Source organism: Serratia sp. MF1(2023) (assembly GCF_030954545.1).
GTDB classification, from domain to species: Bacteria; Pseudomonadota; Gammaproteobacteria; order Enterobacterales; family Enterobacteriaceae; genus Serratia; species Serratia sarumanii.
Window position 1 is genome coordinate 1 of the sequence record NZ_JAVHUX010000009.1, and the last position, 55,391, is coordinate 55,391.

Below are 55,391 nucleotides of genomic sequence, written 5' to 3' on the forward strand. Positions count from 1 at the left end.
ACGAGCACGCTCGGGTGTGGTGAAATTGATAATGCCAAGAGCCTGGGAAAGTTCCATTTTAAGGGTCCATGATGATGCCATGGACCCTTTTTACAGCAACTACCGGATCGGTCAATTGATCCTTAAACGATCGGCATTACGCACAACGCGGCCTTTTTCATTTACAGATCGTCGAGGAAAGTTTTGTCCAGTTGCTTGAAAGCGCGCTTGAGCAGATCGGCCAACGTCTGATAGGTCGGCGTGCCTTCGAGCGGCGCCACCGCCTGCCCGGCTTCCGTCAGCTTGTTGCGCACCTCATGGAACCATTGCAGCAGCGTCGGCGGCAGCGGCGTGACCGAACGGCGCCCCAGCCACCACAGCCCCTGCATCGGCAGGCTGCAGGCGAACAGCGCGGTGGCGATCGCCGGGCCGAGCTGGCCGCCGAGCGCGATCTGCCAGGTCAGCGTGAAAATCGCCAACGGCGGCATGAAACGGATAGCGAAACGGGTGGCACGCGCAACGCGGTTCTCCGGAAAGACCGGTGCCAGACGTTTGTCCGACGGCCAGGTTTTCATATAATGCTGCCCGCGCTGGAAGACCTGAAACCAGCTTACGGAACCGGACGGTTTGCTCGTCATTGCGTACCTCAACGTCACGTAAAGAAACTAAAAGCGTGCTGCCAGAGACCATACTAAAAAATTTGAAGCTTTAAATTTATTTTGTGTTTACACCGGGCTATCGGTATCCTAAGCCGGCCTTGTGGCCGGTAGAAGATGACGCAAACTTTGTCAACTTTTAGCCCTATAAAAATCAAGATTATTTAAACCGCAGAGAAATCATCGGTTTTTCCATCATCCTGTGATTTGTGCACGTCACATGATGTTAATCATAAATGTCATCGGCACTATGCGCTACGCTTGTTGTCTGATTGACGATTAATTCACCACGTGTTTTCGATTTTCTTTTAACAACACGACTATTTAAGTAGGTACTTCCATGTCGAGTAAGCTAGTACTGGTTCTTAACTGCGGCAGTTCTTCTCTGAAATTCGCCATCATCGATGCCGTTAACGGCGACGAATTCCTCTCCGGTTTGGCCGAGTGTTTCCACCTGCCTGAAGCTCGCATCAAGTGGAAAATGGACGGCGCCAAACACGAAGCTGCCCTGGGGGCCGGCGCTGCACACAGCGAAGCGCTGAACTTCATCGTTAATACTATTCTGGCACAAAAACCAGAGCTTTCCGCGCAGCTGACCGCCATCGGCCACCGCATCGTGCACGGCGGCGAGAAGTTCACCGCTTCCGCCGTGATCAACGACGAAGTTCTGCAGGGTATCAAAGATTCCGTGCCGTTTGCACCACTGCACAACCCGGCTCACCTGATCGGCATCGCGGAAGCGCTGAAATCCTTCCCTCACCTGGCCGACAAGAACGTTGCCGTGTTCGACACCGCGTTCCACCAGACCATGCCGGAAGAATCTTACCTGTACGCCCTGCCGTACAGCCTGTACCGCGACCACGGCGTTCGCCGCTACGGCGCGCACGGCACCAGCCACTTCTACGTGACTCAGGAAGCCGCGAAGATGCTGAACAAGCCGGTGGAAGAAGTGAACGTGATCACTTGCCACCTGGGCAACGGCGGTTCCGTTACCGCAGTGCGCAACGGCCAGTGCGTTGACACCTCCATGGGTCTGACCCCGCTGGAAGGCCTGGTGATGGGCACCCGCAGCGGTGACATCGATCCGGCTATCATCTTCCACCTGCACGATTCTCTGGGCATGAGCGTTGACCAGATCAACAAGATGCTGACCAAAGAATCCGGCCTGCTGGGCCTGACCGAAGTCACCAGCGACTGCCGTTACGTTGAAGACAACTACGACAGCAAAGCCGACGCCAAACGCGCCATGGACGTGTTCTGCCACCGTCTGGCCAAATACGTCGGCGCATACAGCGCGCTGATGGAAGGCCGTCTGGACGCGCTGATCTTCACCGGCGGCATCGGCGAGAACGCCGGCATGGTGCGTGAGCTGACCCTGAACAAACTGGGCCTGCTGGGCTTCGAAATCGACCACGACCGCAACATGGCCGCTCGCTTCGGCAAATCCGGCGCCATCACCAAAGACGGCAGCCGCCTGGCGCTGGTGATCCCGACCAACGAAGAGTTGGTCATCGCGCAGGACGCATCCCGCCTGACCGCGTAATGCTCTCAAAACACCGTCAGCCCAGGCTGACGGTGTTGTTTTAGCCTCATGTTAATCGTGAAGAGGACTATTCTGTGTCACGTACTATTATGTTGATCCCCACCGGCACCAGCGTCGGCCTGACCAGCGTCAGCCTGGGTGTCATCCGCTCCATGGAGCAAAAAGGCGTTCGTCTGAGCGTGTTCAAGCCTATCGCTCAACCGCGCACCGGCGACAACGCGCTCGACCAGACCACCACCATCATCCGCAGCAACTCCACCATCCCGGCGGCCGAACCGCTGCGCATGGACTACGTTGAGGGCCTGCTGAGCTCCAACCAGCAAGACGTGCTGATGGAAGAGATCGTGGCGCGTTACCACGAGAACACCAAAGACGCGGAAGTGGTGCTGATCGAAGGCCTGGTGCCGACCCGCAAGCATCAGTTCGCCAACGCGCTGAACTACGAGATCGCCAAAACCCTGAACGCCGAGATCGTCTTCGTGCTGGCGCTGGGTAACGACTCCCCGGCGCAGCTGAAAGAGCGCATCGAACTGGCGCGCACCAGCTTCGGCGGCAGCAAGAACAAAAACATCACCGGCGTGATCATCAACAAGCTGAACGCACCGGTCGACGATCAGGGCCGCACCCGTCCTGACCTGTCCGAAATCTTCGACGACTCCACCAAAGCCAGCATCGCCCACGTCGATCCTGCGCAGCTGTTCGCCAACAGCCCGCTGCCGGTTCTGGGCTGCGTGCCGTGGAGCTTCGATCTGATCGCCACCCGCGCCATCGACATGGCTCGCCACCTGAAGGCCCGCGTGGTCAACGAAGGCGACATCATGACCCGCCGCGTGAAGTCCGTGACCTTCTGTGCGCGCAGCATCCCGCACATGCTGGAACACTTCCGCCCAGGCTCCCTGCTGGTGACCTCCGCAGACCGTCCTGACGTGCTGGTCTCCGCCTGCCTGGCGGCGATGAACGGCGTGGAAATCGGCGCCATCCTGCTGACCGGCGGCTACGCCATCGACGAGCCGATCAAGAAGCTGTGCGAACGCGCCTTCCAGACCGGCCTGCCGGTGTTCATGGTCGATACCAACACCTGGCAGACCTCGCTGAGCCTGCAGAGCTTCAACCTCGAAGTGCCGGCGGACGACCACCAGCGCATCGAGAAAGTACAGAACTACGTGGCCAGCCACATCAACACCGAATGGATCGACTCGCTGACCGCCACCTCCGAGCGTTCACGCCGTCTGTCTCCACCGGCGTTCCGTTACGAGCTGACCGAGCTGGCGCGTAAAGCCGGCAAGCGCATCGTACTGCCGGAAGGCGACGAGCCGCGCACCGTGAAAGCGGCGGCCATCTGTGCCGAACGCGGCATCGCGGAATGCGTGCTGCTCGGCAACCCGGAAGAGATCCAGCGCGTCGCGGCAGCGCAAGGCGTTGAGCTGGGCAAAGGCATTGAAATCGTCGATCCGGTCGCCGTGCGTGAAAACTACGTGCCGCGTCTGGTTGAGCTGCGCAAGAGCAAGGGCATGACCGAAGTGGTCGCGCGCGAGCAGCTGGAAGACAACGTGGTGCTCGGCACCCTGATGCTGGAACAAGGCGAAGTCGACGGTCTGGTCTCCGGCGCGGTTCACACCACCGCCAACACCATCCGCCCGCCGTTGCAGCTGATCAAAACCGCGCCGGGCAGCTCGCTGGTGTCCTCCGTGTTCTTCATGCTGCTGCCTGACCAGGTACTGGTCTACGGCGACTGCGCGATCAACCCGGATCCGACCGCCGAGCAGCTTTCTGAAATCGCCATCCAGTCTGCGGATTCCGCCGCCGCCTTCGGCATCGAGCCGCGCGTGGCGATGATCTCCTACTCCACCGGCAACTCCGGCGCGGGCAGCGACGTCGAGAAAGTGCGCGAAGCGACCCGTCTGGCACAGGAAAAACGCCCGGACCTGATCATCGACGGCCCGCTGCAGTACGACGCCGCCATCATGGCCGACGTTGCCAAGTCCAAGGCGCCGAACTCACCGGTAGCCGGCCAGGCGACCGTGTTCATCTTCCCGGATCTGAACACCGGCAACACCACCTACAAAGCGGTACAGCGTTCCGCTGACCTGGTCTCCATCGGGCCGATGCTGCAAGGCATGCGCAAGCCGGTGAACGACCTGTCGCGCGGCGCACTGGTTGACGATATCGTCTACACCGTCGCGCTGACGGCGATCCAGTCTTCCCAGGCTGACGCTGCCGCCAAGGCCTGATACCCTTCGGGGTAGGTGATAAAAAAAACGCCGGTCATTGACCGGCGTTTTTCTTTTTATCCTCTCTAACGCGCCAGCAGCTGCCCGGCGGCCTCCAGAATATGCTCGGCGGTCAGGCCATACTCCTGTTGCAAGAACGCTTGTGTGCCCACCTGGCCGTAACGCTCCTTCACCCCCACTCGCCGCATCGGCGTCGGGCACTCTTCCGCCAGCACCTCCGCCACCGCCGATCCCAGCCCGTTATGAATGCTGTGGTTTTCACAGGTGACGATGCGCCCGGTCTTGGCCGCGTAGGTTTTGATCAGTTCACGGTCGATAGGCTTGAGGGTAAACATATCGATCACCGCCGCGCTGACGCCCTGCTGCGCCAGCCTCTGCGCCGCCTTCAGCGCCTCCGCCACCATGATGCCGTTGGCGATCAGCGTAATGTCGTCGCCGTCGCGCAGCAGGTTGCCTTTGCCGATGGTAAAGCGCGAGCCCTCCTGATAGATGCGCGTCGCCTGCTTGCGAATGGTGCGCACCCAGTAGAAGCCACGCAGATCCATCAGCTGGCGCAGAATGTCGGCGAACATGGTGGCGTCGGTCACTTCCAGCACCACCGAATGCGCCAGCCCGCGCACGATGCCCATGTCCTCGAACGACATGTGGGTGCCGCCGTTGTGGCAGGCGCTCACCCCGGCGTCGGAGGCGATCACCTTGACGTTGTTGCGCTGATAATCCAGCGACATGAACAGCTGATCGAAACAGCGGCGGCTGGCGAAGGCGGTAAAGGTATGCACGAACGGCACCCGGCCGGTGAGCGACAGCCCGGCGGCGACGCCGATCACATTGGCCTCCATGATGCCGCAGTTGATCACGTGCTGCGGGTGATCCTTGTGTACGCCGTCCATCGCCATCGAGCTCATCAGATCCGCCTCCAGCGCGATGATCGGCGCGCCCGCCTCAATCTGCCGCCGCACCGCGCCGGCGTAGACTTTGCGCATTTCGACGGCGTCGTTTTCCAACTGCGTCACTACGTTAAACATGGGCGGCCTCCAGTTCGGCGATGGCTTTTTCGATTTCCTGCTGCACGTCCGGCGTCAAGCGCAGGTGGTGAGAGTTCGACAGGTTTTCCAGATAGGCCACGCCCTGCCCTTTGATGCTGTCGAGCACGATCGCCAGCGGCCGCTGTTCGCCGCCGCGCGCCGGCGCTACCGCCGCCAGCAGCGCCGCGATGTCGTCGCCCTTGATGGTCTGCACCTCAAAGCCGAAGGCGCGGAACTTGGCGGCCAGATCGAACGGTTGGATCACCTCGTCCAGCGCGCCGTCCAGCTGTTGCTTGTTGTAATCGATGAACAGCGTCAGGTTGTTCAGATTGTGGTGGGCGATAAACTGGAACGCCTCCCAGCACTGCCCTTCGTTCAGTTCCCCGTCACCGAGGATGCTGAACACCCGATTGCGGCGCCCCGCCAGCCGATGGGACAACGCCATGCCGGCGGCGATCGACACGCCCTGCCCCAGCGAGCCGGTGGTGGCGTCCACGCCGCGCGTGCGCAGCCGGTCCGGATGGCTCGGCAGACGCGTGCCGTTCTGGTTGAGGGTCTTCAGCTCCGCCAGCGGGAAGTAGCCCTTGATCGCCAGCGTGCTGTACAGCGCCGGGCCGGCGTGTCCTTTCGACAGCACAAAGTCATCGCGCTCCGGCCAGTCCGGATCCGCCGGATCGATGCGCATCACGCTGCCATACAGCACCGCCAGCGTCTCCACCACCGACATGCAGCCGCCGTAGTGGCCGAAGCCCAGCCCGGTCAGCGCTTTCAGCGTTTCCAGGCGGATCGCCCGCGCCAAGGCATGCAGCTCTTCAATTTCCGTTTCGCTCGTTGTGTAGTTCATCAGTCTGCCCTCGTTATTTCTCGACGCGGTCAGCGGCCGGCGCGCCTTTGCGTTTGCCCAGGAAGTTATGCGCCACCAGCAGCGCGAACACGGCGACGATCGCCAGCATGATCATCTCTTTCGACATAAAGCGCGCCATATTGCCCAGCAGGATGCCGATCGCGCCGAAGTCGGCGTCGGAGAAGGTGGTGTTGGCAAAGCCCAACGCCCCCAGCACCGGCAGCAGCAATACCGGCAGGAAGGTGATCAGCAGCCCGTTGGCGAAGGCGCCCAGCATCGCGCCGCGCCGCCCGCCGGTGGCGTTGCCGAACACCCCGGCGGTAGCGCCGGTGAAGAAGTGCGGCACCACGCCGGGCAGGATCAGCACCATCTTCAGCTGCCCCAGCAGGAACAGCCCGGCCAATCCGCCAAGGAAGCTGAACAAAAAGCCGATCAGCACCGCGTTGGGGGCATAGGGATAGACCACCGGGCAATCCAGCGCCGGCCGCGCGTTAGGCACCAGCTTTTCCGAGAAGCCGGTGAACGCCGGCACGATTTCCGCCAGAATCAAGCGCACGCCCTGCAGGATGATGAACACCCCGGCGGCGAAGGTGATGGCCTGAATGATCGAATACACCAGGTAGTTCTGGCCGCCGCTGAGCTCGCTTTCCACATAGGCCCGCCCGGCGCAGATCGCCAGGATCAGGTAGATGACGATCATGGTCATCGAGATCGAAATGGAGCTGTCGCGCAGGAAGCTGAGGTTTTTCGGCAGGTTCATCTCTTCGGTCGAGCGCGAGTTTTTACCCACCTTCGAGCCGATCCAGCCGGACAGCACGTAGCCCAGGGTGCCGAAGTGGCCGAAGGCAATATCGTCGTTGCCGGTGATGCGGCGCATATAGCGCTGGGCGATCGCCGGGAAGAACGCCATCACCAACCCCAGGGTCAGTGCGCCGGTAAACACCAGCTGCACGCCCTCGAAGCCCGCCACCGTCAGGATGATGCCGATCATGCAGGCCATGTAGAAAGTGTGGTGGCCGGTCAGGAAGATGTATTTCAGCCGGGTGAAGCGTGCCACCACGATATTCGCCACCATGCCGAACGCCATGATCAGCGCGGTGGAAGCACCGTATTTCTCCAGCGCGATGGAGACAATGGCTTCGTTATTCGGAATGATGCCCTGAATATTGAACGCATGTTCGAACATGCCGCCCAGCGGATTGAGCGACCCGACCAATACCGTGGCGCCGCCGCCTAAAACGATAAAGCCGAGAATGGTTTTTACCGTGCCTTTCACCACGTCGGAAAACGATTTCTTTTGCGCCAGCAAACCGATCAGCGCAATAAGCCCGACCAGCACCGAAGGCACCTTTAATATATCCACCACAAACTTAAGCGTTTCCTGGATAAACATATCCACCTCGCCAATCGTTTTATTCAGATGATTGAGTGGGCTTCGAAGTAAGCGCGCAGCTTGGCTTCCAGCTCATTAATGTCGATGATGTTGCTGATCACCACCAGCTGCTCGGCCGGTACGCTGGCGCTGTCGGCGATGTCTTTCGCCATCACGAACACGTCGGCGGCGCCGGGGGTGGCGGACGACAGATCGGAGTGTTCGACCTCGGCCTCCACGCCCATCTTTTTCAGCACCTTTTTAATGTTCATTTCCACCATAAAACTGCTGCCGAGACCGGAACCGCAGATCGCCATGATTTTCATAATATCCACCTGTTGAATTTAGCGTGTAGGGTAGCGCCGCCGGTCATATTCCCGGCGTTGTTAGCATTGATGGTATTCCTGGTGATTAAGCGTTAATAGCGGGCGATAATATCCTCGATTTGCCGTTTATCTTTGGCGTGAAATAACGCCGCCATGGCCTGATTGTCTGAAAATAATTCCGCCAGTTGCGAAATCAATTCGATGTGGCTATCGCCGTCGGGCGCCGAAAGCATCACCACCACCTGAACCGGATCGTTATCTGCGGAATGAAAGTTCACCCCCTGATGGATCTTCAACAGCGATAATCCCAACGCGTTGGCGCCCTCTTCGGGCCGGGCGTGCGGCATGGCAATGCCCGGTGCCAGGACGAAGTAAGGGCCGAGCTTCTCCTGCTGATCAAAGATCGCCGTCAGGTAATTCGGCGTGATCACGCCGTCTTGCAGCAGCGGCTGCGCGCTCAGCGTGACCGCCTGGCGCCAGCCCTCCACCCGTTCGCACAGCTGTATATGATCGGCGGTCAGCCACTCTTTCAGCACGTTACCCTCCTAAAGGTTGATGGTTTCGGCCGGTGATTAATTCACCGACGACGGTAAAACTTTAATCAACCCCTCCCGGCCACACAGTGATGGATATCACAAAGATAGCGCTACCAAAGCGCTATCATGCAGATCTGTGATAGCGCTATCAAAAAGCCGCGCCGCGGCATGGCGTTAACCACAATTTTTTCTCGCTCTTTCGGGTAACGGGGTAGAATGTGCCGCATACGGGGATCGTCGAAGCCGCGCCGTCGGCTTCCCGCCCTCACCATTTTTATGCGCCGCGCGCGCATTTCAGTCGGGATTAGGCATGTCGATCGGTAAAAAACGACGCAGCACGGGCAGGGTGACGTTGGCTGACGTAGCGCAGCTGGCGGGCGTCGGCACCATGACGGTGTCGCGCGCGCTGCGCACGCCGGAGCAGGTTTCAGACAAACTGCGCGAGAAGATTGAAGCCGCGGTAAGCGAACTGGGGTATCTGCCCAACCTGGCCGCCAGCTCGCTGGCGTCGGCCTCGTCCTACACCATCGCCATGGTGGTGCCCAGCCTGTCCGAATCCGGCTGCGCCGAGATGTTCGCCGGCCTGCAGAAAGTGCTGCAGCCGGCCGGTTATCACATCATGCTGGCGGAATCGCAGCACCATCTGGAGCGCGAAGAGAAGCTGCTGGAGACCCTGCTTTCCTACAACCTGGCGGCGGCGGTGCTGCTCAGCGTCGAGCATTCGCAAAACGCCCGCAACGCGCTGATCGCCGCCAACATTCCGGTGGTGGAGATCGGCGCCGTACGCGCCGATCCGATCGACATGAGCATCGGCATCGACTACGTGGCGGCGATGTATCAGCTGACGCAAACGGTGATCGCCAGCGGCTATCAGAACATCGGGCTGCTGTGCGCCAACCAGGAACAGTGGATCTTCCAGCAGCACCTGCAGGGCTGGCACAAGGCGCTGCTGCGCAACCATATGTCGCCGCATCGGGTGATCAACGCCGCGCAGCCCGCCAGCTTCAGCACCGGCGCGCAGCAGCTGCCGGAATTCTTGCTGGCCTGGCCGGAGCTGGACGCGCTGGTGTGCGCCTCGGACGAACTGGCCGGCGGCGCGCTGTATGAATGCCAGCGGCGGCGCATCAAGGTGCCGGACAATCTGGCGGTGGTGGGGTTCGGCAACAGCGAGTTCAGCCGGGTGTGCCAGCCGCCGCTGACCACCATGACCATTCCGCATCGCGACATCGGCATTCAGGCCGGCCAGGCGCTGCTGGCGCGGCTGAATGAGCAGCCCTGGCAGCCGGCAGGTTCCCTGCCCGCCACGCTGTGCCGCCGCGACAGCTGCTGAATCCGCACCATAAAAAAAGCCGGTCGATGACCGGCTTTCTTACGCGTTGGCGTCTCAGTGGTTGTCGAGCGGCTTGCCGTAATCCTGTTCGTTGTTGCGCGTCAGCCACAGCGACAGCGCCTTCAGCGAATCCGGAGTAAACTCGTCGCAGCGCGCGGTGATCTCTTCCGGCGTCAGCCAGCACACCTCGGCCACTTCTTCTTCCTGCAGCGCGAACGGGCCGTGCGATACGCAGCTGAACAGCGCGCCCCACACCCGGCACTGCTCTTCTTCGAAGTAGAACAGACCGTGTTCGGCGAAAGGCACGCCGGCGATGCCCAGCTCTTCTTCCGCCTCGCGGCGCGCCGAGTCCAGCACGTTTTCACCGCTTTGCACCACGCCGCCCGCCGTCGCGTCCAGCCAGCCCGGGTAGAAGTCTTTGATCTCGGTGCGACGCTGCACCAGAATTTTTCCCATCCCATCATGCACCACAATATAGGTAGCACGATGACGCAGCCGCTCCGCCCGCATCTGTTGACGACTGGATTGCGCAATCACCTCGTTTTGCTCGTCGACGATATCAACCCATTCGGTATCTGCAGCCTGACCCTGTTCCGCCATCCTCTAAAACCTTCTATTTTGGCGCGATGCATCCCGCGCGCTGGTTAATCAATGAGTGCTTTTCAAAGATTTTTATTGTGTGTGTATAAATTAGTGCGTTTAGCGTGTTAACGCCACCTCCGCGACGACCTTGCCGTCGTCGAGCGTCAGCACGCGCAAAGTGCCCCGATCCAACATGCCGTAGCTGGCCGGAAAGCCCCCTTTGGGGATGCTGACCGAGCCCGGATTGAAGCAATAGATCTCACCCTGCCGCTCCGCCTGCGGCAGATGCGTATGGCCGTAGGCCAGGACGTCACCGCGGGATAACGGCGGCAGTGCCGAGGGATGATAAAGGTGACCGTGGGTCAAAAACAATCGTCTTTTTTGCAGTAAAACCTGTTGCCAGGGCGCCTCGATGGGAAACGTCAGCAGCATCTGATCGACCTCGCTGTCGCAATTGCCGCGAACGGCGATGATCTTGTCGCTATAGCGATTCAATCGTTCGGCAACCTGAGCGGGCTGATACCCGGCCGGCAGCGCGTTGCGCGGGCCGTGATTCAGCAAATCACCCAGAAGAATCAGCCAGTCGGCGCCGTTTTGTGCGAACAATTCCAGCACGCGTTCGGTAGCCGGCAGCGAGCCGTGGATATCCGAGGCGAACATCAGCTTCATAACCTTGTCCTATAGAGGGAAATAAGCGCCATTTTACCGCGCCGGCGCCGTGCGGCAAACCGCCGCCCGCCCCGATGGAGAATTGTGATCCAACCGCGCAGATAGCATCGGACGAATCCCACATAGCCTGCTATCCTTAGCTGCTATTGTTGGATCTCTGATATGCCTTTGTGCGCGGCGAAGACCGCAGCAACGTGTAATGAATTACAGATCACCTTACCGCAGGAGGCAACATGATTGACCTGTATTACGCGCCTACTCCCAATGGTCACAAGATCACCTTGTTTTTGGAAGAGGTCGGCTTACCCTACCGTATCCATCGCGTAAACATCAGCGCCGGCGAGCAGTTCAAACCGGACTTTCTGAGCATTTCTCCCAACAACAAAATCCCGGCGATCGTCGATCAGCAACCGGTGGATGGCGGCGAGCCGATCAGCCTGTTCGAATCCGGTGAAATCCTGCTATATCTGGCGGAGAAGACCGGCAAACTGCTGAGCAAGGGCCTGCGCGAACGCGCCGCCACCCTGCAGTGGCTGTTCTGGCAGGTGGCCGGGTTCGGGCCGATGCTCGGGCAGAATCATCACTTCAACCACTACGCGCCGCAGCCGGTGCCCTACGCCATCGAGCGTTATCATCTGGAGACCAAGCGGCTGTACGGCGTGCTGGAAGCCGAACTGCAAAAACACCCGTACCTGGGCGGCGACAACTACAGCATCGCCGATATCGCCACCTACCCGTGGGTGGTGTCGCATCCGCGCCAGCGCATCGATCTGGCGGATTACCCGGCGGTGCGCAACTGGTTCGAACGCATCAGCAACCGCCCGGCGACCGAGCGCGCCTATAAGCTGGCCGAACAAGGCTAAGTGCCTCCCCGACTCCCCGCCACCGGGGAGTCACATCGTCCCTGCGTTATCATTTCCCTACTTTCCGTGTATTCTGAACGCCAATAATCAGACCTATGGAGAATCTCTGATGTCTTTCAGTCAACCCGACGCCGTTATTCGCATTAAAAATCTGCGGCTGCGCACGTTCATCGGTATCAAGGAAGAGGAAATCAACAACCGACAGGACATCCTGATCAACGTGGTGATCCACTACCCGGCGGACAAGGCGCGCAACAGCGAAGACATCGCCGATGCGCTCAACTACCGCACCATCACCAAAGCGATCATCCGCCATGTGGAAGATAACCGTTTCGCGTTGCTGGAAAAATTAACGCAGGATGTGCTCGATATCGTAAAAGAACACGCCTGGGTGACCTATGCTGAAGTGGAGATAGATAAACTTCTGGCTCTGCGCTACGCCGATTCTGTCTCCATGACCATGAGCTATCGCAGGGACTAACTCAGGGAGGTCGACCATGCGGATCCTGATCACCGGCGCAACGGGATTGATAGGCAGCAGCCTGACGGCCAGGCTGCTGGCGCTTTCTCACCATATTACGGTACTGACGCGAGACGAACGGCGGGCCCGGGCCCGGCTCGGCGACCAGCCGAGCTATTGGCGCACGCTGGACGACCGGCAGTCGCTGGATGACTTCGATGCGGTGATCAATCTGGCGGGCGAACCTATCGCCGACAAGCGCTGGAGCGCACAGCAGAAGCAGCGGCTGTGTCATAGCCGCTGGGATCTGACCGAACGCTTGGCGCAGTTGATAAAGGCCGGCAGCACGCCGCCCGGCGTGCTGATTTCCGGTTCCGCCGTTGGCTACTACGGCGATCAGGGGCAGGCGGTGGTCACCGAAGAGGAGCCGCCGCACGACGAATTCACCCACCAGCTGTGCCAACGCTGGGAAGCGCTGGCGCTGCAGGTGCAGAGCGACGCCACCCGCGTCTGCCTGCTGCGCACCGGCGTGGTGCTGGCGCCGCAGGGCGGCGCGCTGGCCAAAATGCTGCCGCCGTTCCGCTTCGGGCTGGGCGGCCCGATCGGCGACGGCCGCCAATACCTGCCGTGGATCCATCTCGACGACATGGTCAACGGCATTATTTATCTGCTGGATCACGCCACGCTCACCGGCCCGTTCAACATGGTCGCCCCCTACCCGGTGCATAACGAGCAGTTCGCCGCCCAATTGGCCAACGTGCTCGATCGCCCGGCGTTTCTGCGGGTGCCGGCGTTCGTCATGCGTTTGTTGATGGGGGAAGCGGCGGTGCTGGTGCTCGGCGGCCAGCGGGCGGTGCCGAAGCGGCTGGAGGAGGCCGGCTTCCACTTCCGCTATCTGGAGCTGGAGCAGGCGCTGGATGACGTGATTAATCAGCGGGCCGAAGCCCGCTGATCTGAAGTTACTTCAACGCGCCGGACAGGAACTGTTGCAGGCGCGGGCTTTTGGGGTTGCCGAACAGCTCGGCCGGCGGCCCCTGTTCTTCAATCAACCCTTTATGCAGGAAGATCACGTGGTTGGAAACGTGGCGCGCAAACTCCATTTCGTGCGTCACCACCACCATGGTTTTCCCCTCCTCCGCCAGCTTCTGCATGATGCGCAGCACCTCGCCCACCAGCTCGGGATCCAGCGCCGACGTCGGTTCGTCAAACAGCAGCACTTCCGGCTCCATCGCCAACGCGCGGGCGATAGAAACGCGCTGCTGCTGGCCGCCCGACAGGTGCACCGGGTATTTGCCGCGCGCCCGCTCATCGATGCCCACCTTATCCAGATAACGCACCGCGCGCTCGTGCGCGTCGGCCTTGCTCAGCCCCAGCACCTGCACCGGCGCCTCCATCACGTTCTCCAACACCGTCATGTGGCTCCACAGGTTGAAATGCTGGAACACCATGGTCAGGCGAGTGCGCAGCAGCTGCAGCTGCTTCTTGTCGAACACCTTCAGCTGGCCGTCTTTGTCGCGCACCATGCGGATGTCTTCGTTGTTCAGGCTGATCGAGCCCTCGCTCGGCTTCTCGAGGAAGTTGATACAGCGCAGAAAGGTGCTTTTGCCGGAGCCGGAGGAGCCGATGATGCTGATCACATCCCCGGCGTTGGCCGCCAGCGAGACGCCCTTCAGCACTTCGTGGTCGCCATAGCGTTTGTGCAGTTCCGTGACGGCTAATTTATTCTCAGACATGGTTTTTCTTCCCGTCATTTATCAGTGACTAACGTGTGCCATCCAGCGTTTTTCAGCCTTGCGGAACAGGCTGATTAACACGTAGGAGATGATCAGGTACAGCACCGCCGCGATGCCGAAAGCGTAAAACGGCTGATAGGTCGCGGCGTTGATGTCGCGCGCAATCTTCAGCAGATCCGGCACGGTGGCGGTAAACGCCAGCGCGGTGGAGTGCAGCATCAGGATCACTTCGTTGCTGTAGGCCGGCAGCGCGGTGCGCAGCGCCGAAGGCAAAATGATGCAGCGATACATCTTGAAGCGCGAGAAACCGTAGGCGTTGGCGGCCTCGATTTCACCGTGCGGCACCGAGCGGATCGCCCCGGCGAAGATCTCGGTGGTATAGGCGCAGGTGTTGAGCGTCAGCGCCAGGATGGTGCAGTTGAGCCCGCTGCGGAAAAACGCATTGAGAAACTCGCTGCCGCGCACGATCTCAAGGCTGTACATGCCGGAGTAGAACACCAGCAGCTGCACGTACAGCGGCGTGCCGCGAAACACGTAGGTATAGAGCCACACCGGGAAACGCACCCAGCGGATGGAAGAGACACGCGCCACCGCCATCGGGATCGCCAGCAGCCCGCCCATCACCACCGAAGCGATCAGCAGCCACAGCGTTACCGCCACGCCGGTGAAACGGTAGCCGTCGCTCCACAGCAGCGACTGCCAATACTGTTGCAAAATCTCGATCATAGCTCGGCCCTCTTGACGCCCAGTGAGTAACGCCGTTCAAGCCACAGCAGCACGCCGTTGGAAACGGTCGTGAAGATCAGGTACACCACGCCGGCCACGATGGCGAAGAAGAACGGCTGATAGGTGCCTTTCCCCGCCAGCTGCGTGGCTTTCACCACGTCGTTCAGGCCGAGGATCGACACCAGCGCCGTCGCCTTCAGGATCACCTGCCAGTTGTTGCCGATGCCCGGCAAGGCGAAACGCATCATCGCCGGGAACAGAATGCGCCGGAAGATCTGCGCGCCGCTGAAGCCGTAGGCCGTCGCCGCTTCGATCTGCCCTTTCGGCACCGCCAGATAGGCGCCGCGGAAGGTCTCGGTAAAATAAGCACCGTAGATAAAACCGAGGGTAATGATGCCGGCGCCGAGCGGATCGATATCGATCTGCGAGAAGCCCAGCAGCGTAGTGATATTGTTCAGCGCGATTTGCAGACCGTAAAAGATCAGCAGCATCAGCACCAGATCGGGCACGCCGCGGATCAGCGTGGTGTAAGCGCCGAACAGGCCGGAAATAAGGGGGTTGTGGGAGAGTTTGCCGCCGGCGCCGATCAACCCGATCACCACCGCCAACAATACGGAACTGAGGGCCAACTCCAGCGTCACCAGAGCCCCCTCGAAAATCAGTTGGGAATAGCCTTGCAGCATCTACTTCACCCTGTGGTCTAGGATCCGAACCATCGGGGCCGGCACACCGGCCCCGCAGTCACAGCATGGAACGGTTAGCGGATTACCCGCCGTAGACGTCAAAGTCGAAGTACTTTTTCGCGTATTTATCGTAGGTGCCATCTTTGCGCATTTCGGCGAAGGCTTTGTCCAGCGCCGCTTTCAGCTCGGTATCGGCTTTGCGCAGCCCCATGCCGGTGCCGACGCCGAAGAATTTGTCATCCTTCACCGATTCGCCGGCGAACGCGTAGTCTTTGCCCGGCGGCTGTTTCAGGAAGCCGTCGCTGCCCGCCACTTCATCCTGGAAGGCGGCGTCGATGCGCCCGGACGCCAGATCGGCGTAGACCAGATCCTGGTTCTGGTAAGGCACCACCGTGACGCCCTTCGGTTGCCACATGGCGTTGGCGTAGGCTTCCTGGGTAGTGCCCTGCAGCACGCCCACGCTCTTGCCTTTCAGGGCGTCCACGGTAGGCAACAGCTTGGAGCCCTTCGGCGCGATCAGACGCGCGTTGGCGGCATACAGCTTGTCGGTAAAGGCGATTTCCTGCTGGCGTTTTTCAGTGATGGACAGCGAAGAGATGATGGCGTCGATTTTCTTCGCCTTGAGTGATGGGATCAGCGCGTCAAAGTCGCTCTCCACGAAGGTACATTGGGTATTTATGCGTTTGCACAGCTCTTTGGCCAAATCGATATCGAAGCCGACCAGCTCGCCTTTGGCGTTTTTGGATTCAAACGGCGCATAAGTCGGATCGGTGCCGATCTTCAATGTCGATGGGATAGCGGCGAATGCGCTGTTTGCGGCCGCCAAAGCCAAGACTAAAGGAAGAACCTTAACCAGCTTTTTCATAAATTACCCTCAAATTGATTTTTTTGATGCCACTACGGGCATTACTTTTCCCCACCAAATCAATTTGCAGTAATCGTGCCACATTAGGTGCTACGGGCGGAGGGAACGGCTCCGGCCTTCACAATACTGTTTCCTGGGACGATAACCGCAAAATTAAATCGGCCGCTCGGGGCCGCGCCACTGGCAGCCGCGACAAGGCGGCGCCATGAAACAGTGAACGTGATGAAGTAGGATCATTATGGTGCATGCGCCGCCCTAATTCAGTGCGGTGTTGCACAAATGTGCCAATTTGGGGATTAAAATGTTAACTGACGCCCTGCCAACGGGTGAACAGATCGGCCGGCAGTTCGATATCAAACTGATCGATCACCCGATTGACGGTCTGATCGATGATGTCTTCCACGCTTTTCGGCTGGTGATAAAACGCCGGCACCGGCGGCATGATCACCGCCCCCATCTCCGCCGCCTGGGTCATCAACCGCAGGTGACCCAAATGCAGCGGCGTTTCCCGCACGCACAGCACCAAACGGCGGCGCTCTTTGAGCACCACGTCGGCGGCGCGAGTCAGCAGCCCGTCGCTGTAACTGTTGACGATGCCGGACAGGGTTTTGACTGAGCAAGGCAAAATCGCCATGCCCAGGGTTTTGAAGGAGCCGGAGGAGATGCCGGCGGCGATGTCGCGCGCATCGTGCACCACGTCGGCCAGCGCCTGCACTTCCCGCAGGCTGTACGGCGTTTCCAGCGCCAGCGTCTGTCTTGCCGCGTTGCTCATCACCAGATGGGTTTCCACCTCTGCGACGTCGCGCAAAACCTGCAACAGGCGCACGCCGTAGATAGCGCCGCTGGCGCCGGAAATGCCGATGATGAGTCGTTTCATGGAAAATGGCCTCTGCCGTAAAAAGTAAGATCAGGCAGACTTTGCCGCAATGGCGAGGGATAAGCAAGTCAGAGGAGCAAGGCGCACCGCCGCAGACGCGGCGATGCACCCTGATGGATCAACACAGGCGGTTAGCCTTCGTTATGCAGTTCCAGATTTTCCGCTTCGGTTTGCACCCGCAGCGCCTTGGCGTCGTCGCTGCGCAGCGACTCCAGGTATTCCAGATAGCTTTGGTCGACGTCTTTGGTCACGTAGATGCCGTTGAACACCGAGCATTCGAACTGGGTGATGTCCGGGTTCTCTTCGCGCACCGCTTCGATCAGATCGTCGAGGTCCTGGAAGATCAGCCCATCGGCGCCGATGATTTGGCGAATTTCATCCACTTCGCGCCCGTGGGCGATCAGTTCGTTGGCGCTCGGCATGTCGATGCCGTAAACGTTCGGGAAACGCACTTCCGGCGCGGCGGAAGCCAGGTACACCCGCTTGGCGCCCGCTTCGCGCGCCATCTCGACGATCTGTTCCGACGTGGTGCCGCGCACGATGGAGTCATCCACCAGCAGCACGTTCTTGTCGCGGAACTCGGCGCGATTGGCGTTCAGCTTGCGGCGCACCGACTGACGACGCGCCTGCTGGCCCGGCATGATGAAGGTGCGGCCGACGTAGCGGTTCTTCACAAAGCCCTGGCGGTAGGGCTTCTCGAGAATGCGCGCGATCTCCAGCGCGATGTCGCAGGAGGTTTCCGGAATCGGGATCACCACGTCGATATCCAGATCTTCCCACTCGCGGGCAATCTTCTCGCCCAGCTTCTGGCCCATGCGCACGCGGGCGCTGTAGACCGAGATCTTGTCCATAAAGGAGTCCGGGCGCGCGAAATAAACGTATTCGAACAGGCACGGGTTGGTTTTCGGGTTCTCTGCGCACTGGCGGGTGAACAGCTGGCCCTTGGTGGTGATATACACCGCTTCGCCCGGCGCCACGTCGCGCAGGAACTCAAAGCCCAAGGTATCCAGCGCCACGCTTTCGGAAGCCACCATGTACTCGCTGCGGCCATCCTCCAGCGTGCGCTTGCCGATCACCAGCGGGCGAATGCCGTTCGGATCGCGGAACGCCAGCAGACCGTGGCCGATGATCATCGCCACGCAGGCGTAAGCGCCGCGCAGTTGCTGATGCATGGCGGCGACCGCGGTAAAGATGTTGTCGGCCTCCAGCGGGTAGTGCGGGAAACGGTCCAGCTCGCTGGCCAGCACGTTCAGCAGGATTTCCGAGTCGGAGGTGGTGTTGACATGGCGGCGGCCGCTTTCGAACAGCTTTTGGCGCAGCTCATGGGCGTTGGTCAGGTTACCGTTGTGGGCCAGCGTAATGCCGAACGGCGAGTTGACGTAGAAAGGCTGGGCCTCAGAGGCGCTCGAGCTGCCGGCCGTCGGGTAACGCACATGGCCAATACCCATGTTGCCCTGCAAGCGTTGCATATGGCGCGCCTCAAACACATCCTTCACCAGGCCGTTGGCTTTACGCAAACGGAACCCGTTGTGGGCGTCAATGGTGACGATGCCTGCGGCATCCTGGCCACGGTGCTGAAGCACCGTCAGCGCATCATAAATCGACTGGTTTACCGGCATGAAACCGGCGATACCGACAATACCGCACATGTTGTCTTTTCCTCATCAGCGCTACCGCCCCGGCAATTGGGTCGGCAAGAAACTCGACGTGCTCTGCAGGTAGTCAAAGAACCACCTGATGACGTAACTGAACTGGGGAATGAGCTGCGACTGTTTCCAGTCGGCACTCTGTGAAAAGCCGGTAAAGGTATCCAGGAAGAACAGGATCGCCGCGACGATCAATACTCCGCGCAGCGCGCCGAAGCAGATGCCCAGCACCCGGTCGGTGCCCGACAACCCGGTTTTCTCTACCAGTGAGCTAATCACATAGTTAACAATAGCCCCTACGATCAAGGTCGCGATGAACAAAATCGCGATCGCGATGCCGTTTCGCACCAGTTCATCTTCAAAACGAGTGAAATAGACCGCAAGGTAAGAGTAGAAATGGCTGGCAACAAAAAACGCACATCCCCATGTCACAAGTGACAATGCTTCGCGAACAAACCCTCGGATCAGGCTCACCAGAGCCGAAAATCCAATTACCGCTATAATGACGTAATCAATCCAGACCATGAACTATTCCAATGATGAATCGCCCCTGCATCCAATTCGCGGCGAATTCTAACAGAAAAAGAAAACGTTTGCGTAGGGGATTTCCTACCACGTTACAAATAAAAAGCGGCGATCAAAAAATTCTCAATCGCCGCGCCTACATAGGTGATTTCGCCTGTAAAAGGCGCGGTTTTTCTCGCTTTCTCTCCACCACTCCTTCATTCAGGGGCGCATCGTGCTGCGCCCCTGCGGGGTTTAACGGCCGTACGGCTTCACCTGCCCGCTCAGCCCGCTGATCGAGTTCAGCGACGGCAACGCCGCCTGCAGCTTCTGCCTGGAGGCGTCAGGGCCGACGTAGATACGGGTTATCTGCCCCTGCACCGGCGTTGACGGCACGGTGAAGGCGCGGTAGCCCGAGAGGCGCAGCGAGGCGACAATCTCGTTCGCCTTGGCGGCGTTCTTCAGCGCCCCGAGCTGCACGACATAGGCTTGCCCTGCCGGCGCTTTTTCTTCCGCCGGTTTCGGCTGCGGCGCCGGCTCAGGTTTCGGCGTCGGCTCCGGCTTCGGCACCGGCTTCACTTCAACCGGCTTCGGTTGCGGTGCCGGTTTCGGTTTCACTTCCACCGGTTTGGTTTCCACCGGTTTCGGCTTGGGCTGCGGCACCGGCTGAGGACGCGTCTCGACCGGCGGCGCCACCTGCGTCGGCTGCTGAGCGCTCTGCCGCACCGCCTGTTGCGCCGCCGCTTCATTGGCCGCCTGCTGCTCGACCAGCGCGCCCGCCCCTTCCGGCGGCTGCGCCGGCAGCGGTTGCGTCACCGGCGGCAGCACGTCGTTCTCTTCGACATCGCCCGGTTTCGGCACCAACGGAATGGCCGCAAATTCATCCTCGTAATGCTTCTTTTTGCCGTCCAGCAGCCCTGGCAGGATGATCACCCCCAGCGCCACCAGAATCACGGTTCCGACCAGTCGGTTCTGAAATTTACTCGCCACTCACACTCCCCGCATCTCGTCTAACGCCGCCATCACCTGCGCCACGGTGTGGAACGATCCACAGACGATCACAATATCCTGTTTATCAGCATCCTGCATAGCCTGCCGCCAGGCAGTTTCGACATCATTAAAGCGGCGCGGTTCCTTCAGATGTTGCGCCAGCTGTTCGACGCTGGCGCCGCGCGGCCCGTCGAGCGGCGCGCAGTACCATTCATCCACCTGCTCGCTCAGGCAGGCCAGCGTGCCGGCGATATCCTTGTCCGACAGCATGCCCACCACCGCGCGCACCTTGCCGCCTTCGCGCGGCAGTTTGGCCAGACGCCCGGCCAGATAGCCGGCGGCGTGCGGGTTGTGCGCCACGTCGAGGATCAGCGTCGGCTCCCGCCGCACGATCTGGAAACGCCCCGGCAGCGTCGCCTGCTGCAGCCCGGTGAAGATCGCGCGTTCGTCGATTTCCAGCGGGGAGCAGTTCAGCGCCGCCAGCGCGGTAGCGGCGTTGGCCAGCGGCACGTTCGGCGTCGGCAGATCGGTCAGCAGCGTGTCGCCGCCCTGCCACTGCCAGCGATCGCCCTGCTCGCTGAAGCTCCAGGCTTCGCCGCGGCGATACAGCGGCGCGCCCAGCGTTTCGGCAACCTGACGAATGCTGTCCGGCATGTCGGGTTCGCCCACCACCGCCGGCTTGCCGCTGCGGAAAATGCCGGCCTTCTCGCGGCCGATGCTTTCGCGATCGTTGCCCAGCCAGTCGGTGTGATCGAGCGCGATGCTGGTAATCACCGCCACGCTCGGATCGACGATGTTGGTGGCGTCGAGACGCCCGCCCAGGCCCACTTCCAGGATCACCACGTCGAGCCGCGCCTGTTTGAACAGCTGCAGCGCCGACAGGGTGCCGAATTCGAAATAGGTCAGCGACGTTTCGCCGCGGCCGGCCTCAATGGCGGCGAACGAGCGGCTGTGCTCCGCTTCGCTCAGCTCTTCCCCCTGAATGCGCACGCGTTCGGTATAGCGCACCAGATGCGGCGAACTGTAGACGCCGACGCGCAGGCCGGCGGCCAGCAGAATGGCTTCGAGGGTGCGACAGGTGGTGCCTTTGCCGTTGGTGCCGGCAACGGTGAACACCGTGGGGGCGGGGGTCAGTAAATCCAGATGCGCCGCGACGCGCTGTACGCGCTCAAGGCCGAGTTCGATCGCCTGGCTGTGCAGACGTTCCAGATAATAAAGCCACGAGCTCAATGGCGACGTGGCTTGGGGAATTTGGTGGTTTTGCATGAGTCCCATCACTGAACTTGGGTTCATTAATCCATCAGGGCACCACCCTCACCGCGGTAAAGGCGATGCGCTTCGTGACTGCCGCCAGCCTGCAAACCGCAGCGAGATAGGCCACGGCCGGCAGGGAACGGGCATCAGCCGTCACTTAGCCACAAAGTGGCGGCTGAACCCGGGCGGGATCTGTCTTTGCCTCAGGCGTCGGCCTGCGGCTCCGGCTCAATGACCGGCGCGGCCTCATCGAAATGCGGCTGCGGCTGGTTGGTCAGCTTGGACAGAATGCTCGCCAACGTTTGGCGCATTTCCGGACGGCGAACGATCATGTCGATCGCGCCTTTTTCGATCAGGAACTCGCTGCGCTGGAAGCCCGGTGGCAGTTTCTCGCGCACGGTCTGCTCGATGACGCGCGGGCCGGCAAAGCCGATCAGCGCTTTCGGCTCGGCGATGTTGATGTCGCCCAGCATCGCCAGGCTGGCGGAAACGCCGCCCATAGTCGGGTCGGTCAGCACGGAGATGTACGGCAAGCCGCGCTCCTGCATCTTGGCCAACGCCGCGCTGGTTTTCGCCATCTGCATCAGCGACATCAGCGCTTCCTGCATGCGCGCGCCGCCGCTGGCGGAGAAGCACACCAGCGGACAGTTGTCCTCCAGCGCCTGCTCAACCGCACGCACGAAACGCGCGCCGACCACGGAAGACATCGAGCCGCCGATGAAGGCGAATTCGAAGGAGGCCGCGACGATCGGCATGCCGTACAGCGTGCCCTTCATCACCACCAGCGCGTCTTTCTCGCCGGTCGCTTTCTGTGCGGCGACCAGACGATCTTTATAGCGCTTGGAATCCTTGAATTTCAGAACGTCCTTCGGCTCCAGATCGCTGCCCAGCTCCACTTCGCTGCCTTCGTCCAGCAGGGTATGCAGGCGCGCGCGCGCGCCCATGCGCATGTGGTGGTCGCACTTCGGACACACTTCCAGATTACGCTCCAGCTCGGCGCGGTAGAGGACCTGGCCGCAGCTGTCGCATTTGGTCCAGACCCCTTCAGGAATGCTCGCCTTACGGGTTTGTGTGATATTGCTCTTGTTAAGAATTCGTTCAATCCAGCTCATCGATGACCTTTCTGTTTGAACCTGGCACACGCCAGTCCGCTGTTCATGCTTTAACAATCCCCCTGAAAACACCCCAATGAAAAAATGCCCGTTCGCGGCGCGGCAAGCGCGGCGACTGAGGCATCGGCTTCAGGGTTGTTCGCAGGAACAGACCATAATGTCGCTCATTAAACCATATCGGCCCGACGCTGTGGACAAAAAACTGGTCGAACCGACAGGTTAAGCGATGTTTTTACTGTTTTTGCTGGCGGGCGGCCGCGCGCTTGTGGCGCCAAATTTCAATCACGCCCGGCAGAATCGAAACGATGATGATCCCGACGATCAACAGTTTCAGGTTCTCCTGCACCACCGGCAGATCGCCGAACAGGTAGCCAGCATAAGTGAAGAGCAGCACCCAAACCAGTGCGCCAATCACGTTGTAGGCGGCGAAGTGGCGATAGGACATATGCCCCATACCGGCGACGAACGGCGCAAAAGTACGCACGATCGGCACAAATCGCGCCAGAATAATCGTTTTTCCGCCGTGCTTCTCATAGAACTGGTGCGTCTTGTCCAGGTAGCTACGGCGGAAAATTTTCGAGTTCGGGTTGCTGAACAGCTTCTCGCCGAACAACCGCCCGATAGTGTAGTTCACCGCATCGCCGAGGATCGCCGCCACCACCATCAACGCCACCATGGTGTGCACGTTCAGATCGTTGGTCGGCAACGCCGCCAGCGCGCCGGCGACAAACAGCAAAGAATCCCCCGGCAGGAACGGCGTCACCACCAGACCGGTTTCGCAAAACAGGATCAGGAACAGAATAGCGTAGACCCACATGCCGTATTGTGCGACCAGTTCGGCCAGGTGCACATCAATATGCAGAATGAAATCAATAATAAACTTGATGATGTCCATAAATTCTCTCATTGATACCGGGTGTTTCAATCACCCGGCAGAAGCACAAGGGAGCGACGCGTTCAGGCGTGCCGGCGTTTAATCGTCGGGCAAAAACAGCGGCCCCATCGGCGGCCGCGGTAGACCAAAGTGGTCGGGATAATCCACGGCAACCAGATACAGCCCCTCGGCTCGCGCCGTCGCCGCCGCCAGATTGCGATCCTTCAACGCCAACAATTCGGCCATCCAGTTCTCATCCTGATTGCCGCAGCCGATCTCCATCAGGCTGCCGACGATGTTGCGAACCATGTGATGCACAAAGGCATTCGCCTTGATATCTACCACAATATATTCGCCGTAGCGCGTAACCTTAACGTGTTTTACGCAGCGCCACGGGGTGCGCGACTGGCACTGCACCGCGCGAAACGAAGTGAAGTCGTTCTCGCCCAGCAGCGCCTGCGCCGCCCGGTGCATGCGATCGGCGTCCAGCGGGTGATAAAAGTGCGTCACCCCCTGTTGCAGCACCGCCGGCCGGTAGCGATGGTTGAAAATAATATAGCGGTAGCGGCGCGCGGTGGCGCTGAAGCGCGCATGGAAATCGTCGGCGACGGGGCTCACCCAGCGCACCGCGATGTCCGGCGGCAGATGGGTGTTCACCCCCATCGTCCAGGCGGCGTCCTTGCGGCGCGCGGTGGTTTCGAAATGCACCACCTGCCCGGTGGCGTGCACTCCGGCGTCGGTGCGCCCGGCGCACAGCACGCTAATCGGCGCATCCGCCACCTTGCTCAACGCCTGCTCCAGGCGTTGCTGCACGCTGGCCACTTCTTGCTGCCGCTGCCAGCCGTAGTACCGGCTGCCGTCATATTCGATGCCCAGCGCAATTTTCAGCGTCGGCTGAGCGGGCGAGACCACCTCAGACATCAGTACATCTGCTCCTGCACCAGACGCTCGGCGGTTTCGACAGCCATCAACGCGCCGCCGAAGCGCACGTTGTCCGCCACCGTCCAGAACTGCAGCAGCTCGGGGATGCCGTAATCGTTACGCAGACAACCGATGCTGAGCGCATCGCTGCCGGAGGCGTCGGTGACCTGAGTCGGGTAATCGTCCTCTTCGCTCAGCTGAATGTCCTCGACCTCTTCCAGCTCGCTGCGCGCCTCTTCGGCGGACAGCGGGCGCAGCGCTTCCAGGTGCACCACCTGCGCGTGGCCGTAAAACACCGGCGACTGAACGCAGCTCACCGAAATCGGCAGCCCTTCATCCTGCAGCACCTTGCGCACCTGATCGACGATCAGGCGTTCTTCGCGCACGCTGCCCTGCTCGTCGGCAATCAGCGGCAACAGGTTGAACGCCAGCTGCTTGCCGAAAACGCCTTCCTCGGCCGGGATGCCGTTCAGCAGGCGTGCGCTCTGGCCGGCCAAGTCGTCCACCGCCGCCTTGCCGCGCGACGATACCGACATCAGCGTGGTGACGTGCAGACGCGACAGCCCCGCCTGTTCGGTCAGCGGCTTGATCGCCGTCAGCAGCTGGCTGACCATGCTATCGGCCACCGCTACGATATTGCGGTTGCGGTAATCCGCCAGCACCTGCGGGTTAACGCCCGGCACCACCAGCGGCACATCCGGCTCCATGGCGAACAGGCCGCTGGTGTCGATCACCAGGCAGCCCATGTTGCCGGCTTCTTCGGCATAGCGCGCGGAAGCGTCGCTGCCGGCGACGAAGAAGGCCAGTTGCGCCTGCGACCAGTCGAACTCTTCGGCGTTTTGCACCAAAAGAGACTTGCCGTTGAAGCGCACATTGGCGCCCGCGCTGCGTTCGCTTGCCAGAGGATAGAGCTCACCCACCGGGAACTGGCGATCCTGCAACAATTCCAGCAACGCTTCACCTACCGCGCCAGTGGCGCCGAGCAGCGCGATATTCCAGCCGTCAGACATCGGGTTTTCTCCAGAGTATTTCATTCATAAAAGCAGACGGGCAGTGCAGCCACCGCCCGATAATCTTTGCCGCTCACTGTAGCGGCGTTGGCTTAAGACAACCTTACGCGCTATGCCACGCTGAAGCCCAGCTTGCCGAGCAGGTCGGCGCTGGCGCTGTCATCGCATTGCACGGCCAGCGAAGACCACTCGCGGCGCTCCTGGTAGTGCTTACGCAGGCGATCGAATTCGCCCGGTTGCCCGGCGACTTTGCGCAGCGGCGCATCATCGCGGCGCACATCATACACCAAGTGCATCAATCGTTTTAACCGCGCTTCATCCAGCGGCCCGTTGAGGCGGATCTGGCTGAACTCCGGCACCGGCAGCAGCGAGGCCAGCGCCACCTGCTGCGGCTGCCCCAAATGGCGGCTGAACGCCTCGAACACTTGGGTGGTGCCGCGCGCCTTGCCTTCCAGCGTATACCCGGCGATGTGCGCAGTGCCGATATCCACCCGCGCCAGCAGCGGCAAGGAGAGATCCGGCTCCGGTTCCCACACGTCCAGCACCGTGCTCAGCTTTTTGCCTTTTTCCAGCGCCTGCAGCAGCGCGGCGTTGTCCACCACCGGCCCGCGGCAGGCGTTGATCAGAATGCGGTTGTCAGGCAGCGCCGCCAACAGCTCGGCGTCCGCCAGATGCAGCGAATGGTATGGGCCGGATTTATTCAGCGGCGTATGGAAGGTCAGCACGTCGGCCTCGGCCACCAGCTTCTCCAGCGGCCAAAACTCTCCGGCGTCGCCGCGTTCGGCGCGCGGCGGATCGCACAGCAGCGTGCGCACGCCCAGCGCCTTGAGGCGCGCGTCCAGGCGCGAACCGACGTTGCCCACGCCGACGATGCCGACGGTTTTATCCCGCAGGTGGAAGCCGTCGCGCTCGGCCAGCAGCATCAAGGCTGAGAACACATACTCAACCACCGCGATGGCGTTGCAGCCCGGCGCGGCGGAAAATCCGATGCCCTGCCGCTGCAGCCAGGCGTCATCGACGTGATCGGTGCCGGCGGTGGCGGTGCCGACAAAGCCGATGCGGCTGCCGGCCAACAAGGCTTCATTGACCTTGGTGACCGAACGCACCATCAGCGCATCGGCATCCGCCAGCGCCTCGCGCGGGATCGGGCGGCCCGGCACCGCCTGCACGTCGCCCAGGCGGCTGAACAGCTCGGCCGCGTACGGCATATTTTCATCAACCAGAATTTTCACTGCGTTCTCCGACGGTTTACGGCTATTTGTCTGCGAAATAGTGTGCCACTGAATCATGCACGGCGAAAGCGCTCAGGGGTGGTGCCGGCGATCTGCTGGAACATGACGATAAAGGCCGACGCGGAGCTGTAGCCGACGTCCAGCGCCACGTCCTGCACCGTCTTGCCCTGCTCGAGCAGCGACACGGCGTGCAGGAAACGCAGACGCTGGCGCCATTCGCTGAACGACATGCCCAGATCCTGCTGGCAGCGGCGCGACAGCGTACGCTCGGTGGTGTAGACCCGAGCCGCCCACGCCGCCAGCGAGGTGTTGTCCGCCGGGCAATGTTCCAACGCTTCCAGCACCGGCGCCAAAAACTTGTCGTCCGACGACGGCAGATAGGTTTGCTGGCGCGGCGACAGGCGCAGCTGGTCGATCAGCACCTGGCACAGGCGCAAATCCTCCTCCGCCTGCGGAATGTACTGCTTGCGCGCATAGAAATCCTCGGCGATAGCGCGGAAGATTGGCGTCACGCTCACCAGGCAAGGGTCGGCCGGCATGCCGGCGCACAACGCCGGCGTGATGTCCACCATGCGGCACTGCGCCAGCCGCTGGTTATAGCAGGAGTGTTCGATGCCCGCCGGCGCCCACAGCACGAACTCCGGCGGCGCCAGAAAGCGCTGCCCGCCGATGCGCAGCACCATCACCCCGGCTTTAACCCACATCAACTGGCCCCAGGTGTGGCTGTGCGGCTGGAATTCGGTGCGCGCATTGAACTCCTCGCAGCGGAACTGCACCGGGTTGGGTGCCGGGATCAGCGACTCGGGAAAATGGCGGATTTCTGGCATGGTTTCGTCCCGTGATTTGTCTTGTTTACGCCAATTTTTGTCTGGATATCGCTATATATGATAAACCGGACACGCGTAGACTAGCCAGCATGTTGGACGTTATTGAGAATAATTATCATGAATATGCTCTTCCCGCTGTTGGCCGTGCTGATTTGGTCGATTAACGCCGTCGTCAGCAAACTCTCCGCCACCGCCATCGATCCGGCGGCCATTTCGCTCTACCGTTGGCTGCTGGCGCTGATTGCCCTGACGCCGTTCGTGCTGCCGGGCGTGCTGCGCAACTGGGCGCAGGTGCGCGCCAACTGGTGGAAGCTGATGATCCTCGGCCTGCTGGGCATGGTGCTGTATCAAAGCCTGGCCTATTACGCGGCGCACAGCGTCAGCGCGCTGTTTATGGGCATCATCGTGTCGCTGATCCCGCTGCTGACCATCCTGATCAGCATCGTGCTGCTGCGCATTGCACCGACCGTCGGCGTACTGCTCGGCAGCATACTCTCCTTCGGTGGTTTGATCTGGCTGGTCAGCGGCGGCCAGCCCGGCGTGCTGCTGCAGCACGGTATCGGCAAGGGGGAATTGATGATGCTGCTCGCCACCGCCTCTTACGCGCTGTATGGCGTGTTGACCAAACGCTGGGCCATCGCGCTGCCGAACTGGCAATCGCTGTACGTGCAGATCCTGTTCGGCGTGCTGCTGCTGCTGCCTAATTTCCTGATGGCGCAGGATGTCGGCTTGAACGGCCATAACTTGCCGCTGGTGCTGTTCGCCGGCATTCCAGCTTCGATCATCGCCCCGTTCCTGTGGATCCAGGGCGTGATGCGCCTGGGCGCCAACACCGCCTCGATCTTCATGAACCTGGCGCCGGTGTTTACCGCCGCTATCGCCGTGCTGTTCCTGCATGAGCAGCTGCACGGCTACCACCTGATCGGCGGCGGCATCACCCTGCTGGGCGTTATCCTGTCGCAGCGGCTGCGCACGCCGCTGACGCGTAAAGCCAAAGCCCCGCCGGCCAACGTCGAGTCCTGCAAAGAACAGGCTTAAGGCAGCAGCCTGAAGCGCACCCGCACCAACAGGCCGCCCAGCGCGGCGGAGCTCAGCAGCTCCGGGCGGGTGCCGTGATAGGCGGTGATGTCCTTCACCAGCGCCAGCCCCAGGCCGGCGCCCGGCTGATCGCCCACGTTGTCCAGCCGGTGAAACGGCTGCAGCGCCAGCGCCTTATCCTGCAAGGCGATGCCGGGGCCGCTGTCTTCAATCTCCAGCACGCCTTCCCCCGCCGCCTTATCCTGAGTGAGGCGGGCGGTCACTATCCCCTGACGCGGCGTGTATTTCAGCGCATTGTCCAGCAGATTGGCGCACAGTTCGGCCAACAGCAGCGGCTCCCCCGCCACCTGACACGCCGCCTCGCCTTCGAAACCCAGATCGATCTGTTTGCTGCGCGCCTGCGGCAAGCGGGAAAAGCAGGCGTCGCGCAGCACCTGCGCCAGATTGACCGGCTGCAGCTGGCGCTCGGCCTGGTGCTCGCTGGCCTTCAGGCGTGAGAGGTGCAGCAGGCGATCGGTCAGCGCCACGGTATTATCCAGCGTCGCGCTCATCGCCTGCAGGCTTTCACGCCACTGCTGCGGCCGATCGCTGGCCAGCGCCACCCCGACCTGAGTCTTCAACACCGCCAGCGGCGTGCGCAGCTGGTGGGAGGCGTCGGCGCTGAAACGTTCCTGACGCGCCACCATCAGCCGCAGCCGTTCGATGTAACGATTGAACGCCACCAGCAGCGGCTGCATCTCCGACCACGGCAACACCCGCGGCAAGGGCGTCAGCTCGCCCGGATCGCGCCGCAGCATGATGCCGGAGAGTTTACGCATCGGTTTCAACACCCGCTTGAGCAGCGCGAACGCCAGGATCAGGGTCAACACCACCACCGTACCCTGGCTCAACAGCGCCGCGATCATCATCTGCCGCGCCAGGTAACGGCGCGACTCCAGGGTTTCCGCTACCAAAATGGTCGCCATGCCGCTCACCCCCGACTCGTTGACCGGTTGAAACAGCGCCGCCACGCGGATCGGCCGGCCGAGGTATTCCGCATCGTAAAAATGCACCAGCGCCGGGTAGAGCGTGGAGCGCGGGATATGGGGCGGCAGCGACGGCAAATCGTCATAGCCCGAAATGCTTTTCCCCTGCGGCGAAATCACCTCGTAATACAGCTGATCGTTCATGTTGCGCTCGAAGCTGTCGAGCACCACATAGGGCACATCGACCGCCAGCTTGCCTTCGCGCACCACCAGCCGCTCCGCCACGGTGCGCGCCGACGCCAGCAGCGTGCGATCGTAAGCCAGGGTGGCGGCGCTCATGGCGCTGAAATAGTGGGTGTAGATAGAGATGCCGCCCAACGCCAGCAGCGGCAGGCCAAAAAACAGCAGCAGTTGATAGAACAGCGAACGCGGCGCGTTAAACCACCGCATTGCACAGCTCCAGGCTGTAGCCCAGGCCGCGCAGCGTGACGATCGCCACGTCGCTGCCCTGCAGCTTTTTCCGCAGGCGGTGTACGTAAAGCTCGATGCTCTCCGGGTTGGCTTCGTCGGACAGCGTAAACACCTGTTCGAACAGCTGTTGCTTGGCCACCGGGCGGCCGCGCCGGTGCATCAGCGCGGTCAGCACCGCCAGTTCGCGCGGCGTCAGCGCCAGCGGCTTGCCCTCCAGCAGAAAATAACCTTCGTCGTGATAGGTCAACGCGCCGTACTGCAACGCCGGCTGCGGGGCGCCGACGCTGCGGCGCAGCAGCGCCCGGATGCGCGCTTCCAGCTCGTCCAGTTCGAACGGCTTGGTGAGGTAATCGTCCGCCCCCAGATTCAGGCCTTTCACCCGGTCGGCCACGTCGGTGCGTGCCGTCAGCAGCAGCACCGGCAGATCCTGCCCGCGCTTGCGCAGGCGCGCCAGCAAATCCAGGCCGTTCATACGCGGCAGCGCCACATCCAGCACCGCGAGCGCATAGCGTTCGTTGAGCAGCAGGTGATCCGCCGCCACGCCGTCCGGGGCGACGTCAACGGCAAAGCCGGCGCCGGTCAGCGCCTTTTGCAACCAGTGAGACAGCTCGGGGTGATCTTCAACCAATAACAGTCGCATGTTCCCATTCCATTGATTTACCTGAACAACCTGGCGCCGACACGGCGCCTGTTAACAGGCCGATAACAGAGAATGGCATGGAAAATAAGGGGATAAAAGAGCGCCGCGCCGCCAGTTTTGGGAGCTGGCACACAATTATGCGTATGGGGCGCGATCGCAGGGCGGAGTCAGATCAGCGGAATGGGGCTATCGGCAACGGCAATGTCCAGCACCGGGCGCAGTTTGTCGGCGGTAAACGGTGAAGAAACCAGCACGGAGCGGTTGTTGACGGCAAACACCAGATCGATGCCGGTCACGCAGGCGGTCATCTGGCAAGCATATTTTTCACCGTCGGCGTTGACGAAATGCAGCTCAAAAACGCCAACGTCGGCACGCAGTCGCTTTAAACGGCACTGCCCGGCTTTTCCCGTCATTTCAGCGTAAACCTCAGGCAACCGTTTAATCGCACCTACTTTGGCGCTGTCCCTGCCACCAAACAATTTCCCTAACGAAAACATATCACTGCGTCTCTATTCATTTCACCGATCGTGATTTTATCGCGAAAGCAGAACGGCAAACCTGATATTACGCAGGATTTTGCCCGGTTTTGCGCCCTGTTCTTGCCTGCTTTTCTATGGTAGCGCATCCGTTATTCGCCGGCGACAAGAGACCCTAATCACAGACTGGAAACTTTTCCGGCCACTGAAAGGTAAATGAAAGGTTGTTGTTTTAACAATCCTGCAACCGCACCCGGCGGGATTTCACAATCAGAACAATACCGAGGGCAAGTCACAATGAAAAAAATAATGACCCGTACCTTTACCGCCGCCGCCCTGCTGCTGGCAGCCAATCAGGCCTTTGCCGTGGAAGCGCCCAAACGCACCGAATGCATCGCGCCGGCCAAGCCCGGCGGCGGCTTCGATCTGACCTGCAAGCTGATTCAGGTGTCGCTGCAGGACACCAAGGCCATCGATAAACCGATGCGCGTCACCTATATGCCCGGCGGCGTCGGCGCGGTGGCCTACAACGCCATCGTCGCGCAGCGCCCGGCGGAGTTCGGCACCGTGGTGGCCTTCTCCGGCGGTTCGCTGCTCAATCTGGCCCAGGGCAAGTTCGGCCGCTACAACGTGGACGACGTGAAATGGCTGGCGGCGGTCGGTACCGACTACGGCATGATCGCGGTGCGCGCCGACTCGCCTTACAAAACCCTGAAAGACCTGATGGACGCCTTCCAAAAAGATCCCAACAGCGTGGTATTCGGCGCCGGCGCCTCCATCGGCAGCCAGGACTGGATGAAAACCGCGCTGCTGGCGCGCGAAGTCGGCGTGGATCCGCGCAAGATGCGCTACGTGGCGTTCGAAGGCGGCGGCGAGCCGGTCACCGCGCTGCTCGGCAACCATATCCAGGCGGTCTCCGGTGATCTGAGCGAGATGGTGCCTTACCTGCAGGGCGACAAGATCCGCGTCCTGGCGGTGTATGCCGAGCAACGTTTGCCGGGCCAACTGGCCGACATTCCGACCGCCAAAGAACAGGGATACAGCCTGGTGTGGCCGATTATTCGCGGCTTCTACGTCGGGCCGAAAGTCAGCGATGGAGAGTATCAGTGGTGGATCGACACCTTCCAGAAAATGATGGCGACCGACGAATTCAAGCAGCAGCGCGATCTGCGCGGCCTGTTCGAATTCAACATGACCGGCAAAGAGCTGGACGCCTACGTGAAGAATCAGGTTGCCCAATACCGTGAGCAGGCGAAAGTGTTCGGCCTGGCCAAATAACCGCAGGGGAAAACCATGAGCGATCGTATTTTTGCCGGCTTTTGGCTGCTGCTGTGTATCGGCGGGCTGTTCATCGGCTGGGGCATCCAAAGCGAATACAGCTATGAACCGCTGGGGCCGCGCCCGTTCCCGCTGGCGATCCTCAGCCTGATGGCGCTGTGCTCGGCCCTGCTGTTGCTGCGCCGCCCGCAGGCGGTGGAGTGGCCGCACAACAAGGTGCTGCAGCGGCTGCTGGTGCTGGTGATCACCCTGGTGCTGTATGCCTGGGGCTTTGAATGGCTGGGCTTCCCGCTGGCGACCGCGCTGCTGACGTTCAGCATCGGCCTGCTGTTTCAGGCCAGCCTGCCGGCGGCGGCGATCTCCGGCGTCGTCATGGGCGCAGTGCTGTATTACGCCTTTGACCGCCTTCTTGATGTCACACTGCCGCTCGGCGCCTGGCTGAGCTAACGGGAGCGATGATGGATACCTGGATGTATTTGACCCAAGGGTTCGAAGTGGCGCTGGTGCCGCAGAACCTGATTATCGCCCTGATCGGCTGCTTCGTCGGCACCATCGTCGGCCTGCTGCCGGGCCTCGGGCCGATCAACGGCGTGGCGATCCTGCTGCCGCTGGCGTTTGCCCTCAAGCTGCCGGCCGAATCGGCGCTGATCCTGCTGGCGACGGTGTATATCGGCTGCGAATACGGCGGGCGCATCTCGTCGATTCTGCTCAACGTGCCGGGCGACGCGGCGGCGATCATGACCGCGCTGGACGGCTACCCGATGGCGCAGCAGGGGCGCGCCGGCGTGGCGCTGTCCATCTCGGCGGTCAGCTCGTTCGTTGGCTCGATGATCGCCATCGGCGGCATCATCCTGTTCGCGCCGCTGCTGGCCCGCTGGTCGCTGGCCTTCGGCCCGGCAGAGTATTTCGCCCTGATGGTGTTCGCCATCGCCTGCCTCGGCAGCATGATGAGCCAGAACCCGCTGAAATCGCTGCTGGCGGCGCTGATCGGCCTGGGGCTGGCGACGGTGGGCGTCGACGCCAATACCGGCGTTTACCGCTTTACCTTCGACAGCGTGCACCTCTCCGACGGCGTGCAGTTTATCGTGGTGGTGATCGGCCTGTTCTCGGTCAGCGAAATCCTGCTGATGCTGGAAAGCACCAGCGCCGGACAAAAGCTGGTGCGTAAAACCGGCCGGTTGCTGTTCAACCGCAAAGAGGCGGCGCAGTGCGCAGGCCCTACCCTGCGCTCGTCGGTGATCGGCTTCTTCGTCGGCATTCTGCCGGGCGCCGGCGCCACTATCGCCAGCGCGCTGACCTACATGACCGAGAAGAAAATCAGCGGCAACAGCGACACCTTCGGCAAGGGCGACATCCGCGGCGTAGCGGCGCCGGAAGCGGCCAACAACGCCTCTGCCTGCGGTTCGTTCATTCCGATGCTGACGCTGGGGGTGCCGGGTTCCGGCACCACGGCGGTGATGATGGGCGCGCTGACGCTGTACAACATCACCCCCGGCCCGGCGATGTTCACCGAACAGCCGGATATCGTCTGGGGGCTGATCGCGGCGCTGCTGATCGCCAACGTCATCCTGCTGATCATGAACCTGCCTCTGGTCGGCCTGTTCACCCGCATGCTGACCATCCCGCTGTGGTTCCTGGTGCCGGCGATCGCCGCGGTTTCGGCGGTGGGGGTTTATGCGGTGCACAGCACCACCTTCGACCTGCTGCTGATGGTCGGGTTGGGCGTGTTCGGCTACATCCTGCGGAAAATGCACTTCCCGATGTCGCCGCTGATTCTGGGCTTCGTGCTGGGTGAGATGCTGGAGCAGAATCTGCGTCGCGCGCTGTCGATCAGCAACGGCGAGTTCGGCATCCTGTGGAGCAGCAGCATCGCGCAAACGCTGCTGGTGCTGGCGGTCGCGGTACTGGCGCTGCCGCCGCTGCTGCGCCTGATGCGCAAACGCCGCCAATCGGCGATCGAGGCCAAGGCCGAGTAACGCGAAACGGGCGGGGAATCCCCGCCCGTTGCGTTTAACGGCGCAAGGCCGCAATTCCCCTTTCCAACGCATCGATATCGCCATCGGCGAGCAGGGGCTGAATCACCGTAAAGTCCGCCTCCGACAAGTCATAGAGGCGCAAGGCAAGCAACCGCGCGATGACCTCCGGCGCGAACCGCCAACGGATAAACCTCGCCGGATTACCGCCGACGATGGCATAAGGCTCAACATCGCCGGCCACCACGCTGCCGGCGGCGACGATCGCCCCCTCACCTATCGAGATTCCCGGCATCAGCATCGCCCGCATGCCGATCCAGCAACCATCGCCCAGCCGGGTATCGCCTTTGGGGCGGTACGCCTGCTTGATGGTTGCCATAAACGGATACAGGCTCAGCCAGTCGATGCGATGGGTATGGTTGCCGCCCATCAGGATCACCGCTTCGGCCGCGATGCACACGTAATCTCCGATCAGCAGGCGGTCTATGTCGCCCAGCGGCTGCCATTGCCGGCTGACCGCGTCGCCGTGCAGATAGCGCACTACCGAGCGTTCGAAGCCGTTATCCCAACAGTCGCTATAGTAGCTGTGGGTGCCTTTGACGATAATATTCGGGTTGGTCACCGTCTGATGCAGCAGCTCGGTGTTGGACCAGTGTTTTTCGGACATGGCGTATTCTCTGGTTACGGGAATAAAAGCCACGGAACGGAATGTCTGTGGCCGTGTTGTCGTTCACTCAACACGGCCATTCAAGCGATAAGCGCTCGTTTCAATCTCGGGTTATTCATCATTACGGCCTCTCTTGCGAGGCGTAATGGTAGCCGATCACGCCTCGGCGGTCTTGCTTTTCAACAGCAGCACCCCGCCCATCACCAGCGCGCTGCCCAGCAGCTGCAGCTGATTCATGCTCTCCCCCAGCAGGAAATAGGCGATCACCGCGGTGAACACCAGCTCCAGCGACAGGATCAGGTTGGCCACCGCCAGCGGCAGCGTTTTCAGGCTGATATTGTACAGCCCGAAGCCCAGCAGCGTCGGCCCGGCGGCCAGCGCCAGCAGCAACAGCCAGCCGCTCCATTGAATGCCCTGCGCGCCGTGCGACAGGAACCACAGAGAGCCGGCCATGCCGTGGAACGCCGCCAGAGGAAACGCCGTCAGCGCCGCGTTGAACACCAATTGGTACAGCGCCGAAAAACCGAACACGTACAGGATGGTGTTCCACACCGGATAGCCGCGTTCGCTGGCCACCCGCCCGCCGAGGGTATACAGGGTATAGCCGATGCCCGACAGCATCCCCACCAGCAGCCCCAGCAGATCGAAGTGGCTGTTCCCCATACTGTCGCCGTTGCTGACCAGGAAGCAGCCGCCCAGGCTGATGGCGATCACCAGCAATTGGCGCAGCGTCAGGCGTTCGCTGTACATCACCCAGCCGAGGAACACGGTAAAACCCACCGAACAGTAGGTCAGAATGGTCGCCACCGATGCGCCGTTCAGCGCCACCGACAGCGTCCACAGGCTGTTGAACAGCGCCAGCAGCAGCCCGTAAAGCGCGTAGAATGCCACCTGTTTACGGCGCAGGCGCGCCCACTGCGGTTTCACCAGCAACAGCAGCGGCAACAGCACCAGCGCTACCAGCGCCGCGCGCCAGAACGCCAGCACGAAGGTCGGCAGGTGATAGTACTCGGTCAGCGCGCGGATGATGATGGCGGTAAAGGCCAGCAGCATAGCGCTGATAATGGCGATGACGTAACCCTGGCTGCTGCCCTGAAAAAGACGCGCGCCGGGCAGCGCCGGCCGGGCGGAAACGCCTGACGGTAATGACATGAGATCCTCGGAAAAATGGCGACATAAATGCTCAGGCGCACAGTGTAACGCGGCCATTTTTTCTCACTATAGCCACTTTGCGGCGTTGTCATGCAGGCCACTTTTCTGCGCTTGAAGCCCTGTTGACATGGGGTATAGTAAAAACCTCTCTCCATAACCGGGCCAATTTCCCATGCATATCCCGTTGGATCGCGAGCAGGACGTTCCGCTCTATTTACAGATCGAAGAAGCGCTGCGGCGCGCCATCCTCACCGGCGTGTTTGTCGATGGCGACAAACTGCCCTCGACGCGCACGCTGGCGGCCGAACTGGCGGTCAGCCGTTTAACGGTGGATAACGCCTACGCCGAACTGGCGGCCAAGGGCTTTTTGCATCAGCGGCGCGGCAGCGGCGCCTATGTCGCGCACCCGCAGGCGCAAACGCGCCCGGCCCGGCCGAGCAGCGATGCCCCTTTCCCGCTGGAGAGCTTCACCACCCTCACCTCGCGGCTGGACGGCTACGCCGACGCCCCGCTGCCGGAGGGGCTGATCAACTTCGCCGCCGGCGTCGGCAGCCCTAAGGTGTTTCCGCTGGAGGCGTTTCGCAAAGTGCTGCTGTCGGTGCTCAGCCGCCACGCGGAAGAGGCCTTCAGCTACGGTGAATACTGCGGCTACTACCCGCTGCGCGATACGCTGAGCCGCATTCTCAGCGCACAGGGCATCCCCACGCAGGCGGAACAGGTGCTGATCACCAACGGCTCGCAGCACGCCATCAGCCTGGTGGTGCAAAGCCTGCTGGCGCCGGGCGATACGGCGATCGTCGAAGAGCCGACCTACGCCGAAGCGCTGGGCCTGCTGCGCCAGCACCGCATCAATATCGTCACCGTACCGGGCGACCGACACGGCATGCGGGTGGATTTGCTGCCGGAATTGTTAGAACGCCACCGCCCCAAACTGATCTACACCATCCCCAATTTCCACAACCCGACCGGCCGCTGCCTGAGCGAGGCGCGTCGGCGACGCCTGCTGGCGATCGCTCAACAGGCCGGCGTGGTGATCCTGGAAGACGACTTCGTCGGCGATCTGCGTTATCAGGGCAAACAGCTGCCGTCGCTGCGCGCGCTGGCGCAGCCGGGCGCGGTGATCTATGTCAGCACCTTCTCCAAAATGCTGCTGCCCAGCATGCGCATCGGCTATCTGGTGGCGGACAGCGAACACTATCAGCGCTTCGCAAGGCTGAAGCACGTCGACAGCTTCACCAGTTCCAGCCTGATCCAGCGGGCGCTGGACGCTTTCGTCACCGTCGGCCGTTACGACAAGCAGCTGCGGCGCGCCGGGCGCGTCTACCGCCGCCATCTGGAGGTGATGATTGACGCCTTGCAACGGCGGCTGCCGTCGGGATGCCGCTTTGAAACGCCGCAGGGAGGCTTGTTTATCTGGCTGACGCTGCCGGCGTCGGTGACCACCGCCGAGCTGATGCCGGTCGCCTGGCGATACGGCGTGACCTTCGCGCGCGGCGAATGCTTTTATGCGCAGGAACATTTGGGCGCGCACGGCCTGCGGCTGAATTTCGCCGCCAACTCGCCGCCGCAGATTGAAGAAGGTATCGCCCGGCTATGCCGGGCGATTGAGGAGGTGATAACGGAGAAAAACGCCGGTTAGACGGCGGCCCACCACAGCCGCAGCTTCATCCCCCAGTAGCTGGTCCAGCCGGTGGTGCTCTGCACCACCTTGCCCTGTGAGACCACCACGAAGGTCGGCGTCACGCCAATCTGCCACTGCGCCGAGAGCGTACCGGCCGGATCGTTGACCACCGGCAGCGCCAGCCGTTTGCGCGCCAGCCATTGTTTCACCTGGGCATCGTCGCCCGAGCGCAGCGCGACGGTCAGCACGTTGCCGCCCGCCGCCTGCAAACGGGCGACGTCCGGCGTGGTGAAACGGCAGACGCCGCACCAGCTGGCCCAGAAGTAAACCAGCAGCGGCCGCTCATGGCTGAGCTGCGCCAACGACACACTCTCGCCATCCAGCGTGGTCAGGGTCTGGGCATCGAAGGCCGGCGGCGCCTGCGGCGCGTTCAGCCAATCCATCACCGTCACCACCGCCAGCGCGATCAGCGCCAGCAGCAGCAACTCGCGCCCCCAGCGCTTGAGCTTAGCCATTGTTGGCCTTCGCCAGCTGCTGTTTCACCATCGCTTCCAGCTCTTCATAGGATACCGCCCCCGGCAGCATCCGATCGCCGATCAGCGTCGCCGGCGTCCCCTGCACGCCCAGTTGCTCCGCCAATTCCATGTTGGTGCGCAGCGTGGTCATGCTCTGTACGCTGGGCGCCACCGCCTTGACGCCGGTTTTCTCTTGCGCGGCGGCGATGCTGGCGTTGTCGTGGAAGCCCTTTTTCGCCATCAGCCGCTGGTGCAGGGCCCAGAATTGATCCGGGTGCTGTTGCCAGGTGGTGAGCGCCACGCGCGCCGAACTGACCGAGCTTTCGCCCTTGAACGGCAGCAGTTTCACCACCAGCGCCACGTCCGGGTATTGCTTGACGATCTTCTCCAGCATCGGATCGAAACGCTTGCAGTACGGGCAGTTATAGTCGGTAAAGGTCACCAGCGTCAGTTTGGGGTTGGCGGCGCCGAGGCGCGGGCTGGCCGGATCCTGATACAGCGTTTTGGCGTTCTGCTTGATAGCCTGGCTGATCTGCTGGCCGGCGGTTTGCTGCTGCCAGGCGTCCACCGCCTGCGCCAGAATGTCCGGGTTAGACACCAACGTTTCGCGGATCATCTCTTTGATACGCGCCTCTTGTGCCGGAGTGAAAGGCTCGGCGGCCCACACCGGGGCGGCGATGATCATCAGTAAAATCAGTAGCTTTTTCATTGTTCGGTTCCTTTGGCATGGGAAAGGGTTTGCAGCACGGCGTCACGGGTCAACAGCGGGGATAACACCTCGCCCTCCGGGCTGCCGGGGCCATAGATTTGGTTGAAAGGCACGGCGACGCTGCCGCGCTTTTGCAGGAAGGCGCTGATGTCGGCCGACGGGCGGCTCCAGTCGCCGCGCAGCGCGACCACGTCGTCGGCGCTCAGCGCGCGCTGCACGTCATCGCGCAACAGCACATTGAATTTGTTGGCTTTACAGGTCACACACCAGTCGGCGGTCACGTCGACGAACACCCGCTTATGCTGGGCCAGCGCTTCGGTAATCGCCTGTTCGCTCAGCGGTTGCCACTGCACCCGATCCTGCAACGGCTGGCGCCACAGGCCGGCGGTCAGCGATCCGGCCAGCAAGGCCACGCCCGCCAGCACCAACGTGCCCGCCGCCAGCTTGGCCGCCAACCGTGCGCCCTGTTGACGCCACACCGCCAGCAGCAACGCCAGCAGCGCCAACGCCCCCAGCCACAGCGTGGCCTGCACGCCGATATGGTTGCTCAGCAGGCTCAGCAGCCACAGCGACGACGCCAGCATCAGCAGCCCCATCGCCAGCTTGACGGTATTCATCCAGCGGCCGGGGCGCGGCAAGCGCAGCGCCAGCGAGGGCCAGGCGGCGATCAGCAGCCACGGCAGGCTCATGCCGATGCCGAGCGCGATGAACATGCCCCACAGCACCGGCAGCGACGCCGCCAGCGCGAAGGCCACCGCCGTGCCGAGAAACGGCGCCGAGCACGGCGTCGCCAACAGCGTGGCGAACGCGCCCTGCCAGAAATGGCCGCTCAGCCCCTGCCCGTTATGGGTGGCCAGCGACGTGTTTAGATCGGACGAGAGGCGCAGGTGGAACAGGCCAAACAGGTTGGCGCTGAACAGCAGCGTCACCAGCACCATAAAACCGATAAACCACGGATTCTGGAACTGAATGCCCCAGCCGAGCGCATGGTTGCCGAGCCGCAGCAGCGTCATTAACAGGGCCAGCGCCATAAACGAGGCGACGATACCCAGCGACGACGCCAGGAACTGCAAACGCACGCTGCGCCGATCGCGATGCTCCACCTGCAGGATGGAGCCGAGCTTGATGCCCAGCACCGGCAGCACGCACGGCATCAGGTTGAGGATCAACCCGCCCGCCAGCGCCATCAATACCGCCTGCCACAGCGGGAACGCCGCACCGACGGGCGCGGCCAACGGATCGCCAATCGGCAGCGTAATCTGCTGCGCCATGCCGCCGTCGTCGATCACCAGCGTCAGCGTTTTGCCGCGCAGATCCGGCGCCGCATCGCCCCAACCGTCGCTGACCGGCACCCGCGCCAACAGCTGAGCGCCGTCGGTCTCGACCTGCGGCTTGCCGAGATCGGCATCCGCCAGCGTATCGAAGAACAGCGCGGGCTGCTGCCAGCCGGCGGCGCGTTCGGCGGCAATCTGCAACTCGCCGTTGCGGTAACCGGCCTTGACGCTCTCCGCCACCCCGGCGGCGATCGGCACCTGCCCCATCGCCTGCGCGAAGTCGTGGTTAAACTGCGGATCGTTCGGCGTCGTCAGATCCAGACTGAACGGGTAGTCGGTCAGAATGCAGACGTTGCTGCAGGTGGACAGCGTCAGGGTGCCCGCCAGCGGGCCGGATACCGGGCCTGACATCACGATCGGCAGCGTGACCCGATCGTGATAGCCCTGGGTGGAAATGCCGGCCACTTCGAAACGCTGCGGCGTCGGCCAGTGCCAGGTCGCCGGCGGCGGGTTGCCCTGCCAGACGATAGCCGGCGCGATGCCGCCTTCGCCAGGGGAACGCCAGTAGGTTTTCCAGCCCTTTTGCAGCTCGACCGACAGCAGCAGGCGGGTCTCCCCCGGCTGTGACGTGTCGGCGCGCAGCCGCACCTTGGCATGATCGTTGGCCGGATTTTGCAGCCAGCCGCTGTCCGCCGCCTGCAAGGCAGGTAGCCACAGCATAAACAGGCAAGCACAGGCCAGCCTGATAATTTTCAACATGTTAATTCTCCATAAATGATTAAATCACCGCGAAAAACGGGCGATTAACTCATTCACGGAAGACGCATAATCGAAGGTGCACCCTGAGGGTGGGGGGTGAAATGGCGCGGGGAGGAGGAATGCGCAGGCGCGCGGCGATGGTCGGCGCCAACAGCGCCAGCAGCAGACCCAGCCCGAACAGCACGGTTTCGAACATCACCGGCGGCGCGGCCAGCAATGACTTGGCGCTCAGCTCACAGGGCGTCGGCTGCGCTTCGGCGGCGGTATCACCGGACTGAACGGCAGTGGCCGCCGGGATCCCCAGCGTTTGCTGCAGCGCATGCAGGCCCGCCATGCGCTGGGTCATGCACGTCAGCACCACCAAGCAAGCCAGGCATAAAAACCATTTTGCAATCCGCTGCCGTTTAACCATGCCATCCTCACGTTCGGGTCTGGGGCTATCTTAGCGGCGCGGGCGCGATTAGCAACGTTTTGTCGGTAAAGAAATGTCTGAGCGGCGGTATTGATGGCGGCGATTTACAGGTATCATAGTGGGTAAGCCTGCGCTTTTCGCCGGGTACGATGATGATTCTCTCCTCCAGGCATTCTGCGGGGATACACAGCGAAGGACTGGTGATATGCAACCTTTGAGTGGGCCGGGCACCCCAATCGCCGGCGAACGCCCTCCCTCCCCGGGCAAAACGGCGGCCACTGACGATCAACCCCTCTCTCCGGCGCAGCGCACGACGCTGGAAAAGCTGATCGTGAAAATCATGACGCTCAGCCCGGCAAAGTCGGCGGAGATCTGGGCAACTCTGCGCCACGATCTCGGCGCCGATAACGGCGGTGAACTGCTGGCGCGTCATTTTCAACCGGCGGAACAGCTGCTGCAAACGCGCCTGACGCAGGCGCAGCAAAACCATGCCGGGCGCCAGCTGTTGCAACAGCTGGCCGAATTGCTGCCGCAGGGCAACAATCGCCAGGCGGTCAGCGACTTTATTCGCCAGCAGTTCGGCCACACGGTACTGAGCCAGCTGAGCCCACCACAGCTGCAGCAGGTGCTGAATCTGTTGCAAACTGGCGGCCTGGCCATTCCCCAGCCGCAGCAAACCGCCACCAGCGATCGCCCGCTGCTGCCCGCAGAGCATCAAAGCCTGCTGCAGCAGGTCACCAAACTCAGCGCCGCCACCGGCGAAGCGCCGGCTAAAATCTGGCAAACGCTGTTTGATCTGGCGGGCGTGAAAACCAACGATCCGCTGCCGGCGCGCCACTTCCAACTGCTGAACCAGTTTTTGCAGGTGAAGGTGGCCCTCAGCCCGCAGAGCGCGCCGACGCTGAACAATCTGCTGGCGGCGCTCAAGCAGCCGGCGGACGAGCAAGAGCTGCAGCAGATGAACGACTATTGCCAGACGCGCTTCAACTGCGGCGCCAATGCGCCTCTGACGCATCCGCAAATGAGCGACGCCATTCATCAGCTGTTTGCCCGCCGCCTGGAGAAGGCCGGCCAGGCGCAGCCGATCGTCAGCCAGCCCGTCGAGCCGCAGCCGCTGCTCAACCCGCTGATCGCCGCCCTGCCGCTGCCGCTGCAAAAAGCGCTCAGCAAGCCTGCCGCGGCGCTGATCCTGCTGCTGGTGGCGCTGGCGATCGTACTGGCGCTGGTGTTTTAACACCTCAGGCGCAGCCGCAGTCCTCAGCCGCCGCCCGATCGCGCAGCGATCCCGGCTGTTCGCCGATGGCCAACGGATGGCCGTCGCGCAGCCAGAAATCCAGCCCGCCGATCAGCTCCTTCACCCTGAATCCCAGCTTCGCCAGCTTATAGGCGCCTTTGGTGGAACCGTTGCAGCCGATGCCGTCGCAGTAGGTCACATACACCTTTTGGCGATCCAGCTGCGCCGTGCCGGCTTCATCCATCAGGCGATGCGGCAAGCTGATCGCCCCGGGGATATGCCCGGCGGCGTACAGCGCCTCTGCGCGGGTGTCGATCACCACTATCCCGTCCACGCCGTTGCGCAGATCTTCCGCCACGTCCCAGGCATCCGCATAACGGCTCAGCTTGGCCGCCAGGTAAGCCAGGCTCTCTTCCGGCGCCGCCGGTGGAAAAGCCAGCACCAATGATTCTTTCGACATACCACTCACTCCCGTGCATCAAGACAGATGACAATAGTGCCTCATTTTGGTCTTATGATTGATACCAATTTCCCATAAACCATAAGGCCAATTATGCGACACTCGCTGGTCACGCTGTTTCAGCAATCGCCCCACACCGCCGGCACGCTGCGCGATCGCCTGTGCGGCGCACTGCGGCAGGCCATCCATCAAGGGGCATTGAACGTTGGGCAACGCCTGCCTTCCAGCCGGGTGCTGGCCAGCGATCTGGGCCTCTCGCGAGTGACCGTCGAAGCGGCCTACGGTCAGTTGGAGGCGGAGGGATATCTGCAGCGCCGCGTCGGCCAGGGCACCTTTGTGGCGATTACCATCGCCAAATCACCGCCGCCGGCAGCCGGCTCCGGCATGCCGCGCCTTTCGCAGCGCGGCCAACAGATCGTGCAAACCGGCGGCTGCCGCGATCCGCAGCAGCCACAGGCGTTCGCCGCCGGTTCACCGGACCTGCGCGCGTTTCCGCTGGCCTTGTGGAAGCAGCTGACCGCACAGCGCCTGCGGCTACAGGGAGAAAGCCTGCTGCGCTACGGCGACCCGCAGGGCTATTTACCGCTGCGTGAGGCGATTGCCGCCCACGTCAACCAAACGCGCGGCGTGGTCTGCGATGCACGGCAGATTATCGTGCTGACCAGTTCGCAGCAGGCGCTGCAGCTGATCGCCACGTTGCTGCTGGACAGCGGCGACAGCGTCTGGATGGAAGAGCCGGGTTACGCCGGGGCAAGAAACGCCTTTATCAGCGCCGGCGCCGCCCTGACGCCGGTCGCGGTGGACGGCGACGGCCTGCGTGCTGAATCCTCCTTGCCGGACCCACGTTTGATTTATCTGACCCCCTCACACCAATACCCGACCGGCGCCGCGCTCAGCCTGGCGCGCCGATTGGCGTTGCTGGCGCTGGCAGAGCGGCAACAGGCCTGGATCATCGAGGACGATTACGACAGCGAGTTTCATTACGACGGTCTGCCGATACCGGCGATGCAGGGCCTGGATCGCCGTGGCCGAGTGCTGTACCTCGGCACCTTCTCCAAGTCGCTGTTCCCTTCACTGCGGTTGGCGTATCTGATCGCCCCGCCCGCGCTGGTTGAAGCGTTCGTCACCGCGCGTACGGTGTATGACGGCCACAGCGCGCAGCTGATGCAGGCAGTCACCGCCGAATTCATCCACCAAGGGCACTTCGCCGCGCATATCCGCTACATGCGCCAGCTCTACCGCAGCCGGCGCGATGTGTTGCTGGCGGAAGTACGCGAAAAACTCGGCCACTTCGCCACGCCCGCTCCCGCCACCGGCGGCCTGCAGCTCAGCGTCTGGCTGCCGCCCGGCCAGGAGGCGGCGCTCAGCCGACAGGCGCGGCGGCTCGGCATCCTCACGCCCGGGCTGAAGGCGCAATACCAGACGGCGCAGGCGCAGCGCGACGGCTGGCTGCTGGGCTTTTCGGCCCTGACGCCGGGCGAGATCCGCAGCGCCGTCGAGCGGCTGGCACGGATCGCCGTGGCTTAGCGCGGCCCCAATGGAATGCCCCCCCGTTTATTGCTCGGTCAGGCGCATCTCCGCCACCAGCGGCAGGTGGTCGCTCACCGCCGGCCAATGCACGCCGTTCCAGTCGCCGCTGGCGTTCGGCACCGTCAGGCTGTCCAGATGCCAGCGCTGCGCGTTACCGGTGAAGATGTAATCCACCTTGATCTCGGCGTTTTCCGCCGGCCAACTGCGGCCATCCTGGCCGTTAGGCATGATGTCGTTCCAATAGCGGCTCAGCTCCAGCCAGGTCACGCTGCCCGGCACATCGTTCATATCGCCGAACAGCAGCTTGATGCCGCGCACTTCGATGGCGCGATCGTTCAGCTCCCGCACCTGATCCAGGCGCATCGTCGGATCTTCCTTGGTATCGAGGTGGGCGTTGAACAGCGTGATCGGCGCCGGGAACTCCGGCACGTCGACCTTGGCGCTGAAGGCGATGCGCTGTTCGCGCTGGCCGGACGGCAGCGGATAGATCACGGCATCGTGCAGCGGATACTTCGAGAGAAACGCCAGGCCATATTCGCCGCCGTCGTGATCGATCGCCCGGCCGAACACCGCCTGCATGCCGGTCAGCTTCGCCAGCTCCGCCGCCTGATCGACCCGGCCGCTGCGGGCGGTGAGTTTATCCACCTCTTGCAGCGCCACCACGTCGACGTTCATCGCGCGAATTGCCTTGGCGATGGCGGTCATGTCGCTGACCTTGCCGGCGGCGATATTGAAGCTGGCGACGCGGATCTTCGGCGCCTGCTCCAGTTCATAGGTTTTATTTTTCAGGCCACCCAACGCGCTGGCCACTTCGCGGCTGTTGGCGTTGCTGTTGGCATGGCCGGCATCGGCAGAGGCCCAGGCGCTGTGAGAGATGCCCAGGGACAGTAAGGTGATAAGCAGAGCGTGACCGGTGTGCATGAATTCTCCTTGAGGGACAGATAAGTGTTATGTAGGCGCTTCCCGGCCCACAGCTAACACCGATTTTGCCGCAGAAACCTGCGACTATTTCCTAGTTGCACCGCTATTTTTCGTTTCTGCGCGATGCTTCGCATTCTAGCGGTTTACGCATTGCACCGTTGGACAAACGGCTGATTTCGTTTTAAAACCGGTAGATTGCCAACCGCGAGGAGTTCCGATGACCAGCCCGATTGCCGAACAGCTTACCGAACGTTTCTTCCGCTACCTGGCGGTCACCAGCCAGAGCAATGCCGCCGCAACCGCCCTGCCCAGCACGCCGGGGCAGCATGAAATGGCGCAGCTGCTGGCGGAAGAGCTGCGCCGGCTAGGCCTGGCCGACGTGCAGATAGACGACCACGCCACCGTCACCGCCCGCAAGCCCGGCACCCAGCCCGGCGCGCCGCGCATCGGCTTCATCACCCATATCGACACCGTGGACGTCGGCCTGTCGCCCGAAATTCGCCCGCAGCGCCTGCGCTTCACCGGCGAAGATGTATGCCTGAACGCCGAGCAAGACATCTGGCTGCGGGTCGCCGAACACCCGGAGATCCTGCCCTACCGCAACGAAGAGATCCTGTTCAGCGACGGCACCAGCGTGCTGGGTGCCGACAACAAGGCGGCGGTCACCGTGGTGATGACGTTGCTGGCCAACCTGGCCGCCGCCGATCGCCACGGCGATATCGTGGTGGCGTTCGTGCCGGATGAAGAGATCGGCCTGCGCGGCGCCAAGGCGCTGGATCTGCAGCGTTTCCCCGTCGATTTCGCCTACACCATCGACTGCTGCGAACTGGGTGAAGTGGTTTACGAGAATTTCAATGCGGCGGCGGCGGAAATCCGCATCGAGGGGGTGACCGCGCACCCGATGTCGGCGAAAAACGTGTTAATCAACCCGATACGCATCGCCAACGACATCATCAACCGCTTCGACGTGCAGGATACCCCGGAACACACCGACGGGCGCGAGGGCTATTTCTGGTTCACCGATCTGGCCGCCAATGCCAATCAGGCGACGCTGAAGGTGTCGATTCGCGACTTCGATAGCGCGGCGTTCGAGGCGCGCAAAGCCCGCCTTGAGGAGACGGTTCGTCAGGTGGCGGCCGGCTATCCGCGCGCCAACGTCAGCTGCAGCATCAGCGACATCTACAGCAACATCAGCAACGCCATCGGCGAAGATCGGCGCGCCATCGATCTGATCTTCGGCGCCCTTGCCGCCCACGGCATCCCGCCGAAGGTGATCCCGATGCGCGGCGGCACCGACGGCGCGGCGCTCTCGAGCCGCGGCATCCTGACGCCCAATTACTTCACCGGCGCGCATAACTTCCACTCGCGCTTCGAGTTTTTACCCGTCAGCGCCTTCGTGAAATCCTACCAGGTGACCCGCAGCATTTGCCTGCTGGCCGCCCGGCAGAGCAGTAATCAGAGTTAGCTCAATAGCCAGCCGACCAGCGCGGCCCACGCCAGCAGCGGCAGCGAGTAATAGTGGAAGCGCAACCAGATCTTGCGCTCCCCCGCCATGCGCAGCGCAATCAGGTTGGCGAGCGATCCGATCGCCAACCCGAAGCCGCCGGCATTGACCGCATAGGCCAGTTGCGTGCTGGAGGGCGCATAGTTGAGCAGCAAAATGGTGGCCGGCACGTTGCTGACGATCTGCGACAGCCCAACGCCCAACGCATACACCCCACCATCGCTCAGCCCGGCGATGGCGGCAAACGCCGGCTGAAGCGGCGGCAGGCGGGTAAACAGGCCAACATCGATAAACATAGCGGCGAACACGAAAATCAGGCTCCAGTCGATCTGCAACAGCACCCGGCGCGCCAGCAACAAAAAGCCGGCGAACACCGCCAGCAGCCCATACAGCGGCAGGCCGATATCCAGGCACAGCAGGAAGATCGCATACAGCCCCACGCAGCTCAGCAACAGCGGCCGTTGATAGGGGTAGCCCTCGATATTCGGCGTTTTCACGATGTCGCGCGCCGGGAAGCTGAACCAGGTCAACGCCAGCAGGCTCAGCATCATCGCGGCGCCAAACGGCGCCATCTGGCCGATGAAGCCGAGGAAAGAAAGGCCGGAGCGGCTCCACAGCAGGATATTTTGCGGGTTGCCGATCGGCGTCAGCAGCGAACCGGCGTTCACCGCCAGCGCCTGAAAGATGATCAAACGGCCAACCGGCAGCGCCGACAGCTTTTTCAGCGTGATGGTGAGCGGAATGACGATAAACAGCGCCACGTCGTTGGTCAGAAACGACGACAGCAGCGCGGCGGAAAACACCAGGAACAGCGCCAGCCGCCGTTCGCTGTGCAACCGGTTGATAATCTTGCGGCCAACGAAGTCGAAGTAGCCGCTGACCTCGACGCCTTTGGTCAGCAGCATCAGCCCCAGCAGAGTAATGAGGGTGCGGACGTCGATGAAACCGCCCAGCGCCGCCAGCGGCTGCGGATCAAAGGCGAACATCGCTGCGCCGGCCAGCAACAGCACGTGCAGGAAACGGTCTTTGACAAAGGGGTGGATAAGCCGGGAAATGGCGGTTGAACTCATGGTGGCAGCTTGAAACCTCAGCGAAAAGCATGAGCGAGACGTTAGCTCAGGCGCGGCATCTACGCCAGCAAAATGCTATTTTACCTTTATCCGCTTTCCATTTGCCGCGCTTTACTTTATTTGTAGCGGCTTTCTCGTTTTCAAAGGACATGTTATGGCTTCCCTGTTCGCCAAAGGGGCGTTGCTCAGCGCCTTATGCGCCCTGCTCGCCGCCTGCGACGATGCCGCCTCCCGCCCGCAAATCGATATCGACGGCAAAACCATGGGCACCTTCTACAGCGTTAAAGTCAGCGGTGACGTCGCGATCGGCAAGCAAGAACTGCAGCGGCAGATCGACGCGGTGCTCGAACGGGCCAACGACGATATCTCCACCTACCGCGCCGGATCGGTGCTGTCGCGGTTTAACCGCAGCGCCGGCCTCGAACCGCAGCCGATCCCGCGCGGCATGGCAGACATCGTGCTGATGGCCCAGCGCATCGGCCGCGATACCGGCGGCGCCATGGACATCACCGTCGGCCCACTGGTGAACCTGTGGGGGTTCGGCCCCGACAAGCACCCGGTCAAAGTGCCGGAACAGGCACAGATCGACGCGGCGAAGCAGCGCACCGGCCTGCAGCACCTGAAGCTTATCAGCGACAATCGCGGGGAGTGGCTGCAAAAAGATCTGCCGGATATGTACGTCGATCTCTCGACGCTGGGCGAAGGCTACGGCGCCGATGAACTGGTGCGCCTGATGAACCGCAACGGCATTACCAACTACCTGGTATCGGTCGGCGGCGCGGTCTCTTCACGCGGCGTCAACGGCCAGGGCAAACCCTGGCGGGTGGCGATCCAAAAGCCGACCGACCGTGAAAATGCGGTGCAGGCGCTGGTGGATCTGCACGGTTACGGCATCAGCACCGCCGGCAGCTACCGCAACTACTTCGAACAAAACGGCCAGCGCTACTCCCATGTCATCGATCCGACCACCGGCAGGCCGATCAACCACCGCCTGGTTTCCGCCACGGTGATCGCCCCCACCGCGCTCGAGGCCGACGGCTGGGATACCGGCCTGATGGTGCTGGGCACGGAGAAGGCGTTGAAACTTGCCGAAGAGAAAGGGCTGGCGGTCTACCTGATCAGCAAAACCGACGACGGTTTCAGCGCCGTGATGACGCCACAGTTCAAGGCGTTTTTGGTGCAGTGAAATAAAAAAGCCCGGCGCGCGATGGCCGGGCTGGTTGCATGCGCCCGCAGGCGCCGCGCCGATCACTTGGTCAGCGCGATGATGCCGAGAGTCAGGCCGGCAACCGCCGCCGCGCCGCCGGCGATCGCACCCGCGGTTTCCCAGTTATCCTGAGTGGTGCCCTTCATGCAGGTGTTGGTGTGCACCAGGCGCCCCTGGTCATCGTAGACCGGCACGCAGGGAGAATCGGTGGCGCATCCGGCCAACACGGCCGACAGTAACCCAACCGCAATTAACTTTTTCATACTTCGTGCCTCAATGTTCGATCACTTTGGAAAACTACGCCGAGCGATAATCACGCTACCCGGCTATTGTATGCCCAACGCGTGTAATGGCGAGGTAATGATGTGTCAGGGGATGTGATTTGGGAAAACTCCGAACGCCCGGCCGGCGGGCTTCGGCCAGTAAAAAGCCCGCGAAAACGCGGGCTTGATAGCGAGGTGAGACTCAGGCGGGATTATTTCGCCAGTTTGCGCATCACCAGGGTGGCGTTGGTGCCGCCGAAGCCGAAGCTGTTGGACATCACGGTGGTCAGCTCGCGCTGAGTCGGCTGAGTCACGATGTTCATGCCGGCCGCCTGCTCATCCAGAGTGTCGATGTTGATGCTCGGCGCGATAAAGCCGTGCTCCAGCATCAGCAGGCTGTAGATCGCTTCCTGCACGCCTGCGGCGCCCAGCGAGTGACCGGTCATCGCCTTGGTGGAGGAGATAGCCGGGGTATTGTCGCCGAACACTTCGCGAATCGCGCCCAGCTCTTTCACGTCGCCCACCGGCGTAGAGGTGCCGTGCACGTTGATGTAGTCGATCGGCGCATCCAGATCCTGCATCGCCATCTTCATGCAGCGCACCGCGCCTTCGCCCGATGGCGCTACCATGTCGGCGCCGTCAGACGTTGCGCCGTAGCCAACGATTTCCGCGTAGATGTGCGCACCGCGCGCCAGCGCGTGTTCCAGTTCTTCAACCACCACCATACCGCCGCCGCCGGCGATGACGAAACCGTCACGATCGGCGTCGTAAGTACGGGAGGCTTTTTCCGGCGTGTCGTTGTACTTGGTGGACAGCGCGCCCATCGCGTCGAACTCGCAGGCCATTTCCCAGCACAGCTCTTCGCCGCCGCCGGCGAACACGATGTCCTGTTTGCCCAGTTGGATTTGCTCAACCGCGTTACCGATGCAGTGTGCGGAGGTCGCGCAAGCGGAGCTGATGGAGTAGTTCACGCCGTGGATTTTGAACGGCGTCGCCAGGCAGGCGGAAACGCCGGAAGCCATGGCTTTGGTGACCACGTACGGGCCAACCGCTTTCAGGCCGCGCGGGCTGCGCATCGCATCGGCGCCGAACACCTGGAAGCGCGGAGAACCGCCGCCGGAACCGGCGATCAGGCCCACGCGCGGGTTGTTTTGATACTCTTCTTCCTTCAGGCCGGAAGAAGCGATCGCTTCTTGCATCGCCAGGAAAGCATAGATGGAAGCATCGCTCATGAAACGCACCGCCTTGCGGTCGATCAGGCCGGTTGTGTCGAGCTTAACTTGCCCCCATACGTGACTACGCATGCCGGAATCTTTCAGCTCCTGGGAGAAAGTGATCCCAGAACGTCCTTCCTGCAGGCTCGCCAGGACCTCCTGCTGGTTATTACCAATGCTGGAGACAACTCCCAGGCCAGTAATCACTGCACGTTTCATTCAATACCTCTTCCACTATTTACCTACGGGATTTTGCATCGCACTTTAGCGTACAGATGTAAGCCGAACAAGTCCGATCAGCGTTTTTCAGCTTTATTGTTGTCCAGTTTGCGCCAGGGCGCCAGCGCCGTTAGAATTCGCGGCATCCCTTGAATTTCGAGCCATTGACCGTGAACCACGCCCCCATCCAAACCGCAACGCTAACCTGGAACGAACAGGGTACACCTGTTTCGAAACAGTTTGATGACGTCTATTTTTCCAATCAGGATGGGCTGGAAGAAACCCGCTATGTCTTTCTGCACGGCAACCGGCTGCCGCAGCGTTTCGCCACTCACCCGCGCCCGCTGCTGGTGGTGGCGGAAACCGGCTTCGGCACCGGGCTCAATTTCCTTACGCTGTGGCAGGCCTTCGCGGGCTTCCGCCAGGCCGAGCCGGACGCCGCGCTGCAACGCCTGCACTTTATCAGCTTCGAGAAATTCCCCCTGCAGCAGGCCGATCTGGCGGCGGCGCATGCGCGCTGGCCGGAGCTGGCTCCCTATGCCGATGAGCTGCGCGCCCAATGGCCGCTGCCGCTGCCGGGCTGCCATCGCCTGCTGTTGGCCGAAGGCCGCATTACGCTCGATCTGTGGTTCGGCGACGTCAACGAACTGCTGCCGCTGTTCGACGCCAGCATGAATAACCAGGTCGACGCCTGGTTCCTCGACGGCTTCGCACCGGCCAAAAATCCCGACATGTGGACCGAGCAACTGTTCGCCGCCATGGCGCGTTTCGCCCGGCCGGAAGGCAGCTTCGCCACCTTTACCGCCGCCGGCTTCGTGCGCCGCGGCTTGCAACAGGCCGGTTTTCAAGTCAACCGTTGCAAAGGCTTCGGCCAAAAGCGTGAGATGCTCGCCGGCTGTCTGCCGGCCGATGCGCAGCCCACGCGCCACCCGGCACCCTGGTATCGGCGTCCGGCGGCGGACAACACCGCCGACATCGCTCTGATCGGCGGCGGCGTCGCCAGCGCGCTCACCGCGTTGGCCCTATTGCGGCGCGGCGCCACCGTCACGCTGTACTGCGCCGACGAGCAGCCGGCCGAGGGCGCATCCGGCAATCGTCAGGGGGCGATTTACCCCCTGCTGAACGGCAGCGGCGACGCGCTGGAGAGTTTCTTCAGCGCCGCGTTTCCTTTCGCCCGCCGCCAATACGATGCCCTGTTGCAACAAGGCGTCGCCTTTGATCACCAGTGGTGCGGCGTCAGCCAGCTGGCCTACGACGAAAAGAGCGGCGCCAAGATCGCCAATATGCTGAAAACCGACTGGCCGCAGGCCTTGGCGGCGGCAGCCGACCGCGAAACGCTCAGCGAACTGTGCGGCGTCGACACCGGCTTTGGCGGCATCACCTACCCGCAGGGCGGCTGGCTCTGCCCGGCCGAGCTGACGCGCGGCGCTATCGCGCTGGCGCAGCGTCAGGGCTTGGTCTGCCAATACCGGCACGATGCACAGAGGCTGACGCAGGAAGAAAACGGCTGGCGCATCGATTTCGCCCACGGCGAAAGCCGCCGCCATGCGACGGTGATCCTGGCCAACGGCCACCGGTTGGCCGAGCTGGCGCCGACGCAAGCCCTGCCGCTGTATGCGGTGCGCGGGCAGGTGTCGCACATCCCAACCTCGCCGGCCCTCGGTCAACTGAAACAGGTGTTGTGCTACGACGGCTACCTGACGCCGGTCAACGCCAACAACGGCCAACACTGCATCGGCGCCAGCTACCAGCGCGGCGACACCGCCACCGACTACCGCGAGCAGGAGCAACAGGAAAACCGCGAGCGCCTGCTGCGCTGCCTGCCGGAGCAGGCCTGGCCACAGCAGGTGGACGTCAGCGCTCATCAGGCGCGTTGCGGCGTGCGCAGCGCCACCCGCGATCATCTGCCGATGGTCGGCGCGCTGCCGGACTATCAGGCCACGGTGACGCAGTATCAGGATTTGCAGCGGCGAAACCAGCGCGGCGAAACCGTCGCCGATGCACCGGTCTATCCCGGCCTGTTCGCTATCGGCGGGTTGGGATCGCGCGGGCTGTGCTCGGCGCCGCTGGCGGCGGAAATTCTGGCGGCGCAGCTGTTCGGCGAACCGCTGCCGGGCGACGCGCGCCTGCTGGCGGCGTTGAATCCAAATCGGATGTGGGTGCGGAAATTGCTGAAAGGGCGTGCGGTTTAATCAACCTTGAGGGGCGCGGCGGCGCGCCCCGGCATGGCGGTCAGGCGGCAGGGATAGCGGCCTGATAAAGGTTTTCCCACATGCCGCGCACCAGGATCTGATCCGGCGGCGAGAGTTCCCCGGCGGCGATCGCTTTGTGCAGGCTCTCTTCCACCCGCGCTTTCAGCGCTTCGGCAGTGTGCTCGCCCTGCTCTTCCGCTTCGGCCACCGCCAGCGTCAGATGACCGCGCAGGTAGCCACCGGCAAACAGTTCATCATCGCTGGCGTGCTCTACCATGTCATCAATCAGCGCCAAAATGCGCGCTTCGAATTCTGCGATCATCAAATTTCCTCATTAAATAACGGGCTGTGGCGTCAGTTGAGATCTTCCGGATACGGAAAATGCTCGGCCGCCAACGGTGGCGTATTGTAGAACGATTGCAACGCCTGAATAAAGCGCGCAGGCCGTGTGGGTATTCCCTGCTCCAGCAGCGCCAATACCCGGTCGCGCACCTTGCGCTGGAACGCGATGCGATCCGGCTCACAGTCGCCGTTCAGGTTGTCGCAGCTGACGTTAAACGGGAAACCGGCCGCCACGCAGAACATCCACTCCAGCGCCTGCGGTTTGATCTCCACCGCTTCGAATTCACTCTGGGTTTGCGCGTCGCGCCCGTCCGGGCAATACCAGTAACCGAAGTCCACTCGTTGGCGGCGCGCTTCGCCGGCGATGCACCAGTGCGAGATTTCGTGCAGGCCGCTGGCGTAGAAGCCGTGGGCAAACACGATGCGGTGATACGGCAGTTCGTCGTCGGCCGGCAGGTAGATCGGCTCGTCGTCGCCCTTCACCAGGCGGGTGTTGTAGTCATCGCTGAAGCATTGATTGAAGATCTCGATCAGTTGCTCATAGTGATGGCGGGTCTGTGTGTCTGACATAAAAACTCTATAACCACAAAAATAAAGAGGCCATTATACCCGATAAGACAGGGCGCGTAAGCAGCGCCCTCTCTTCATCTTTAACCGTGCACCAGGGCGCTCAACCACTGCTGAATTTCCGCGCCGTGATTGTCGTACAGCAGCTTGAGGCTCATCACCAGCGAGACGATCACGATCATCGGCCGAATCAGCTTCTGCCCGCGGGTCAGCACCATGTGGGCGCCCAAACGCGCCCCCAGCACCTGCCCCACCAGCATCACCAGACCGATGCTCCACACCACCTTGCCGCCGATGATGAACAGCGCCAACCCGCCGACGTTGGAGGTGAAGTTAAGCACCTTGGCGTGCGCCGTGGACTTGGCGAGGTTGAAACCGCACAGCGTCACATAAGCCAGCGCGTAAAACGATCCGGCGCCGGGGCCGAAGAAGCCGTCGTAAAACCCGACGCAGCCGCCGGCCACCAGCCCGAACGGCAAGGCGCCGAGACGGCGTTGACGGTCTTCCTCACCCAGCCGCGGCATCAGCAGGAAGTAGAGGCCGATGCCGATCACCAGCAGCGGCAACATCTGCCGCAGCAAATCGGCGCGCATATGCTGCACCAGAATGGCGCCGGCGATCGAACCGATTAGCGTCAGAAAGATCGTCAGCTTCTGGTCGTTGAGGTTCACCGCCCGCCGACGAATAAAGTACAGGCTGGCGGAGAAGGAGCCGCCGACCGACTGCAGTTTGTTGGTGGCCAACGCCTGGGCCGGGGGAACCCCCACCGCCAGCAAGGCTGGTACCGTCAGCAACCCGCCACCGCCGGCGATGGAGTCGATAAACCCCGCCAGCAGCGCTACTGCAAACAACACCCCGAGCATCTCGGGGCCGATGACGAACCAGTCCATGTATTATTCCGCTGCGAAGTGATTATCCAGCAATGCCTGACAGGTCGGCGGTAACGGCGGCGGCACCGGTTTACCCGGTTTGGCGTTCGGTTGATGCGGCACGAACCAGCTCGCCAGTTCGGCGCCGCAGCCGTCGCCCGGCGGCGGCGTATCCTGCT

General features: G+C 62.0%; 57 protein-coding genes (1 of these 57 running past the window's edge). 16 read left to right on the plus strand and 41 right to left on the minus strand.

Annotation, left to right across the window (positions count from 1 at the left end; genetic code table 11):
- Positions 1 to 161: 161 nt before the first annotated feature.
- Positions 162 to 617, minus strand: a complete 456-nt coding sequence (gene yfbV / locus REA38_RS05655; RefSeq protein ID WP_004936061.1) for a terminus macrodomain insulation protein YfbV — start codon at positions 615 to 617, stop codon at positions 162 to 164.
- Between the two features lie 358 nt (positions 618 to 975).
- Here yfbV and ackA point away from each other — a divergent pair, with 358 nt between their 5' ends.
- Both ackA and pta read left to right on the plus strand, forming a co-directional pair.
- Positions 976 to 2,178, plus strand: a complete 1,203-nt coding sequence (gene ackA / locus REA38_RS05660) for an acetate kinase (protein WP_197771705.1) — start codon at positions 976 to 978, stop codon at positions 2,176 to 2,178.
- A 74-nt stretch (positions 2,179 to 2,252) separates the two neighbouring features.
- Complete coding sequence (pta, locus tag REA38_RS05665) at positions 2,253 to 4,409, plus strand: phosphate acetyltransferase (protein WP_033635332.1); 2,157 nt, start codon at positions 2,253 to 2,255, stop codon at positions 4,407 to 4,409.
- A 65-nt stretch (positions 4,410 to 4,474) separates the two neighbouring features.
- Here pta and REA38_RS05670 read toward each other — a convergent pair whose 3' ends face one another.
- The 5 genes from REA38_RS05670 to REA38_RS05690 all read right to left on the minus strand — a co-directional run bounded on the left by REA38_RS05670 (position 4,475) and on the right by REA38_RS05690 (position 8,512).
- Positions 4,475 to 5,434, minus strand: a complete 960-nt coding sequence (locus REA38_RS05670; RefSeq protein WP_039564982.1) for a transketolase family protein — start codon at positions 5,432 to 5,434, stop codon at positions 4,475 to 4,477.
- Entirely contained in the window at positions 5,427 to 6,278 is an 852-nt protein-coding gene (locus REA38_RS05675) for a transketolase (RefSeq protein WP_033635336.1), read from the minus strand. Before REA38_RS05675 ends, REA38_RS05670 begins: the two co-directional genes overlap by 8 nt.
- A 13-nt stretch (positions 6,279 to 6,291) precedes the next feature.
- Positions 6,292 to 7,671 (minus strand): PTS ascorbate transporter subunit IIC, encoded by a 1,380-nt coding sequence (locus REA38_RS05680; protein ID WP_004936074.1) that lies wholly within the window; start codon positions 7,669 to 7,671, stop codon positions 6,292 to 6,294.
- Positions 7,672 to 7,694: 23 nt separating this feature from the next.
- The gene (locus tag REA38_RS05685) at positions 7,695 to 7,976 is read right to left on the minus strand and encodes a PTS sugar transporter subunit IIB (protein ID WP_025303676.1); all 282 of its coding nucleotides are present in this window, start codon (positions 7,974 to 7,976) and stop codon (positions 7,695 to 7,697) included.
- 92 nt (positions 7,977 to 8,068) lie between these two features.
- Entirely contained in the window at positions 8,069 to 8,512 is a 444-nt protein-coding gene (locus tag REA38_RS05690; protein ID WP_308885295.1) for a PTS sugar transporter subunit IIA, read from the minus strand.
- A 310-nt stretch (positions 8,513 to 8,822) separates the two neighbouring features.
- On the opposite strand from REA38_RS05690, the gene REA38_RS05695 reads away from it, so the two are divergent.
- The gene (locus REA38_RS05695) at positions 8,823 to 9,842 is read left to right on the plus strand and encodes a LacI family DNA-binding transcriptional regulator (protein WP_004936083.1); all 1,020 of its coding nucleotides are present in this window, start codon (positions 8,823 to 8,825) and stop codon (positions 9,840 to 9,842) included.
- Between the two features lie 54 nt (positions 9,843 to 9,896).
- Here REA38_RS05695 and yfcD read toward each other — a convergent pair whose 3' ends face one another.
- The gene (gene yfcD / locus REA38_RS05700; protein WP_004936086.1) at positions 9,897 to 10,442 is read right to left on the minus strand and encodes an NUDIX hydrolase YfcD; all 546 of its coding nucleotides are present in this window, start codon (positions 10,440 to 10,442) and stop codon (positions 9,897 to 9,899) included.
- Between the two features lie 99 nt (positions 10,443 to 10,541).
- Positions 10,542 to 11,093, minus strand: a complete 552-nt coding sequence (gene yfcE, locus REA38_RS05705; RefSeq protein WP_033635338.1) for a phosphodiesterase — start codon at positions 11,091 to 11,093, stop codon at positions 10,542 to 10,544.
- A gap of 233 nt (positions 11,094 to 11,326) precedes the next feature.
- On the opposite strand from yfcE, the gene yfcG reads away from it, so the two are divergent.
- The 3 genes from yfcG to REA38_RS05720 all read left to right on the plus strand — a co-directional run bounded on the left by yfcG (position 11,327) and on the right by REA38_RS05720 (position 13,368).
- Positions 11,327 to 11,956 (plus strand): GSH-dependent disulfide bond oxidoreductase, encoded by a 630-nt coding sequence (yfcG, locus tag REA38_RS05710; RefSeq protein ID WP_033635339.1) that lies wholly within the window; start codon positions 11,327 to 11,329, stop codon positions 11,954 to 11,956.
- Between the two features lie 109 nt (positions 11,957 to 12,065).
- Positions 12,066 to 12,437: a dihydroneopterin triphosphate 2'-epimerase gene (gene folX / locus REA38_RS05715; RefSeq protein WP_033635340.1), complete on the plus strand. Its 372-nt coding sequence runs from the start codon at positions 12,066 to 12,068 to the stop codon at positions 12,435 to 12,437.
- 16 nt (positions 12,438 to 12,453) lie between these two features.
- The gene (locus tag REA38_RS05720) at positions 12,454 to 13,368 is read left to right on the plus strand and encodes a TIGR01777 family oxidoreductase (RefSeq protein ID WP_049233926.1); all 915 of its coding nucleotides are present in this window, start codon (positions 12,454 to 12,456) and stop codon (positions 13,366 to 13,368) included.
- A 7-nt stretch (positions 13,369 to 13,375) separates the two neighbouring features.
- Here the strand turns inward: REA38_RS05720 and hisP are convergent, their stop codons facing one another.
- The 15 genes from hisP to REA38_RS05795 form a co-directional block, all read right to left on the minus strand.
- Positions 13,376 to 14,149, minus strand: coding sequence for a histidine ABC transporter ATP-binding protein HisP (gene hisP / locus REA38_RS05725; protein WP_004936098.1), 774 nt, complete (start codon positions 14,147 to 14,149; stop codon positions 13,376 to 13,378).
- A gap of 21 nt (positions 14,150 to 14,170) precedes the next feature.
- On the minus strand, positions 14,171 to 14,875 hold the full coding sequence (locus tag REA38_RS05730) for an ABC transporter permease (RefSeq protein WP_033635343.1): 705 nt from the start codon (positions 14,873 to 14,875) through the stop codon (positions 14,171 to 14,173).
- On the minus strand, positions 14,872 to 15,558 hold the full coding sequence (locus REA38_RS05735; RefSeq protein ID WP_033635345.1) for a histidine ABC transporter permease HisQ: 687 nt from the start codon (positions 15,556 to 15,558) through the stop codon (positions 14,872 to 14,874). Before REA38_RS05735 ends, REA38_RS05730 begins: the two co-directional genes overlap by 4 nt.
- Positions 15,559 to 15,640: 82 nt before the next feature.
- A complete protein-coding gene (hisJ, locus tag REA38_RS05740; protein ID WP_033635346.1) occupies positions 15,641 to 16,423 on the minus strand; it encodes a histidine ABC transporter substrate-binding protein HisJ in 783 nt (260 codons plus the stop codon).
- Positions 16,424 to 16,727: 304 nt separating this feature from the next.
- Positions 16,728 to 17,300: a UbiX family flavin prenyltransferase gene (locus REA38_RS05745; RefSeq protein WP_033635347.1), complete on the minus strand. Its 573-nt coding sequence runs from the start codon at positions 17,298 to 17,300 to the stop codon at positions 16,728 to 16,730.
- 131 nt (positions 17,301 to 17,431) lie between these two features.
- On the minus strand, positions 17,432 to 18,949 hold the full coding sequence (gene purF, locus REA38_RS05750; protein WP_019453742.1) for an amidophosphoribosyltransferase: 1,518 nt from the start codon (positions 18,947 to 18,949) through the stop codon (positions 17,432 to 17,434).
- Between the two features lie 21 nt (positions 18,950 to 18,970).
- Positions 18,971 to 19,471 (minus strand): colicin V production protein, encoded by a 501-nt coding sequence (gene cvpA, locus REA38_RS05755; RefSeq protein WP_004936119.1) that lies wholly within the window; start codon positions 19,469 to 19,471, stop codon positions 18,971 to 18,973.
- Positions 19,472 to 19,705: 234 nt separating this feature from the next.
- Complete coding sequence (gene dedD / locus REA38_RS05760; protein WP_308885305.1) at positions 19,706 to 20,440, minus strand: cell division protein DedD; 735 nt, start codon at positions 20,438 to 20,440, stop codon at positions 19,706 to 19,708.
- Positions 20,441 to 21,706 (minus strand): bifunctional tetrahydrofolate synthase/dihydrofolate synthase, encoded by a 1,266-nt coding sequence (gene folC / locus REA38_RS05765; RefSeq protein ID WP_043147763.1) that lies wholly within the window; start codon positions 21,704 to 21,706, stop codon positions 20,441 to 20,443.
- A 191-nt stretch (positions 21,707 to 21,897) separates the two neighbouring features.
- Positions 21,898 to 22,806 (minus strand): acetyl-CoA carboxylase, carboxyltransferase subunit beta, encoded by a 909-nt coding sequence (gene accD / locus REA38_RS05770; RefSeq protein ID WP_025303691.1) that lies wholly within the window; start codon positions 22,804 to 22,806, stop codon positions 21,898 to 21,900.
- A gap of 232 nt (positions 22,807 to 23,038) precedes the next feature.
- Positions 23,039 to 23,701, minus strand: coding sequence for a DedA family protein (locus tag REA38_RS05775; RefSeq protein ID WP_019453745.1), 663 nt, complete (start codon positions 23,699 to 23,701; stop codon positions 23,039 to 23,041).
- 78 nt (positions 23,702 to 23,779) lie between these two features.
- Positions 23,780 to 24,601 carry a tRNA pseudouridine(38-40) synthase TruA gene (gene truA, locus REA38_RS05780; RefSeq protein WP_033635351.1) on the minus strand — a complete coding sequence of 274 codons (822 nt, stop codon included), beginning with the start codon at positions 24,599 to 24,601 and terminating at the stop codon, positions 23,780 to 23,782.
- Positions 24,601 to 25,611 (minus strand): aspartate-semialdehyde dehydrogenase, encoded by a 1,011-nt coding sequence (locus REA38_RS05785; protein WP_033635352.1) that lies wholly within the window; start codon positions 25,609 to 25,611, stop codon positions 24,601 to 24,603. The genes truA and REA38_RS05785 overlap by 1 nt, the downstream gene beginning before the upstream one ends.
- Positions 25,612 to 25,721: 110 nt before the next feature.
- Positions 25,722 to 26,843, minus strand: coding sequence for a 4-phosphoerythronate dehydrogenase PdxB (pdxB, locus tag REA38_RS05790; protein WP_193146474.1), 1,122 nt, complete (start codon positions 26,841 to 26,843; stop codon positions 25,722 to 25,724).
- Positions 26,844 to 26,896: 53 nt separating this feature from the next.
- Positions 26,897 to 27,670, minus strand: coding sequence for a helix-turn-helix domain-containing protein (locus tag REA38_RS05795; protein ID WP_033635354.1), 774 nt, complete (start codon positions 27,668 to 27,670; stop codon positions 26,897 to 26,899).
- A 117-nt stretch (positions 27,671 to 27,787) separates the two neighbouring features.
- Here REA38_RS05795 and REA38_RS05800 point away from each other — a divergent pair, with 117 nt between their 5' ends.
- Positions 27,788 to 28,708: a DMT family transporter gene (locus REA38_RS05800; RefSeq protein ID WP_193146475.1), complete on the plus strand. Its 921-nt coding sequence runs from the start codon at positions 27,788 to 27,790 to the stop codon at positions 28,706 to 28,708.
- On the opposite strand, the gene REA38_RS05805 is transcribed toward REA38_RS05800, so the two are convergent.
- The 3 genes from REA38_RS05805 to REA38_RS05815 form a co-directional block, all read right to left on the minus strand.
- Positions 28,705 to 30,123: a sensor histidine kinase gene (locus REA38_RS05805; RefSeq protein WP_033648063.1), complete on the minus strand. Its 1,419-nt coding sequence runs from the start codon at positions 30,121 to 30,123 to the stop codon at positions 28,705 to 28,707. The genes REA38_RS05800 and REA38_RS05805 overlap by 4 nt on opposite strands.
- Positions 30,110 to 30,784, minus strand: coding sequence for a transcriptional regulator TctD (tctD, locus tag REA38_RS05810; protein WP_033648064.1), 675 nt, complete (start codon positions 30,782 to 30,784; stop codon positions 30,110 to 30,112). The genes REA38_RS05805 and tctD overlap by 14 nt, the downstream gene beginning before the upstream one ends.
- A gap of 167 nt (positions 30,785 to 30,951) precedes the next feature.
- A complete protein-coding gene (locus tag REA38_RS05815) occupies positions 30,952 to 31,197 on the minus strand; it encodes a hypothetical protein (protein ID WP_223479904.1) in 246 nt (81 codons plus the stop codon).
- A 360-nt stretch (positions 31,198 to 31,557) separates the two neighbouring features.
- Here REA38_RS05815 and REA38_RS05820 point away from each other — a divergent pair, with 360 nt between their 5' ends.
- The 3 genes from REA38_RS05820 to REA38_RS05830 are packed head-to-tail and all read left to right on the plus strand — an operon-like array spanning position 31,558 to position 34,514.
- Positions 31,558 to 32,538 carry a tripartite tricarboxylate transporter substrate binding protein gene (locus REA38_RS05820; RefSeq protein ID WP_308885315.1) on the plus strand — a complete coding sequence of 327 codons (981 nt, stop codon included), beginning with the start codon at positions 31,558 to 31,560 and terminating at the stop codon, positions 32,536 to 32,538.
- 15 nt (positions 32,539 to 32,553) lie between these two features.
- Positions 32,554 to 32,985, plus strand: coding sequence for a tripartite tricarboxylate transporter TctB family protein (locus REA38_RS05825; RefSeq protein ID WP_033635360.1), 432 nt, complete (start codon positions 32,554 to 32,556; stop codon positions 32,983 to 32,985).
- A gap of 11 nt (positions 32,986 to 32,996) precedes the next feature.
- A complete protein-coding gene (locus tag REA38_RS05830; RefSeq protein WP_033648067.1) occupies positions 32,997 to 34,514 on the plus strand; it encodes a tripartite tricarboxylate transporter permease in 1,518 nt (505 codons plus the stop codon).
- 34 nt (positions 34,515 to 34,548) lie between these two features.
- On the opposite strand, the gene REA38_RS05835 is transcribed toward REA38_RS05830, so the two are convergent.
- On the minus strand, positions 34,549 to 35,178 hold the full coding sequence (locus tag REA38_RS05835) for a CatB-related O-acetyltransferase (RefSeq protein ID WP_033653746.1): 630 nt from the start codon (positions 35,176 to 35,178) through the stop codon (positions 34,549 to 34,551).
- A 156-nt stretch (positions 35,179 to 35,334) separates the two neighbouring features.
- Entirely contained in the window at positions 35,335 to 36,330 is a 996-nt protein-coding gene (locus REA38_RS05840; protein ID WP_041036084.1) for a DMT family transporter, read from the minus strand.
- 172 nt (positions 36,331 to 36,502) lie between these two features.
- Between REA38_RS05840 and REA38_RS05845 the strand changes: the two genes are divergently transcribed.
- The gene (locus REA38_RS05845; protein ID WP_308885318.1) at positions 36,503 to 37,969 is read left to right on the plus strand and encodes a PLP-dependent aminotransferase family protein; all 1,467 of its coding nucleotides are present in this window, start codon (positions 36,503 to 36,505) and stop codon (positions 37,967 to 37,969) included.
- On the opposite strand, the gene REA38_RS05850 is transcribed toward REA38_RS05845, so the two are convergent.
- The 4 genes from REA38_RS05850 to REA38_RS05865 are packed head-to-tail and all read right to left on the minus strand — an operon-like array spanning position 37,966 to position 41,620.
- Positions 37,966 to 38,466 (minus strand): protein disulfide oxidoreductase, encoded by a 501-nt coding sequence (locus REA38_RS05850; RefSeq protein WP_039564960.1) that lies wholly within the window; start codon positions 38,464 to 38,466, stop codon positions 37,966 to 37,968. The two genes, REA38_RS05845 and REA38_RS05850, sit on opposite strands and share 4 nt — an antisense overlap.
- Positions 38,459 to 39,175 (minus strand): DsbA family protein, encoded by a 717-nt coding sequence (locus REA38_RS05855; RefSeq protein WP_164105203.1) that lies wholly within the window; start codon positions 39,173 to 39,175, stop codon positions 38,459 to 38,461. The genes REA38_RS05850 and REA38_RS05855 overlap by 8 nt, the downstream gene beginning before the upstream one ends.
- Complete coding sequence (locus REA38_RS05860; protein ID WP_164050016.1) at positions 39,172 to 41,208, minus strand: protein-disulfide reductase DsbD; 2,037 nt, start codon at positions 41,206 to 41,208, stop codon at positions 39,172 to 39,174. Before REA38_RS05860 ends, REA38_RS05855 begins: the two co-directional genes overlap by 4 nt.
- Before the next feature lie 49 nt (positions 41,209 to 41,257).
- Entirely contained in the window at positions 41,258 to 41,620 is a 363-nt protein-coding gene (locus REA38_RS05865; RefSeq protein ID WP_033635372.1) for a hypothetical protein, read from the minus strand.
- Positions 41,621 to 41,825: 205 nt separating this feature from the next.
- On the opposite strand from REA38_RS05865, the gene flk reads away from it, so the two are divergent.
- Entirely contained in the window at positions 41,826 to 42,854 is a 1,029-nt protein-coding gene (gene flk / locus REA38_RS05870; protein ID WP_048321842.1) for a flagella biosynthesis regulator Flk, read from the plus strand.
- Positions 42,855 to 42,858: 4 nt separating this feature from the next.
- Here flk and REA38_RS05875 read toward each other — a convergent pair whose 3' ends face one another.
- Positions 42,859 to 43,314 (minus strand): rhodanese-like domain-containing protein, encoded by a 456-nt coding sequence (locus tag REA38_RS05875; protein ID WP_033635375.1) that lies wholly within the window; start codon positions 43,312 to 43,314, stop codon positions 42,859 to 42,861.
- Positions 43,315 to 43,407: 93 nt separating this feature from the next.
- Here REA38_RS05875 and REA38_RS05880 point away from each other — a divergent pair, with 93 nt between their 5' ends.
- On the plus strand, positions 43,408 to 44,841 hold the full coding sequence (locus REA38_RS05880) for a PLP-dependent aminotransferase family protein (protein WP_130042549.1): 1,434 nt from the start codon (positions 43,408 to 43,410) through the stop codon (positions 44,839 to 44,841).
- A gap of 27 nt (positions 44,842 to 44,868) precedes the next feature.
- On the opposite strand, the gene REA38_RS05885 is transcribed toward REA38_RS05880, so the two are convergent.
- Positions 44,869 to 45,765 carry an endonuclease/exonuclease/phosphatase family protein gene (locus REA38_RS05885; RefSeq protein WP_033648077.1) on the minus strand — a complete coding sequence of 299 codons (897 nt, stop codon included), beginning with the start codon at positions 45,763 to 45,765 and terminating at the stop codon, positions 44,869 to 44,871.
- Positions 45,766 to 45,982: 217 nt separating this feature from the next.
- On the opposite strand from REA38_RS05885, the gene pepT reads away from it, so the two are divergent.
- Positions 45,983 to 47,230, plus strand: coding sequence for a peptidase T (pepT, locus tag REA38_RS05890; RefSeq protein WP_308885324.1), 1,248 nt, complete (start codon positions 45,983 to 45,985; stop codon positions 47,228 to 47,230).
- On the opposite strand, the gene REA38_RS05895 is transcribed toward pepT, so the two are convergent.
- On the minus strand, positions 47,227 to 48,339 hold the full coding sequence (locus REA38_RS05895; protein WP_308885325.1) for an SLC13 family permease: 1,113 nt from the start codon (positions 48,337 to 48,339) through the stop codon (positions 47,227 to 47,229). The genes pepT and REA38_RS05895 overlap by 4 nt on opposite strands.
- 154 nt (positions 48,340 to 48,493) lie before the next feature.
- Here REA38_RS05895 and apbE point away from each other — a divergent pair, with 154 nt between their 5' ends.
- The gene (gene apbE, locus REA38_RS05900) at positions 48,494 to 49,525 is read left to right on the plus strand and encodes an FAD:protein FMN transferase ApbE (RefSeq protein WP_197847012.1); all 1,032 of its coding nucleotides are present in this window, start codon (positions 48,494 to 48,496) and stop codon (positions 49,523 to 49,525) included.
- Positions 49,526 to 49,587: 62 nt separating this feature from the next.
- Here apbE and REA38_RS05905 read toward each other — a convergent pair whose 3' ends face one another.
- Positions 49,588 to 49,809 (minus strand): hypothetical protein, encoded by a 222-nt coding sequence (locus tag REA38_RS05905; protein WP_004936201.1) that lies wholly within the window; start codon positions 49,807 to 49,809, stop codon positions 49,588 to 49,590.
- A gap of 212 nt (positions 49,810 to 50,021) precedes the next feature.
- On the minus strand, positions 50,022 to 51,242 hold the full coding sequence (gene fabB, locus REA38_RS05910) for a beta-ketoacyl-ACP synthase I (protein ID WP_041036107.1): 1,221 nt from the start codon (positions 51,240 to 51,242) through the stop codon (positions 50,022 to 50,024).
- Between the two features lie 170 nt (positions 51,243 to 51,412).
- Between fabB and mnmC the strand changes: the two genes are divergently transcribed.
- Positions 51,413 to 53,434 (plus strand): bifunctional tRNA (5-methylaminomethyl-2-thiouridine)(34)-methyltransferase MnmD/FAD-dependent 5-carboxymethylaminomethyl-2-thiouridine(34) oxidoreductase MnmC, encoded by a 2,022-nt coding sequence (mnmC, locus tag REA38_RS05915; RefSeq protein WP_308885328.1) that lies wholly within the window; start codon positions 51,413 to 51,415, stop codon positions 53,432 to 53,434.
- Between the two features lie 40 nt (positions 53,435 to 53,474).
- On the opposite strand, the gene REA38_RS05920 is transcribed toward mnmC, so the two are convergent.
- From REA38_RS05920 to mepA, 4 genes are all read right to left on the minus strand, one after another.
- Entirely contained in the window at positions 53,475 to 53,756 is a 282-nt protein-coding gene (locus tag REA38_RS05920) for a YfcL family protein (protein ID WP_197827778.1), read from the minus strand.
- A 32-nt stretch (positions 53,757 to 53,788) separates the two neighbouring features.
- Positions 53,789 to 54,346 (minus strand): elongation factor P hydroxylase, encoded by a 558-nt coding sequence (locus tag REA38_RS05925; RefSeq protein WP_033648082.1) that lies wholly within the window; start codon positions 54,344 to 54,346, stop codon positions 53,789 to 53,791.
- 80 nt (positions 54,347 to 54,426) lie between these two features.
- Positions 54,427 to 55,233 (minus strand): sulfite exporter TauE/SafE family protein, encoded by an 807-nt coding sequence (locus REA38_RS05930; RefSeq protein ID WP_033635385.1) that lies wholly within the window; start codon positions 55,231 to 55,233, stop codon positions 54,427 to 54,429.
- 3 nt (positions 55,234 to 55,236) lie between these two features.
- Positions 55,237 to 55,391, minus strand: partial view of a penicillin-insensitive murein endopeptidase gene (gene mepA, locus REA38_RS05935; RefSeq protein WP_060457089.1) — the 3' end only. 673 nt of this gene lie beyond the right edge of the window; only the last 155 of its 828 coding nucleotides appear in the window; its start codon lies beyond the right edge, outside the window — the gene reads right to left on this strand; it ends in the stop codon at positions 55,237 to 55,239.

Coding starts and splice junctions, on each gene's coding strand:
- REA38_RS05695 (WP_004936083.1), top strand. CDS start 8,823: ATGTCGATCGGTAAAAAACGACGCAGCACGGGCAGGGTGACGTTGGCT.
- yfcE (WP_033635338.1), bottom strand. CDS start 11,093: ATGAAGCTGATGTTCGCCTCGGATATCCACGGCTCGCTGCCGGCTACC.
- REA38_RS05745 (WP_033635347.1), bottom strand. CDS start 17,300: ATGAAACGACTCATCATCGGCATTTCCGGCGCCAGCGGCGCTATCTAC.
- REA38_RS05800 (WP_193146475.1), top strand. CDS start 27,788: ATGAATATGCTCTTCCCGCTGTTGGCCGTGCTGATTTGGTCGATTAAC.
- REA38_RS05865 (WP_033635372.1), bottom strand. CDS start 41,620: ATGGTTAAACGGCAGCGGATTGCAAAATGGTTTTTATGCCTGGCTTGC.
- REA38_RS05825 (WP_033635360.1), top strand. CDS start 32,554: ATGAGCGATCGTATTTTTGCCGGCTTTTGGCTGCTGCTGTGTATCGGC.
- REA38_RS05785 (WP_033635352.1), bottom strand. CDS start 25,611: ATGTCTGACGGCTGGAATATCGCGCTGCTCGGCGCCACTGGCGCGGTA.
- yfbV (WP_004936061.1), bottom strand. CDS start 617: ATGACGAGCAAACCGTCCGGTTCCGTAAGCTGGTTTCAGGTCTTCCAG.
- folX (WP_033635340.1), top strand. CDS start 12,066: ATGTCTTTCAGTCAACCCGACGCCGTTATTCGCATTAAAAATCTGCGG.
- REA38_RS05875 (WP_033635375.1), bottom strand. CDS start 43,314: ATGTCGAAAGAATCATTGGTGCTGGCTTTTCCACCGGCGGCGCCGGAA.
- REA38_RS05685 (WP_025303676.1), bottom strand. CDS start 7,976: ATGAAAATCATGGCGATCTGCGGTTCCGGTCTCGGCAGCAGTTTTATG.
- REA38_RS05720 (WP_049233926.1), top strand. CDS start 12,454: ATGCGGATCCTGATCACCGGCGCAACGGGATTGATAGGCAGCAGCCTG.
- REA38_RS05905 (WP_004936201.1), bottom strand. CDS start 49,809: ATGAAAAAGTTAATTGCGGTTGGGTTACTGTCGGCCGTGTTGGCCGGA.
- cvpA (WP_004936119.1), bottom strand. CDS start 19,471: ATGGTCTGGATTGATTACGTCATTATAGCGGTAATTGGATTTTCGGCT.
- REA38_RS05730 (WP_033635343.1), bottom strand. CDS start 14,875: ATGATCGAGATTTTGCAACAGTATTGGCAGTCGCTGCTGTGGAGCGAC.
- fabB (WP_041036107.1), bottom strand. CDS start 51,242: ATGAAACGTGCAGTGATTACTGGCCTGGGAGTTGTCTCCAGCATTGGT.
- hisJ (WP_033635346.1), bottom strand. CDS start 16,423: ATGAAAAAGCTGGTTAAGGTTCTTCCTTTAGTCTTGGCTTTGGCGGCC.
- REA38_RS05735 (WP_033635345.1), bottom strand. CDS start 15,558: ATGCTGCAAGGCTATTCCCAACTGATTTTCGAGGGGGCTCTGGTGACG.
- REA38_RS05795 (WP_033635354.1), bottom strand. CDS start 27,670: ATGCCAGAAATCCGCCATTTTCCCGAGTCGCTGATCCCGGCACCCAAC.
- REA38_RS05805 (WP_033648063.1), bottom strand. CDS start 30,123: ATGCGGTGGTTTAACGCGCCGCGTTCGCTGTTCTATCAACTGCTGCTG.
- pepT (WP_308885324.1), top strand. CDS start 45,983: ATGACCAGCCCGATTGCCGAACAGCTTACCGAACGTTTCTTCCGCTAC.
- apbE (WP_197847012.1), top strand. CDS start 48,494: ATGGCTTCCCTGTTCGCCAAAGGGGCGTTGCTCAGCGCCTTATGCGCC.
- tctD (WP_033648064.1), bottom strand. CDS start 30,784: ATGCGACTGTTATTGGTTGAAGATCACCCCGAGCTGTCTCACTGGTTG.
- ackA (WP_197771705.1), top strand. CDS start 976: ATGTCGAGTAAGCTAGTACTGGTTCTTAACTGCGGCAGTTCTTCTCTG.
- purF (WP_019453742.1), bottom strand. CDS start 18,949: ATGTGCGGTATTGTCGGTATCGCCGGTTTCATGCCGGTAAACCAGTCG.
- yfcG (WP_033635339.1), top strand. CDS start 11,327: ATGATTGACCTGTATTACGCGCCTACTCCCAATGGTCACAAGATCACC.
- REA38_RS05860 (WP_164050016.1), bottom strand. CDS start 41,208: ATGTTGAAAATTATCAGGCTGGCCTGTGCTTGCCTGTTTATGCTGTGG.
- REA38_RS05840 (WP_041036084.1), bottom strand. CDS start 36,330: ATGTCATTACCGTCAGGCGTTTCCGCCCGGCCGGCGCTGCCCGGCGCG.
- yfcD (WP_004936086.1), bottom strand. CDS start 10,442: ATGGCGGAACAGGGTCAGGCTGCAGATACCGAATGGGTTGATATCGTC.
- REA38_RS05850 (WP_039564960.1), bottom strand. CDS start 38,466: ATGGCTAAGCTCAAGCGCTGGGGGCGCGAGTTGCTGCTGCTGGCGCTG.
- REA38_RS05775 (WP_019453745.1), bottom strand. CDS start 23,701: ATGGACATCATCAAGTTTATTATTGATTTCATTCTGCATATTGATGTG.
- accD (WP_025303691.1), bottom strand. CDS start 22,806: ATGAGCTGGATTGAACGAATTCTTAACAAGAGCAATATCACACAAACC.
- REA38_RS05670 (WP_039564982.1), bottom strand. CDS start 5,434: ATGTTTAACGTAGTGACGCAGTTGGAAAACGACGCCGTCGAAATGCGC.
- REA38_RS05885 (WP_033648077.1), bottom strand. CDS start 45,765: ATGCACACCGGTCACGCTCTGCTTATCACCTTACTGTCCCTGGGCATC.
- flk (WP_048321842.1), top strand. CDS start 41,826: ATGCAACCTTTGAGTGGGCCGGGCACCCCAATCGCCGGCGAACGCCCT.
- REA38_RS05830 (WP_033648067.1), top strand. CDS start 32,997: ATGGATACCTGGATGTATTTGACCCAAGGGTTCGAAGTGGCGCTGGTG.
- folC (WP_043147763.1), bottom strand. CDS start 21,706: ATGCAAAACCACCAAATTCCCCAAGCCACGTCGCCATTGAGCTCGTGG.
- REA38_RS05820 (WP_308885315.1), top strand. CDS start 31,558: ATGAAAAAAATAATGACCCGTACCTTTACCGCCGCCGCCCTGCTGCTG.
- REA38_RS05895 (WP_308885325.1), bottom strand. CDS start 48,339: ATGAGTTCAACCGCCATTTCCCGGCTTATCCACCCCTTTGTCAAAGAC.
- REA38_RS05930 (WP_033635385.1), bottom strand. CDS start 55,233: ATGGACTGGTTCGTCATCGGCCCCGAGATGCTCGGGGTGTTGTTTGCA.
- REA38_RS05920 (WP_197827778.1), bottom strand. CDS start 53,756: ATGATCGCAGAATTCGAAGCGCGCATTTTGGCGCTGATTGATGACATG.
- REA38_RS05925 (WP_033648082.1), bottom strand. CDS start 54,346: ATGTCAGACACACAGACCCGCCATCACTATGAGCAACTGATCGAGATC.
- truA (WP_033635351.1), bottom strand. CDS start 24,601: ATGTCTGAGGTGGTCTCGCCCGCTCAGCCGACGCTGAAAATTGCGCTG.
- REA38_RS05845 (WP_308885318.1), top strand. CDS start 36,503: ATGCATATCCCGTTGGATCGCGAGCAGGACGTTCCGCTCTATTTACAG.
- REA38_RS05880 (WP_130042549.1), top strand. CDS start 43,408: ATGCGACACTCGCTGGTCACGCTGTTTCAGCAATCGCCCCACACCGCC.
- REA38_RS05815 (WP_223479904.1), bottom strand. CDS start 31,197: ATGACGGGAAAAGCCGGGCAGTGCCGTTTAAAGCGACTGCGTGCCGAC.
- hisP (WP_004936098.1), bottom strand. CDS start 14,149: ATGTCTGAGAATAAATTAGCCGTCACGGAACTGCACAAACGCTATGGC.
- REA38_RS05835 (WP_033653746.1), bottom strand. CDS start 35,178: ATGTCCGAAAAACACTGGTCCAACACCGAGCTGCTGCATCAGACGGTG.
- REA38_RS05675 (WP_033635336.1), bottom strand. CDS start 6,278: ATGAACTACACAACGAGCGAAACGGAAATTGAAGAGCTGCATGCCTTG.
- REA38_RS05680 (WP_004936074.1), bottom strand. CDS start 7,671: ATGTTTATCCAGGAAACGCTTAAGTTTGTGGTGGATATATTAAAGGTG.
- REA38_RS05855 (WP_164105203.1), bottom strand. CDS start 39,175: ATGAAAAAGCTACTGATTTTACTGATGATCATCGCCGCCCCGGTGTGG.